The sequence below is a fragment of the Spirillospora sp. NPDC127506 genome (assembly GCF_040302145.1).
Taxonomy (GTDB): domain Bacteria; phylum Actinomycetota; class Actinomycetes; order Streptosporangiales; family Streptosporangiaceae; genus Spirillospora.
In genome coordinates this window covers 54,875-109,303 of record NZ_JBEORG010000015.1, presented here as the reverse complement: position 1 = coordinate 109,303, position 54,429 = coordinate 54,875, and the positions used below count along the sequence as shown (strand labels likewise).

The window sequence follows — 54,429 nt, the reverse complement described above, 5'->3', positions numbered from 1 at the left end:
CGCCGCCCGCCCGGTCGCGGCCATCGCGGCCCGCTGGGGGTTCTCCAGCGCGGCCGACTTCAGCCGCGCGTTCCGCGCCGAGCACGGGCTGCCGCCGTCGGAGTACCGCAGGTCCGCACGCAATGCAAAGGACCCCGCGCGGTAGGCCAACGACATCCGCGCCTCCCCCGGCCACGCTTGCCGTACAGCGAACACACGGGGAGGAACCATGACGAGTTATCCGTTCGCGGACCGAGCCGCCGAGGACGAGCGCCTCGTGGCCCAGGGCAGGCTCTTCGACCCGCTCACCCGGCGGCTGCTGCGCCGCGCGGGGATCGCGCCCGGCATGCGCGTGCTCGACCTCGGCAGCGGCGCCGGCAACGTGACCCGGCTCGCCGCCGAGCTGGTGGGACCGGACGGCGCCGTGGTGGGCGTCGAGCGCGACCCCGCGGCGGTCGAGCTCGCCCGGCGGCGCACGGACGCGCCCAACATCGAGTACCGGGTGGGCGACGTGCGGACCCTCGACACGATCGGCGGCGGCTTCGACGCCGTCGTGTGCAGGCTGCTCCTGATGTACCTGCCGGACCCGGCGGCGGCACTGCGCCGTGCCGCGTCGCAGGTCCGTCCGGGCGGCGTGGTCTGCGCGCACGAGGCCGACCTGGCCTACGCGCCCGCCGCCCCCGCGACGCCGCTGTGGGACCGCGCGCACGGGTGGTTCCTGGACGCGCTGGAGAAGGCCGGCTTCGAACGGCGCATGGGCCCGGCGCTGTTCCCGGCGTTCCGCGCCGCCGGGCTGCCCGGACCGCGGCTGCTGGTCGAGACGTTCGCCGGCGGCGGCCCGGACGCCCCCGCCTGGGGCTGGGCCAACGTGATCGGGGCGACGGCGCCGCTGATGGAGCGGACGGGCGTCGCCACCGCCGCCGAACTCGACCCGGCCACCCTCGCCGACCGCCTGCTGGCCGACGTCCTCGCCCATGACGGCTGCGTCTTCGGCCCGCCGATGACCGGGGCCTGGACCACCGTCCCGAGCCCATGACCTCCGGCGTGCTGGACGTGCGGGCCGTCCGCAGGCACTTCGCGTTCCCCGGGCGCGGCCGCATCGCGACGAACAACGCGGCGAGCACCCAGCCGCCGCGCGAGCTGGCGGACCTCTACCGGACGCTCGCGCCCGGCTACGAGAACGTCCACCGGGGCCAGTCCACCGCGTCGCGGGAGATGACCGCGCTGTTCGAGGACGCCTACGACACGATCGCGCGGTTCATCGGCGCGCCCGGCCGGGAGTGCGTCGCGCTGTTCCGCAACGCGACCGAGGCGATCAACGCGGTCATGTACTCGCTGCTCACCGAGTTCCGCGACGGCGACAACATGGTGACCACGCTGATGGAGCACAACTCGGACTACGTCCCGTGGCACGCGCTGTGCCGGGAGCTGCTGCCGCGGCTCGGCCGCCGGGTCGAGCTGCGCCTCGCGCGGTTCGACCCGCGCACGGGCGAGCTCGACCTGGAGCACCTGGCCTCGCTGATCGACGGGCGCACCAAGCTGGTCTGCTGCACCGGGGCGTCCAACTTCCTCGGCACGCGCGTGCCGCTGCCCGCCGTCCGCGCGCTGGCCGACGGCAGCGGCTACCCGCAGCCGACCGGCGAGCGGCGGTCCCTGCTGCTGGTCGACGCCGCCCAGCTGGTGCCGGGGGCCTTCGTGGACGTGCGCGCCCTCGACGCCGACTACCTGGCGTTCTCGTTCCACAAGCTGCTGGCGCCGTTCGGCGTGGGCGTGCTGTACGGCAGGGAGCACCTGCTGGCGGCCGCGCCGCCCTTCCTCTACGGCGGCGACATGATCGCCGAGGGGCGGGTGTTCCCGGACCGCGTCGAGTACAACGCGCTGCCCTGGAAGTACGCCGCCGGGACGCCGAACATCCTCGGCGCGATCGTGTCCGCGCAGGCGCTGCGCCTCCTGCTGGACCTGGCGCTGTCACCGGACCGGCCGGTGTACTTCGGGACGTCCCGCCCCTTCGGCCGGGACGCCGTCCGCGCCGCGATGGACCGGGTGTCGGCCTGGAACCGGCGGCTCACCGCCCACGCGCTCGACGCGCTCGCCGCCGTCGACGGGATCACGGTCTACGGGCCGGAGGACCCGTGCCGGCGCACGTCCCTGGTGTCCTTCAACCTCGCGGGCCGGGACCCGGTCCGGGTGGCGGAGGAGCTGAACGCGATGGGCGTGGAGTCGCGCGCCGGGTGCCACTGCGCCACCCTCGCGCACCACGCGCTCGGCCTGACGCCCCCGGCGAGCTGCCGCCTCAGCTTCTACCTCTACAACACCCATGAGGAAGTGGACGCGGCCGTACGGGCGGTCGCCAAGGCGTCACATGGTCTGTAGGGCGGCCATCATGAGCAGAACGGAGAACGAGCAGCCGGCGACGAGGACCAGGCCCGCGGCGGCGAGCGCCGTTCCCGCGGAGAACACGCGCCGCACGATGAGGTAGATGACCGCGGTGCCCAGCAGGGCGAGCACGGGGAGATAGGGGATGTACAGGGAGGCGGCGCCCACGAGGAGCGCGCAGGCCAGGGCGGCCGCCGCCCTGCCTCCCGCGTGGAAGTCGCGGTGCGTGACGCCATAGGCGACGGCCCCGGCGAGAAGGGCGCTTCCCGCGATCATCAGGACCACGTAATCCATGTACGACCTCCGGCTCGGCGGATGCCACGAGAATCCGTTTCAGCCCGTATGATCCGGGCCGGAGGCGAAAAGTTCGAATTTTGACGATCTCTCAGGTGAGCCGCGGGACTCCCGGGCCGGACGTCACATGGGCCGGTGCGCCAAGGCGCGCTCCAGCCGCTCCTGGGCGCGGGCGGCCTGCCGCGCGCGGTAGGCGATCGGCATGTACCGGAGGCGTTCGGGGAGCAGCGGCGTGCTCCGCCCGATGACCTGCGCGACCAGCCGCAGCCTGCGCTCGTCCGCCGCGGTCCACCGCAGCCCGAGCTTCTCCCGCGCCGCCTCCGGCAGGGTGCCGATGGTGATCAGCCGGCCGAGCCGGCCGCCGGCCTCGCTCAGCGGCGCGACCGCGGGGCGCAGCAGCTTCGGCACGTTGGGCGGGACCTGGCTCATCTGGGCGAGGACCTCGTAGGCCACCTTGTGCGGGACGAGCGTGTTGGCGACCATGTCGTCGAAGTACTCCCAGTACTCCGGGATGCTCCCCGGCAGCATCCGCTCGGGCACCCGCAGGATCCTGCCGAGCTGGAGGAACTCGTCGAAGATCTGCTGTTCCTCGTCCGTCGTCAGCGGCGCCGGCGCGAAGTACTCCGCCGCGGCGACGGCGGCGTAGAAGCCGGTCAGGTGCACCCACGCCCACGGTTCGGCCGACAGCGCGTGATGGCGCCGCCCCTCCTCGTCGACGGCGCTCAGCGACTTGTGCATCTCGCGCAGCCGCTTGCCCTCCTCGATGGCGGCCCGCCCGCCGTAGACCCACATCTGCACCGAGGCGAAGCTGCGCGCGGCGCGGCCGAGCGGGTCGGTGCGGAAGCTGGACCGCCGGTCGACCACGGTGCCGATCGCCGGATGCATCACCTGCAGGATGAACACGCTGTTGCCCGCGATCGCCGACGTGTAGAGGCCGATCTGCTCCCACAGCAGCGACCCGGGTCCGAACGGGACGGGCTCGCCGCGCTCCGGCTCGGCCGGCCGGGCCGCGGACGCCCCCTCGGTCACCGTCATGCGGCATACCTCCTGAAAGAGCTCCTCCGGTAAGTTGAACGCGAATAAGGAGTCGCTTACAAGTCGCGTTTGCGAGGGAACCGCCGATGGCCTCCTCACCTGGGCTTTCGCCCCGCCGAATCCCCACCCAGGACCGTTCGCGCCGGATGGTGGAACGCATCCTGGAGGCCGCCACTCGCGTTCTGTCGGAACGCGGCTACGACGGCGCGTCCACCAACCGCATCGCCAAGACCGCGGGCATCAGCAACGGGTCGCTCTACCAGTACTTCCCCAACAAGGACGCGATCGTCATCGCCGTCCTGGACCGCTTCGCCGACCATCTCGCCGACCGGCTCGGCGCCGAGATCGAGGCCACCATGCGGCTGCCCTGGGAGGACGCCGGCCGCGCCCTGCTGGACGCGCAGATCCGCCTGTTCGAGGAGAACGCCGACCTGCTGCGGATCATCGTCGAGCAGGTGCCGCGGCTCGGCCCGTTCGACAAGCTCGCCGCGCTGCAGCGGCGGCTGACCGACCTGATCCGCGTCTACCTCCTGGTCAACCGCTCCGCGTTCCGCGACGACCTCGACATCGACGCGACACTCTGGATCATCACCGAGACCGTCGGCCTGCTCTCCATCAAGTACGTCCTGGACCGCCCGCCCATCCCGCACGACCGCATGGTGGACGAGCTGGCCGAACTGGTCATCGGCTACATCCGCAAGCCCGCATGAGGCCCGCCGCCGCCCCGGACGGTCCGCGTCCGGGGCGGCGGGCTCGGGCCGTCCGGGCTCGGGCCGTCCGGGCTCGGGCCGTCCGGGCTCGGGGTGGCGAGCGCGGGCCGTCAGCAGGTCAGGGTGCCGCCGGCCGGGACGCCGAGGATCTGCGTGAACCGCTGGTAGGCGTTCACGCGGCTCTGGACCTGGGCCGGGTTCCGGCCGTCGCACTCCAGAGAGCCGTTGATGCTGCGGATCGTCTCACCGAAGCCGCGTCCGTTGACCATGGCGCTGTGCCCGGTCATGGTGCCGGGACCGCTCTGGGTCATCCAGTACCAGAGCCCGGTCTTCCAGGCCACGGCCGCGTCCTGCTCGACGAGCCACGGGTTGCGCAGCAGGTCGATGCCGAGGGAGTCGCCCGCCGCCTTGTAGTTGAAGTTCCAGCTCAGCTGGATCGGGCCGCGGCCGTAGTAGGCCGCCGTGCCGGCGGGGCAGCCGTAGGGCCGGCCCGCGTCGCAGTAGTGCGGGTAGTTGCTCGTGTTCTGCTCGACGATGTAGACCAGACCGCCGGTCTCGTGGCTGACGTTGGCGAGGAAGGCCGCGGCCTCCTGCTTCTTCACCGTGTCGCTGCCGGTCTTGGCGAACGCCGGGAACGACGCCATCGCCGCGGTCAGCCCGGCGTAGGTGTAGAAGGAGTTGCGGCCCGGGAACATCTGGTTGAACTGCGCCTCGCTCACCACGAAGCCGCCGGGGGCGGGCGGGTCGGAGGGCCCAGGGTCGGTCGGGCCGTCGCAGGCGTACGGGTCCCAGAACCAGTTGCTGATCACGGGGTCGTAGCCCGGGTTCTCATGGACGGCGATGTAGTACTTGCCGTCGGTGTACCTGACGACGCTGCCCACCGGGTACCACTGCCCGGCCGTCCAGTCGGGGGCGGAGCAGCCGGGACCGGACGTCCCGCCGCCGCAGGCGCCCTGATCGGTCCAGACCTCCGCGGTGCCGGGGGTCTCGTTCTGCGTCCACCATCGCGCGGACCAGTTGTGCCCGTTGTAGGACACGGACGCGCCGCCGGTGTAGACGGCGGACGCGTTCCACGCCGCCGCGCACGCGGCGGCGGTGGCCGACGCCATGGGCAGGACGGCCGACAGGCATCCTGCCGCGAGCAGCGCGGCGCTCAGCATCGTCAGGAGACGTCGCACCTGATCACTTCCTTCGGGACTCGACTCTTTCGCGGGGTGATCGCACGCGCGGCCGCCCGGTGCGGGCGGGCGCGCGTGCGGAGGGGCTCGCGTGCGGGGTGTGCACGCGGCAGGGCGCGTCAGCGCACCTGGAGGTCGATGCAGGCGTAGAAGGCGTTGGCGGTGTCGGCGATGTTCCAGACGGCGAGCACCTTCTGCCGTCCCGTCACGCCGCCGAGGTTCACGGTGTGGGAGACGGAGGACGGCGGCTGCTGGTCGTGGCCGTCGACGAAGGCGATGCGCCTGCCGCCGAGGTAGTACTCGTAGTCGCGGGTCCGGTGCCGGGCGGTGAACGTCCAGGTGAAGGTCACCGTGTTGCCGACGGACGCGGCCTGCCACGGCAGGCCGTCGTCGTCGAGCTCGCGGAAGCGGGCGTTGCCGCCGCTGCAGCTCCGCAGGCCCTTCGGGCCCTCGACGCTCTGCGGCTCCCACTGGATGGATCCGCACTGGACGATGCGCGCCGCGCACTGCGCCTGGCGGCTCATGGGCGCCGAGACGTAGCCGTGGGCGTAGGCGGCGGTCGCCGGGAGGACGACCGCGATCAGGGGGGCGGCGCCGAGGCCGGCCGCGATCGCGGCGGTCCTGCGTCGGGCTTTCTTCATGGCGGGGGGTCCTTGCTGAGCGGGGTGGTCATGGGGGTGCGTCGATGCCACCCGGCGATGGAGGGGCGCGGGGCATGGGGAGCCTCCATCAGATAGGAAACTTTCCTATCTGTACGTGGCACGGTAGCCCCGCGTTCGGCGCCGTTCAAGGTTCCGGCCGGACCGCCGGCCCCGTCCCGGCATGACCAGTCCAGGCAGGGCACTGAACCAGCTCCCGGCGCCCCGAAGTTCGGCATGATCTGCCGACGGACGGGCCGTTCACCGGCACAATCCGCTTAAGCGCGCCGAGCATGGGCGAGCCGGGAGAGCGGGGTGGGCTCTCCCGGCTCGCTCGGCGGGGTTCAGGTGCGGGGGCCGGGCCGCGTCACCGCACGTAGATCTGCGGCCGGGGCTGGGCCGGCATGCGGTCGCCCAGGAAGAAGCTCGGGTGCGGCGGCTGGTTGTAGGCGGTGTTCTGCCAGGCCAGTGCCGTCCGGTACTGGGTGTCGTGCAGGAGCGTGTAGAGCTTGGTGCCGGTGACGTCCCGGGTCGTGTAGATGCGCAGCCGGGTGTCGTCGGCGGTCGGCCAGATGACCTCCTCGCGCCAGTCGCCGAACAGGTCGCCGCTCAGCGACGGGACGGCCTTGGTGCCGTTGTTCGAGTGCACGCCCGACGCGGTCAGCAGCCGGGTGTCGCCGGACGGCCCGTACTTGTCGATGTGGGTGCCGTCCAGCAGCTCCCGCACCGGGTCGGCGTCCCACCAGACGAGGAAGTTCGCGGACGACGGCTTGCGGCCGGCGTTGTTGCCGGTGACGCTGCGCAGCTCGGGGACGCTCGACGACCAGAACTCGGCGGCGATCCGGCCCGTCCAGATGTCCCCGGCGACGCCGCGCCCGTTGTCGCAGCACGGGGAGGTCTGCCAGAGGATCTGCCCGTTGTGCGGGTCGATGTAGAGCGACGACGGCTGGCCGGACGACTCGCTCACCTTGAAGTACTCCAGCCCCGGGCGCGCCGGGTCGAAGTCGCCGAGGTGCTGCGCGTCGCCGTGGCCGGTGCGGGTCGTCCACATGCCGTAGCCGTTGTCGTCCACCGCCATCGCGCCGTAGACGATCTCGTCGCGGCCGTCCTGGTCGATGTCGCCGACGGACAGGCTGTGCGAACCCTGGCCGTCGAAGCCCCGCCCCTGGTTGGTGGAGCTGTTGGTGTCGAACGTCCAGCGGCGGGTGAAGTGCCCGTCCCGCCAGTCCCAGGCGGCGATCACCGTGCGGGTGTAGTAGCCGCGCGCCATGATCAGGCTGGGCCGGGAGCCGTCCAGGTAGGCGGTGCCGGCGAGGAAGCGGTCGACGCGGTTGCCGTACGAGTCGCCCCAGGACGAGACGTTCCCGCGCGGCGGCACGTAGTCGACGGTCTGCATCGCCGCGCCGGTCCGGCCGTCGAACATGGTGAGGTACTCGGGGCCGCTGAGGACGTACCCGCTGGAGTTGCGGTAGTCGGCGCCCGCGTTCCCGATGACCCGGCCGGTGCCGTCGACGGTGCCGTCCGCGGTCTTCATGGCGACCTCGGCGCGGCCGTCGCCGTCGTAGTCGTACACCTGGAACTGCGTGTAGTGCTGGCCGGCGCGGATGTTGCGGCCGAGGTCGATCCGCCACAGCCGCGCGCCGTCCAGCCGGTAGGCGTCGATGTAGACGTCGCTGGTGAAGCCGCTCTGCGAGTTGTCCTTGGAGTTGGACGGGTCCCACTTGAGGACGATCTCCAGCCGCCCGTCGCCGTCGAGGTCGCCGACGCTCGCGTCGTTGGCGCTGTACTCGGAGCCGGGCCGCTGGATCGGCACGTCCAGGTACCCGTCGCCGAAGCGCAGCGACGGCTCGGACGAGGCCCCTTCGCCGCCGTTCACGATCGGCCGGACGGTGTACGAGGCGTCCGCCGGCGCGCCCTGGTCCCAGTAGTTGGTCGAGTCCGTGACCGTGGCGATGCGGGACGACCCGCGGTAGAGGGCGAACGTCGTGCCGGCCGGGTCGGTGCCGAGCAGGCGCCAGCCGACGTAGTTGCCGTTGCCCGACCGGACGCTGATCAGCCCGCGGTCGAGGTCCTCCGCCTGGCGGGCGGCAGCCGCGGTCGCGGGGGCGGGCGCGGTGGCGGGCAGGGCCGCGGCGGCCGCCGCGGCGACGGCCAGCGGCAGCAGATGGCGGAGCAGGGGGACGCGTCTGGCTGCGGATCTCACGGGGACTCCCTCGGGAGTGGGCGGGGGACTTCTCCCGCTAGTCGCCCGGCGGGCCCCGGAAGGTTGCCGCTCGGCCGCGGCCGTCCGCGAGCAGCCGCGCCAGCTCGGCGACGCCCTTGGCGGTCTGGCTCTTCACCGTGCCGACCGCGACGCCGAGGAGCTGGGCCGTCTCCTTCTCCGACAGGTCGAAGCCCAGCCGCAGCACCACGCAGGCCCGCTTGCGCTGCGGCAGCCGCAGCAGCGCCGCGCGGACGTCCACGATCGCCGGGACGTCCGGCCCGTGCACGCGGTCGTCGAGCCCGGCGCCGAGCCGCTCGGCCCGGTCGCGCTCCCGGACGAGGACGCGGATCCGGCTCCGCGCCATGTTGACGACCATCCGCCGCACGTAGGCGAGCGGCTGGTCGGCGGCGCGCACCCGGTCCCAGCGCCGCCAGGCCGCCGCCATCGCGTCCGCCGCCACGTCGTCCGCGCCGTCCGGATCCCCCAGCAGCACGAAGGCCAGCCGGGCCAGCTCCCGGTGGTGCCGCCGGAAGAACCCCTGGAACTCGCTCGCATGGGAGCGCTCCCACACCCGGACCTCGTTCACTTGCGGCGTGTTGCCCTTATGAGCGCGCCGAAAGGGCGACACGCCGCAGGTGAACGCCCCCGGCACCCGCCCCGGCTTGATCCGTTCAACGCCGCTCCTCTCGGCTCGGCCGACCAGAAAGCGCTTTCCCCTGAACGTAGAGACGCGGCGGGACGACCGTCAACACCCCTTCCGCAACCATCACCCCGGACCCGCCGCACGCCGGCGGCGCCCAGGCCGGGGGCCGTGCCGTCAGTCCTGGACGCCGGCGGCGCCCAAATCCGGGGCGGCCGTGCCGTCAGTCTTGGACGCCGGCGGCGAGCATGGGGGTGAGCGTCAGGCCCGGGTGCTCGCGCTCGATGGCGCGCAGCCGCCACTTGTCGGTGAACACCGCGACCAGCGACCCGTCCAGCGGGCGGGCGAAGACCTCGGCGCCGCGCCGCCCGCCCAGCTCCTCGGCGGACTCCTTGTCGGTGATCCGGGCGATCGAGTAGTCGAGCCGGGTCAGCTCGATCGGCGCGCCGAACTCGTCGGCCATCCGCGCGGCGACCACCTCGAACTGCAGCGGCCCGACCGCCGCCAGCACCGGCGCCTGGTCGCCGCGCACGTCGCTGCGCAGCACCTGCACGACGCCCTCGCCGCCGAGCTGCTCGATGCCGCGCCGGAACTGCTTGGCGCGCCCGTTGTCCTTCGCGCGCGCCACCATGAAGTGCTCGGGCGCGAACGCGGGGATGGGCGGGAACCGGACCGGGGTCTTCGTGTAGAGGGTGTCGCCGACGGTCAGCCCGGACGTGTTGGGCAGCCCGATCACGTCGCCCGGGTAGGCGGCGTCCAGCGTCGAGCGGTCGCGGCCGAACATCGTCTGCGCGTACTTCGTCGCCAGTGGGCGCCCGGTCGACGCGTGCGTGAGGGTCATGCCGCGCTCGAAGCGGCCCGAGCACACCCGGATGAACGCCAGCCGGTCGCGGTGCGCCCGGTCCATGCCCGCCTGCACCTTGAACACCTGGCCGGAGAACGGCGCGTCCACCGGACGCTCGGTCCCGTCCGAGTCGGCGCGCGCGGACGGGGCGGGCGCCAGCCGCCGCACGGTCTCCAGCAGCGCCCCGACGCCGAAGTTGGGCAGCGCCGCCCCGAACAGCACGGGCGTGCACACCCCGGCGCGGAAGGCGTCCATGTCGAGGACGGCGCCGATCTCGTCGAGCAGCTCCAGCTCCTCCAGGGCGGTCCGCCAGGCGTCGCCCTCCTCGCGGGCCGCCCGCTCGGCGGGCACCCGCTCCTCGATCGCGCGGGTCGCGCCGCCGGGGGTGCGGCGGAACCGGGTGAACGCGCCGTCCGCCCGGCCGATGAGGCCGCGGAAGTCGCCCGCGGCGCCGACCGGCCAGGTCAGCGGGGCGGGGCGCAGCCCGATGCGCTGCTCGACCTCGTCCAGCAGTTCGAGCGGCTCGCGTCCGGGCCGGTCCCACTTGTTGACGAACGTGATCACCGGGATGCGGCGGTGCCGGCACACGTCGAACAGCTTGAGCGTCTGCGCCTCCAGGCCCTTCGCCGAGTCGAGCAGCATGACGGCGCCGTCCACGGCCGCGAGCACCCGGTAGGTGTCCTCGGAGAAGTCGGCGTGGCCGGGGGTGTCGAGCAGGTTCAGCAGCGCGCCGCCGAACTCGAAGCGCAGCACCGAGGAGGTGATCGAGATGCCGCGGGACCGCTCGATGTCCATCCAGTCGGACCGGACGCCGCCGCGCCCCGCCTTGCCGTGCACGGCGCCCGCCTGCTCGATGGCCGCCGCGTGCAGCGCGAGCGCCTCGGTCAGCGTCGACTTCCCCGCGTCCGGATGGCTGATCATCGCGAACGTCCGCCGGCGCGCCGCCTCGGCCGCGATGTCCCCCGGCGTCCCCGTACCGCCGCTCAACCGCGGCCCCCTCCCGTCTTCTCCCCGGCCGCTCCGCCGGCCCGCCGATGGCCGCCGCCGGCCGGTGTCCCCCCGCCGCGGCGCCGACCAAGTGTCGCACAGGGCGACGGCCGGACCTGCGCCCCGGACGGCGCGGACGGCCTCACCCGCTGCCCGCGGCACGAGTCCAGCGCGATCTTCGCCGTCCTCGGCGGCGCCGAACCGGGCGGCCATGCCGGGAAGTCCCCGCTGGAGGCTTGACCTTCGAGCCGGGTCGAAGGTTTAGCGTCGAAGCATGACGACGATGCGCATCTCGCAGCTCGCCGAGCGCAGCGGTGTGCCGGCGACGACGCTGCGGTACTACGAAAGCGCGGGCCTGCTGCCCGCGGACCGCACCCCGTCCGGCTACCGGGCGTACGGGGAGGACGCGGTCACGCGGCTCGCGTTCATCGGCTCGGCCAAGCACCTCGGCCTGCCGCTCGACGAGATCGGGGAACTGCTCGCGGTGTGGGAGACCGGGGCGTGCGCGGACGTGAAGGCGGACCTGCGCCCCCGCGTGGCCGGCCGGCTGGCCGAGGCGGAGCACCGCCTGGCCGACCTGAAGGCGTTCACCGCCTCGCTGCGGAGCGTCCTCGACCGCCTGGACGCGCTCCCCGACCGGGCGGAACCCTGCGACGCCGAATGCGGCTTCCCCTCCGACCTGCCCGCCCCCGCGGAGCCTGCCGCCGCCCCGTCCGGCGGTGAGACGGCCGAGCGGTGCGGTGATGAATGCGGATGCTCCGCGGTCCGTGGACCCGAGGTGGCGATCGTCTGCTCGCTCAGCGGGGAGGGCATGGCCGAGCGGGTCGCCGAGTGGCGGGCGGTCGTGGGCGGCGCGCGGCCGGTGGAGATCCCCGGCGGGGTGCGCGTTACGCTGCCCGTCGAGAAGGCCGGTGCCGTCGCGAAGCTGGCCGCGGCCGAGCAGCGGTGCTGCCCGTTCTTCGACTTCCGGCTCCATCTGGAGGGCGAGGCGGTCCATCTGGAGGTGCGCGCCCCGGCGGACGCCTCCGACCTGGTCAACGAGTTGTTCGCCCCCTGACCGGGGGGCGCAGGAGGACGTCCGTGCTCGTCGCCCGCTCCATCGCGCTGTTCGCCGTCGCCGCCGTCCTGGAGATCGGGGGCGCCTGGCTGGTCTGGCAGGGCCTGCGCGAGCAGCGCGGATGGCTCTGGGTCGGGGCCGGCGCCGGCGCGCTCGGCCTGTACGGCTTCGCGGCCACGTTCCAGCCGGACGCCCATTTCGGCCGGGTCCTCGCCGCCTACGGCGGGGTCTTCGTCGCCGGGTCGATCCTGTGGGGCGCGGTCGCCGACGGGTACCGCCCGGACCGCTTCGACATCGCCGGCGCCCTCGTCTGCCTCGCCGGCATGGCCGTGATCATGTACGCCCCGCGCGGCCACTGACCCGTCCCTTCACGTGAAAGGCACCCCATGGCATCGGCGAACGTCCTGGTCACCGGCGCCTCGTCCGGGATCGGGCGGGCGACGGCGCTGCTGTTCGCCGAGCGCGGCGCGCGGGTGTTCGGGACGTCCCGGCGGGAGCGCCCGGACGAGGGCGGCGTGCGGATGCTCCGGCTGGACGTCCGCTCCGACGAGTCGGTGCGCGAATGCGTCGATGAGGTTCTCGCCCAGGCGGACGGCATCGACATCCTGATCAACAACGCGGGCGTCATGCTTGAGGGCTTCGCCGAGGAGACCGCACCGGACGAGGCCCGCGCGGTGTTCGAGACCAACTTCTTCGGCGCCGTCCGCCTCGTCGACGCGGTCCTGCCCGGCATGCGCGAGCGCCGGCGGGGCCGCATCGTCAACGTCGGGTCGCTGGCGGCGTGGATCGGGGAGCCGGGCGAGGGCTTCTACGCCGCGTCCAAGGCCGCCCTCGCCCGCTGCACCGAGTCCCTGCGCCACGAGGTGTGGCATCTGGGGATCAAGGTGTGCCTGGTCGAGCCGGGAGTGTTCGCCACCGAGGTCCTGGACACCGCCACCGCCGCAGGGGCCGCCATCGCCGACTACGACGGGCCGCGGGAGAGCGCCCGCGCCACCTTGCACGGGGCCCTGCGCAGGGGCGAGGATCCGCGCAAGGCGGCCCAGGTCGTCTGGAAGGCCGCGACCGCCCGCGCGCCGCGCGGACGCTACGGCGCCGGCGGGCAGAGCTTCGTGGTGCCCCGGCTCAGGACGCTGGCGCCGCAGCGGCTCGTCGACATCGCGCTCCGCCGCGCCTACGGCCTGCCGCGGAGGTAGTCGTCCTTCAGCCTGGCTTTGTGGATCTTGCCCACGGGGGTCAGCGGGACCTCGGAGGTGACGACGAACTGCCGGGGCACCTTGTAGTCGGCCAGGCGCTCGCGGCAGTAGGCGGTCAGCTCCTCCTCGGTGGGCGGTTCGGCGCCGGGGTGCGGCACGACGTAGAAGCGGCCGATCTCGCCCAGCACCTCGTCGGGGACGCCGATCCCTGCGGCCATCGCGACGCCGGGGTGGGCGGTGAGCACGTTCTCGATCTCGACCGGGTACACGTTGAAGCCGCCCTGGATGTACATCTCCTTCTTGCGGCCGCGCAGGACGAGGTGGCCGTCCGGCTCCATCTCGACCATGTCGCCGGTGGCGAGCCAGCCGCCGGGCAGGAACACCTCGGCGGTCTCGCCGGGCATGTCCCAGTAGCCGGCGGCGACGCAGCCGCCGCGGATCTGCAGCTCGCCGGTCTCGCCCGGCGGCAGGACGGCGCCGTCCGGGCCGGTCACCCGGGCCTCGAAGTCGCCGATGACCGCGCCGAGGGTGCGCGCGACGGTCTCGGGGCCGTCGTCCAGCGGCGACAGCACGCACGCGCCCGACGACTCCGACAGGCCGTACAGCCCGTAGAGCGGGGCGCCGGGGAAGCCGCGCAGGATCGACTCGACCAGCGCCGGCTCCACGTTCGACCCGCCCGCCATGCACAGCCGCACGGACGAGACGTCGTAGTCGGCGAAGTCGTCCCGGCCGAGCATCAGCACGTACATCGTGGGGACGGCGCCGAGGAACGTCACCCGGTGCCGTTCGACGGCGCGCAGCGCGCCGTCCGGGGAGAACGCGGGCAGCAGCGCCACCGACCCGCCGCTGACCAGCGCGGCCATGATGGTGCAGGTGATGCCGCCGACGTGGTTGAAGGGCAGATGCCCGAGCAGCACGTCCTCGTCGGTCATCGCGAAGTGGCCGGCCTGGGCCCGCGCCGACGCGAGGATGCTCCCGTGCGTGATCACCGCGCCCTTGGGCCGCCCGGTCGTCCCCGACGTGTAGAGGATCATCAGCGGGTCGCCGGGGGCCACGGCGCCGCGCGCCGCCTCCAGCGCGGCCGGGTCGGCGGGCGTCGCGGCCAGTTCGTCGAAGTCCGCGCCGAAGAAGAGGTAGTCGGTGACGCCGGGCGCCTGCGGGCGGAACTTCTCGAAGAAGCCCGCGAAGTCGAAACCCGGGACGGCGGGGGCGCTGACGACCGTCCGCGCGCCGCTCTGCCCGAGCATGTACGACAGCTCCCGCTCCCGGTACCGGACGTTGAGCGGGACGATGACGGCGCCGATCCGCGCCGCGCCGAAGAAGACGGCGAGCCATTGCGGGGTGTTGAGGCCGAGCAGCCCGATCCGGTCGCCGCGCCTGATCCCGCGCGCGAGCAGCCCGCCCGCGACGCGGTCGGTGAGCCGGTCGAACTCGGCGAACGTGAAGGTGTCGTCACCGTCGTGGAGGAACGCCTTGTCCCGCGCCGCGGCGTCCTCCAGCGCCGCCCCGACCGTGTCCGCCCGCATGCCGCCTCCCCGTCGTGGCCCGTCCCGCCTTAACGATCACGCATCCGGGACGTTCTGCCAATACCTCAGGGCTTGCGGCCCACACCCGCGTAGAACCAGACCGGGAGCGCCTCCTCCAGCGTGATGGACCGTTCCGGCCGCCAGAGCGGCGCCCACACGAGGCCCGGGTCGAGGAGCTCGAAGTCGCCGAAGAGGGCCGTGACCTGCTCCCTGGTGCGCGGGGTGCCGGGCGCGTTCGTCCGCTTGTAGACCTCCACGACCTTGGCGACCACGTCGGGGACGCCGTCGGCGGAGGCGTGGGTCAGCACGAGGTGGCTGCCCGAGGGGAGCGCGTCGCGCAGCTCGGCCATGATGCCCTGCGGGTCGTCCTCGTCCGGGATGAAGTGCAGCGTCGCGACCAGCAGCAGCGCGATCGGCCTGCCGAAGTCGAGCAGCCGCCGCACCTCGGGGTCGTCGAGGATCGCGCGGGGCTCGCGGACGTCGCCCACGATCATCCGCGTGCCCTCGGCGGCGGCGAGCAGCGCGCGGCCGTGCGCCACCACCTGCCCGTCGTAGTCGACGTAGGCGACGCGGGCCTTGGGATTCACCGCCTGCGCGATCTGGTGGACGTTCTGCTGCGTGGGCAGCCCGGTGCCGATGTCGAGGAACTGGTCGATGCCCTGCTCGGCAAGGTACCGCACCGCGCGGCCGAGGAAGGCGCGGTTCTCCCTGATCAGCGTGACCAGCGTCGGATCGGCCGCGATCGCCTCCTCGGCGCGTGCCCGGTCGGCCGCATAGTGGTCCTTGCCGCCGAGGTAGTAGTCGTACATCCGGGCGATGTTCGGGATGTTCGGATCGAACCCGCTGGGCTGCGACCGCTCAGCTGCCACCTTTTCTCCTCACAGCCGCGAGCACCGGCCCCCGGCTGCACCAGCGTACGCGATCAAGACCGTTTCGCGTCCGGATCCGGCCACATTCGATCTTGCTTCCGGATGCGGCGCCCGCCCGCGGCGGACGGCCCGGTCACATGTCGGCGGGGGCCGCCGGGATCTCGTCGAAGATGAGCCAGGTGCGGGTGGCGCGGACGCCTTCCACCGCGTGGATGCGGGCCAGGACGACGTCGCGGAGCGAGGCGTTGTCGGGGGTGCGGACGAGCATGACCAGGTCGACGTCCCCGCCGACGAACGCCAGGTGCTCGATGTGGGCGACCTTGCGGAGTTCGGCCGACACCTTGCGCCAGGAGTTCTGCTCGATGTTGACCAGGACGTAGGCCGCGGTGCCCAGCCCGGCGCGGACGGGGTCGACCTGCGCGGTGAACCCGGTGACGACGCCGTCGGCGATGAGCCGCTCCACCCGCGTGTAGGCGTTGGAGCGGGAGACGCTGACCTTCTCGGCGAGGGCGCGCATGGAGATGCGGCCGTCCGCGCGCAGCTCGCGGATGATCGCGTGGTCGAGGTCGTCGAGGGGCGCCGCCGAACGTCCGTCATGGCCCGCGAGTGGTGCGGGTTCTGGAGACAGATGGTCCATTGACGCTCCTCCGGTGAGCCGAATGTCCTGCGTTTTGGCCGTCTATTGAGACCTATGGCCGATCTGGTTCATATTCCTAGCACCGATCGAGTGCGGAGGTGGAGGCGTATGACGACGGGTCGGGTTGAGACGCTGCTCCCCTCGGCGGAGCCCGTGCGGTTCCTGACCGACGGCGGCGCGGCGGTACGCGGGAAGCAGCGCTACGCCGTGCCGGATCCGGAGCTGCTGCGGCGGGCGCACCGGGCGATGGTCGTCGGGCGGCGGTTCGACGCGCAGGCGACCGCGCTGACCAAGCAGGGCCGGCTGGCCGTGTACCCGTCCAGCCACGGGCAGGAGGCGTGCCAGATCGGCTCCGTGCTCGCGCTGGAGGACGGGGACTGGTTCTTCCCCACCTACCGGGAGTCGATGGCGCTGGTGGCGCGCGGCATCGACCCGGTCGAGGTGCTGTCGCTGCTCCGCGGCGACGCGCACTGCGGGTACGACCCGAACCTCCACCGCACGGCGCCGCAGTGCACGCCGCTCGGGACGCAGACCGTCCACGCGGCGGGCCTCGCGTACGCGGAGCGGCGCAAGGGGACGGGACGGGTCGCGCTGGTCTGCGTGGGCGACGGCGCCACCAGCGAGGGCGACTTCCACGAGGCGCTCAACTTCGCCGCCGTCTTCAAGGCGCCGGTGGTGTTCTTCATCCAGAACAACCAGTACGCCATCTCGGTGCCGCTGGAGCGGCAGACCGCCGCGCCGTCGCTGGCGCACAAGGGCATCGGATACGGGGTGCCCGCCGAGCGGGTGGACGGCAACGACCCGGTCGCCGTGCTGGCCGTGCTGCGGGCGGCCGTCGAGCACTCTCGGTCGGGGAATGGACCGTTCCTGGTCGAGGCGCACACGTACCGGCTGGAGTCGCACACGAACGCCGACGACGCGTCCCGCTACCGGACGGACGCGGAGGCCGACGAATGGCGCGGGCGCGACCCGATCGCGCGGCTGGAGTCCTACCTGCGGCGGCGCGGGCACCTCACGGACGAGGACGTCGCGGCGGCCGCCGCCGAGGCCGAGGAGTTCGCGGGACGGCTCCGGGACCGGATGAACGCCGACCCCGACCTCGCCCCGCTGGCGCTGTTCGACCACGTCTACGGCACCCCGGACCCGCAGCTCGACGAGCAGCGGGCGCAGCTGCGGACCGAGATCGAGGCCGAGGAGGCGCTGTCATGACGACGATGGCCCAGGCGCTGAACACGGCGCTCCGCGAAGCGATGGACGAGGACGAGCGGGTCCTCGTGTTCGGCGAGGACGTCGGCACGCTCGGCGGCGTCTTCCGCATCACCGACGGGCTGACCGCGAAGTTCGGCGACGACCGCTGCTTCGACACGCCGCTCGCCGAGGCCGGCATCGTCGGCTTCGCCGTCGGCATGGCGATGGGCGGGTTCCGGCCCGTCGTGGAGATGCAGTTCGACGCGTTCGCCTACCCGGCGTTCGAGCAGATCGCCTCGCACGTGGCGAAGATGCGGAACCGGACGGGCGGGCGGGTGAACCTCCCGATCGTCATCCGCATCCCCTACGCGGGCGGCATCGGCGGCGTCGAGCACCACTGCGACTCCAGCGAGGCGTACTACGCGCACACGCCCGGCCTGAAGGTCGTCACGCCGGCCACGGTCGAGGACGCGTACTCCCTGCTGCGGGAGGCGATCGACGACCCGGACCCGGTCGTGTTCATGGAGCCGAAGAAGCTGTATTGGTCGAAGTCGGACGTGGAGCACCTGGAGCGGACGGAGCCGTTCGGCCGCGCCGCCGTGCGCCGCCCCGGCCGCGACGCGACGGTCGTCGCCTACGGGCCGAGCGTCCCGGTCGCGCTGGAGGCCGCGGACGCCGCCGCCGCCGAGGGCTGGGACCTGGAGGTCGTCGACCTGCGGACGATCGTCCCGTTCGACGACCTGACGGTGGCGTCGTCGGTGCGCAGGACGGGCCGCTGCGTGGTCGTCAGCGAGGCCGCCGGGTTCGCGGGCGTCGGCGCGGAGATCGCCGCCCGCGTCCAGGAGCGCTGCTTCCACAGCCTGGAGGCGCCGGTGCTGCGCGTGTCGGGGTTCGACATCCCGTACCCGCCGCCGATGCTGGAGCACCACCACCTGCCGAGCGTCGACCGCGTCCTCGACGCCCTCGACCGCCTGCAGCGCGACGACCAGCCGGACACCAGGTACCTGGGCGGTGCGGCATGAGCGAAGCGAACCGGGGGGTGCGGGGGGTCGTCCCCCCGCAAGAGACACGCATGAAGGTGGCGCAGCAGTCGGGCGCGACGGTCTTCAAGCTGCCCGACCTGGGCGAGGGCCTCACCGAGGCGGAGGTCCTGGAGTGGAAGGTCTCGGTCGGCGACACCGTCGCGGTCGACCAGATCATCGTCGAGGTGGAGACCGCGAAGGCCGCCGTGGACGTCCCGATCCCGGTCGCCGGCACGGTCACCGAGCTGTACGCCGAGCCCGGCGCCGTCGTGGACGTGGGCTCCCCCTTGATCGCGGTGACCGCCGTGGAGTCGGCGCCCGCCGAGAGCCCGGCGGCGGAGCGGTACCGGGAGGAGGAGCGCGCCGGTTCCGGGAACGTGCTCGTCGGCTACGGGACGTCCGGGAGCCGCCGGTCGCGGCGCCGCGCCGCCAAGCGGCCTCCGGCGCAGGCGGGGCCCCCGTCCCGCGAGGAGGTGCCGCGGGTCATCTCGCCCGTGGTGCGGCGCCTGGCGAAGGACCACGGGATCGACGTCGCCGCGGTGGCACCGACCGGTCCCGGCGGCGTCATCCTGCGGCGGGACGTGGAGAAGGCGATCGCCGCCGCCGCGCCGTCCGCCGGCGCGCCCCGCGAGGAGATCCGCGAGGAGATCCGCGAGGAGGCGGGCGCCGTGCGGGTCCCGCTCAAGGGCGTGCGGCGGGCGACGGCGGAGAAGCTGTCCCGCAGCCGCCGCGAGATCCCGGACGCGACCACCTGGGTGGACGTGGACGCGACCCGGCTGGTCAAGCTCAAGAGGAAGATCCAGGAGGCCGACCCGGACGCGGGCGTCGGGATGCTGGCCCTGTTCGCCGCCGTCTGCCTGACCGGCCTGCGGCGCTTCCCCGAGCTGAACGCCTACGTGGACGCGGAGCGGCAGGAGATCGTCCGGTTGCCGCACGTGCATCTCGGGTTCGCCGCGCAGACCGACCGGGGCCTGGTGGTGCCGGTGGTCCGCGACGCGCACGAGATGACGCTGGCCGAGCTCGCGGCCGCGCTGCGGGAGCGCACCGAGCAGGCCCGCGAGGGGCGCCTCGCGCCGGGCGACCTCACCGGCGGCACGTTCACGCTGAACAACTACGGCGTGTTCGGCGTGGACGGCTCGACCCCGATCATCAACCATCCCGAGGCGGCCATGCTCGGCGTCGGGCGGATCGCCGACAAGCCGTGGGCGCACAAGGGGAAGGTGCGGCTGCGCAAGGTGACGCAGCTGTCGTTCACGTTCGACCACCGGGTCTGCGACGGCGGCGTCGCCGGCGGTTTCCTCCGCTTCGTCGCCGACTGCGTGGAGCGTCCGGAAGTGCTGGTCACCCACCGCTAGCCGCCGCGCGGCGGCGCAGGCCGCGGGCCGCTCCGCAGGCCGTCGAACGCGACCTTGCAGAGCGCGTCGGCGATCTCTTCCCCGCTCGCGCCGCCGCGCGGCCTGTACCACTCGATCAGCGAGTTGACCAGGCCGAACAGCAGCCGGGCCGCGATCGCCGGGTCGATGTCGGGGCGGATGTCGCCGTCCGCCTCGGCCTCGGCGACCAGCCCGGACACCAGGTGGTCGAACTCGCGGCGGCGGGCCAGCGCCCGCTTCTCGACGGCGGTGTTGCCGCGCACCCGCAGCAGCAGGGTGACGAACGGCTGCTGCGCGACGAGGACGGCGACGCTGGCCCGGACGAGGTGCTCCAGCCGGTCGATGGCGCGCCCCTCGACGGCCGCGGTCTCCTCGGCGGCGGCGAACAGCCCGTCGAGCGCCCGGTCGACGGCGAGCTGGAGCAGCTCGTCCTTCCCGGCGACGTGGTGGTAGATCGCGGACTTGCTGATGCCGAGGCGCTTCGCCAGGTCGTCCATGCTGGTGCCGTCGTAGCCGCGCTCGTTGAACACCCGCACGGCGACGCGCAGCAGCGACTCCTTGTCGTAGCCGGGCCGTCCCCGCCGGTTCGCCCGCCCGCCGCCCGCATTGTTCACGGGGCTCATTATCGCAGCGCCGAAGCCGTCCCGGCTCTTCTCCCGGGCCCCGCCGGCGGGTTAATATCTGACTGAACGGACGGTCAGTAATTCGAGGAGGTCGGATGGCTCCGCTGCCCAGCTACGTGTCCGGTGCCTGGCATGTCCCACCGGACGAGGGCGCGCCGCTCACCGACGCCGTGACCGGCGAGGAGGTCGCGCGGATCTCCTCCGCCGGCATCGACATGGCCGCGGCGCTGGAGCACGGCCGCCGCACCGGCGGGCCGGCGCTGCGCGAGCTGACCTTCCACCAGCGCGCCGCGCTGCTCAAGGAGCTCGGGCTCCACCTGCGCGAGCACCGCGACGAGCTGTACGCGCTGTCGGCGCGCACCGGCGCGACCCTCGCCGACTCGAAGATCGACGTGGACGGCGGCATCGGCGTCCTGCTCGCCTACGCGAGCAAGGGCAAGCGCGAGCTGCCGAACGACACCGTGCTCGTCGACGGCGACGTGGAGCCGCTGAGCAAGGGCGGCACGTTCGCCGGACGGCACGTCTGCACGCCGCTGCAGGGCGTCGCCGTGCAGATCAACGCGTTCAACTTCCCCGTGTGGGGGCCGCTGGAGAAGCTCGCGCCCGCGTTCCTCGCCGGGATGCCGAGCCTGATCAAGCCCGCGCCGCAGACGGCGTACCTGTCCGCGCGGCTGGCCGAGCTGATCGTCGAGTCGGGCATCCTGCCGGAGGGGACGCTCCAGCTCGTCTGCGGCGACCCGCGCGACCTGCTGGACCACCTGACCGAGCAGGACGTCCTGGCGTTCACCGGGTCCGCCGCCACCGGGCGGCTGCTGCGCGGCCACCCCGTGGTGACCGGGCGGTCGGTGCGGTTCAACGCGGAGGCCGACTCGCTGAACTGCTCGATCCTCGGCCCCGACGCCCGTCCCGGAACGGCCGAGTTCGACCTGTTCGTGAAGCAGCTCGTCACCGAGATGACGGTGAAGGCCGGCCAGAAGTGCACGGCCATCCGGCGCGCCCTGGTGCCGTCCGAGCTGATGGACGACGTGGCCGAGGCGGCGGGCGAGCGGCTCGCGCGGGTGAAGATCGGCAACCCGTCCGACCCGGAGGTCCGGATGGGCGCGCTCGCCACCCTCGACCAGCGCGACGAGGTCCGCCGGCAGCTGAAGAAGCTTCTGGACGCGGGGCGCATCGTGTTCGGCGACCCCGAGAAGGTCGACGTCATCGGCGCCGACGCCGAGCGCGGCGCGTTCATGTCGCCGGTCCTGCTCCGCGTGGACGACGCCGAGCGCCCCGAACCCCACGAGGTGGAGGCGTTCGGCCCGGTCAGCACGCTGCTCCCGTACGACGGCGGCGCCGCGCACGCGGTCGCGCTCGCGGCCCGCGGGCTGGGCAGCCTGGTCGGCTCGGTCGTCACCGCCGACCCCGAGTTCGCGCGCCGCGTCGTGCTGGGCGCCGCGCCGTGGCACGGTCGGCTGCTCGTCCTGAACGAGGAGGACGCGAAGGAGTCCACCGGGCACGGCTCCCCCATGCCGGGCCTGGTGCACGGCGGCCCGGGGCGCGCGGGCGGCGGCGAGGAGATGGGCGGCATGCGCGGCGTCATGCACCACATGCAGCGCACCGCCGTCCAGGCCGGGCCGTCGATGCTGTCCGCGATCACCGGGCGCTGGACGCGGGGCGCCGCCCGCACCGAGAGCGGCGTCCACCCGTTCCGCAAGCACCTCGAAGAGCTGCGGATCGGCGACACGGTCGTCGCCGGCCCCCGCACCGTCACCCTCGACGACATCGAGCACTTCGCCGAGTTCACCGGCGACACCTTCTACGCCCACATGGACGAGGAGGCCGCCAAGGCGAACCCGTTCTTCGGCGGCCGCGTCGCGCACGGCTACCTGGTGGTCTCGTTCGCGGCGGGCCTGTTCGTGTCGCCCGAGCCCGGCCCCGTCCTCGCGAACTACGGGCTGGAGAACCTGCGGTTCCTCACCCCCGTCAAGCCGGGCGACGAGCTGACGGTGAAGCTCACCGCCAAGCAGATCACCCCGCGGGAGAACGCCGCCTACGGCGAGGTCCGCTGGGACACCGAGGTCACCAACCAGGAGGGCGCCGCGGTCGCGACGTACGACGTCCTGACCCTGGTGGCCAAGCGGGAGGCATCATGACGCAGGACACCGCGGAGACGCTGGAGCACTTCGAGCGGACGATCGAGCGCGACCAGCGGATCGAGCCGCGCGACTGGATGCCGGAGAAGTACCGGGCGACGCTGATCCGGCAGATCGCGCAGCACGCGCACTCCGAGATCATCGGGATGCAGCCGGAGGGCGCCTGGATCACCCGCGCGCCGTCGCTGCGCCGCAAGGCGATCCTGCTCGCCAAGGTGCAGGACGAGGCCGGCCACGGCCTGTACCTGTACTCGGCGGCGGAGACGCTCGGCGCCGACCGGTCCGACCTGACCGGCAAGCTGATCTCCGGGAAGCAGAAGTACTCGTCGATCTTCAACTACCCGACGCTGACGTTCGCGGACGTCGGCGTGATCGGCTGGCTGGTGGACGGCGCCGCGATCTGCAACCAGGTGCCGCTGTGCCGCAGCTCCTACGGCCCGTACGCGCGGGCGATGATCCGCATCTGCAAGGAGGAGTCGTTCCACCAGCGGCAGGGCTACGAGCTGCTCATGACCCTCATGCGCGGCACGGACGCGCAGCGGGAGATGGTGCGGGACGCCGTGAACCGCTGGTGGTGGCCGTCGCTGATGATGTTCGGCCCGCCGGACGCCGACTCCACGCACACCGCGCAGTCCATGGCCTGGAAGATCAAGCGGCACACCAACGACGAGCTGCGGCAGCGGTTCGTGGACATGACCGTCCCGCAGGCGGAGGCGCTCGGCGTCGCGCTCCCCGACCCGGACCTGCGCTGGAACGAGGAGCGCGGCCACTACGACTTCGGCGAGATCGACTGGTCGGAGCTGAAGCGCGTGATCAGCGGCGACGGCCCCTGCAACGCCGAGCGGATCGAGCGGCGCCGCAAGGCCCACGAGGACGGCGCCTGGGTGCGCGAGGCCGCCGCCGCGCACGCCGCGAAGCACGCCCGGAAGGAGGTCGCGTGATGGAGGGGAACTGGCCGCTCTACGAGGTGTTCGTCCGCGGCAAGCGCGGCCTGAACCACGTGCACGTCGGCTCGCTGCGCGCCCCCGACGCCGAGATGGCGCTGCGCAACGCCCGCGACCTGTACACGCGGCGGAACGAGGGCGTCAGCATCTGGGTGGTGAAGTCGGAGGACATCACCGCGTCCAGCCCGGACGAGAAGGACCCCTTCTTCGCGCCCAGCGGCGACAAGGTCTACCGGCACCCGACGTTCTACGAGATCCCCGAGAACGTCCCCCACATGTGAGGCTTCCGATGTCGTCCGACAACCCGTTCGAGGCCCTCTCCGAGCAGAGCGACGACACCCGCTGGGCGTTCGGCACCGGGTTCGAGGATCCGCTCGCCGGGATCGACCCGTCCGTCCCGGACGGCGTCGACCGCGCCGCGCTGGCCGCGTACTGCCTGATGCTCGGCGACGACGCCCTCGTCATGTCGCACCGCCTCCAGGAATGGTGCACGCACGCACCCGAGCTGGAGGAGGAGGTCGCGCTCGCCAACATCGCGCTCGACCTGCTGGGCCAGGCCCGGCTGCTGCTGGCGCGCGCCGGCGTCGCCGAGGACAAGGGCCGCGGCGAGGACGACCTCGCCTACTTCCGGGACGCGCCCGACTTCCGCAACGTCGGCCTGGCCGAGGTCGAGAACGGGGACTTCGCGTACTCGACCGTCCGGCTCCTCATGTTCGCGACGTGGCGCCTGGCGATCCTCGACCGCCTGACCTCCTCCCGCGACCCGGTCCTCGCCGCGATCGCCGCCAAGGGCGTCAAGGAGGTCGCCTACCACCGCGACCACGCCGCGCTCTGGACGATCAGGCTCGGCGACGGCACCGACGTGTCCCACGAGCGCGCCCAGCGGGCCCTGGACGACCTCTGGCCGCTGACCGGCGAGCTCTTCGCGACGCACGAGGTCGAGCGCCACCTGGCCGACGCCGGCGTCGGCGTCGACCCGTCCGACGTGCGCGCGGAGTTCGACGCCGTCCTCGACGAGGTCCTGTCCCGCGCCACGCTCGACCGGCCCGAGCCCGCCCCGTCCCACCTGGCCGGGCGGGACGGCGCGCACTCGCCCGCGCTCACCGGCCTGCTGGCGGAGATGCAGAGCCTGGCCCGCGCCCATCCGGGGGCGACATGGTGAGCGCCCGAGCCGTCGCCGAGGCGGTCACCGACCCCGAGCTGCCGATGCTCACGCTGGCCGAGCTGGGGGTCCTGCGCGACGTCACGGAGGAGTCCGGCCGCGTCGAGGTGACGATCACCCCGACCTACACCGGCTGCCCGGCCCTGGACACGATGCGCGCCGACCTCCGCAAGAGCCTCGCCGACGCCGGATACGGCGACGTGGAGATCCGCACGGTCCTCGATCCGCCCTGGACGAGCGACTGGATCAGCGACTCGGGGCGCCGCAAGCTCCGGGAGGCCGGGATAGCGCCGCCCGGTCCCGCGCCCCGCCGCGCCTCCGGCCCGATCCCCCTCGCGCTGGGCCCGACCCGGCGCGTCCGGTGCCCGCACTGCGGCTCCGCCGACACGGCCGAGGTGTCCCGGTTCGGCGCGACCGCCTGCAAGTCGCTGCGCCGCTGCGAGTCCTGCCGGGAACCGTTCGAGCACTTCAAGGAGATCTGAGTGACGCTCACCGAGGTCGCGCCGCGCCGCGCCGGGTTCCACGCGCTCCGCGTCGCGGGCGTCGAGCGCCTGTGCGACGACGCGGTCGCGGTCACCTTCGACGTGCCGCCGGACCTGGCGGACGCCTACCGCTTCCGCCCCGGCCAGTTCCTCACGCTGCGCCGCACGATCGGCGGCCGCGAGGAGCGCCGCTCCTACTCGATCTGCGCGCCGGCCGGGGCCGCGCCGCGCATCGGCGTCCGCGAGATCCCGGACGGCCTGTTCTCGTCCTGGCTGGTCCACGACGTGCGGCCGGGCGATGCCGTCGAGGTGCTGCCGCCGTCGGGCACGTTCACCCTCGGCGCCACCGCCGCCCACCACGTGCTGATCGCCGCGGGCTCGGGCATCACGCCCGTCCTGTCGATCGCCGCGTCCGCCCTCGCCGACCCCGCCGCCCGCGTCACCGTCCTCTACGGCAACCGGCGCAGCGGCACGGTGATGTTCGCCGACGAGCTCGCCGACCTGAAGGACGCCCACCCCGACCGGTTCGAACTCGTCCACGTCCTCTCCCGGGAGCCGCGCGAGGCGGAGCTGTTCACCGGACGCCTGGACGCCGCCAAGCTCCGCACGCTCCTCCCCCTGATCGTCCCGGTCGCCGACGTCGGCCATTGGTGGCTGTGCGGCCCGCTCGGCATGGTCACCGACGCCCGCGACGTCCTGCGGGGCTTCGGCGTGCCCCGCGACCGCGTCCACCAGGAGCTGTTCTACGTGGACGAGCCGCCCCCCGAGCCGAACCGGAAGGAGTCCGCCCCCACCGGCCCGGCCTGCGAGGTCACCGTCATCCTGGACGGCCGCTCCACGACCCTCACCCAGCCCCAGGACGCGCGGATCCTGGACTCCGCTCAGCGCGTCCGCCCGGACCTGCCGTTCGCCTGCAAGGGCGGCGTCTGCGGCACCTGCCGCGCCCGGGTCGTCGAAGGCGAAGCCGACATGCGCCGCAACTTCGCCCTGGAACCGTCCGAGGTGGACGCCGGCTACATCCTGACCTGCCAGTCGACCCCGTCCACCCCCCGCCTGACCGTCGACTACGACACCTGAGAGCCGGCCCGGCCGGTCATTCCGGGGCGCAGACGAGGTCGCGGGCGGGCGGGCGCCCGGTCGCGAGGTAGTCGTTCACCCGGTCCCGGACGCACAGGTTCGGGTACCCGCGCTGGTAGGGCGCGTGGACGTTCGCCCGCAGCGTGATCATGCGGGTGCCGGGCAGCATCCGGTGGGCGGTCAGGTTGCTCGCGTAGGTGGTGCGGGTGTCACCGGTCGCCGCCACCATCAGCGCGCGCAGGGGGCCGACGCCCCGGACCGGCGGCTCGGCGGGGCGCACCGGCCAGAACGCACACGGGCCGATGCCGCGGCCCACCGGCGCGAACAGGGGGCTTGCGGCGCGGTGCCGCCGCACGTCCCGCCAGTAGACCTCCGGGTCGCGCGGTGCCGCGGCGTCACCGCAGATGATGGCGCTCTGCCCGCTGCCGTACCGCGACTCCGCCCCGGTCAGCAGGAAGGCGAGTTCCTCGTCCAGGTCGGGGGTGGGCTGCGCGGGGCGCCCGGCCGCGGCGTCCGCCAGCACCCGCACCGACGCGGCGAGGCTCGCCCGCGCCGCGTCCTCGTCGGTGCCGAGGTTGTCGAACAGCACCACCGGCAGCATCGTGTCGTCCAGGCGGTACCTGCCGACGGCGAGCGGCGCGCGGGCGGACGCCGCGTAGATCCGCTCGACGGTGGCCAGGACCTCGCCGCGCGTCTCCCCGAGCCCGTACGTGGCGTGGCGCTCCGCCGCCCACGCCGCCCAGTCGCCGAGCGCCCGGTCGTTCGCCCGCGTCATGGTGGCGATGACGCGCGGCCCCCAGGACAGCGTGTCCTGCGAACTGTCGAGGACGACCCGGTCGAGGCGGCCCGGGAACATCGCCGCGTAGACCTGGCCGAGGTAGGTGCCGTAGGAGGCGCCGTTGTAGGACACCTTCCGCTCGCCGAGCGCGCCGCGGACGACGTCCATGTCGCGGGCGATGTTGCGGGTGCTGATGTACGGGAGGACATCGCCGTTCGTCCGCGCGCATCGCCGTGCCAGGTCCTCGGCGAACGCGACCGACCGGTCGAACGAGCGGCGGGTCGCGCCCGCGCCCTTGATCCATGTGGCGGCCGGCCAGCCGCAGTCGATTCCGCCGCTGCGGCCCAGGGAGCGCGGATCCATGCCGACGAGGTCGTAGCGCGGCCCCGCCGCGCCCATGAGGTCGCGCATGTAGGGCGGCATGTCGATCGACGGCCCCGGCCCGCCCCCGTTGAGGATCATCGTCCCGATGCGGTGCCCGGTGTCGGAGGCCTTGAGCCGGGAGATCGCGACGGTCATCGTCCGGCCGCCCGGCCGGGCGTAGTCGAGCGGGACGGTCACGTCGGCGCACCGCGCGCCGGCCCTGTCGAGTTCCGCGCCGACCTCGTCGTCCGGGCCGAGCGCGCACGCCTTCCAGGTGAGCCGCTGGTGGTAGAACCGGCCGAGGCCGCCTCCCGTTTCACCGGCGGCGCCGCGCTCCCCGGCCGGGGCCGCCCAAGCGGCGGGGGCGAGCAGTGCCAGCGCGGCGGCCGCTCCGGTCAGCGCCGCCGCCCGTCGGATCGTCTTCATGCGGTCTCCTCGCACAGGGCGGTCTGGACGAGGTCCAGTTCGCCGGTGAACGCTTCAAAGGTGGACGGGTTCTCGTTGAAGGCGACCGCGACGCGGCGCCCGGACGGCGCCGTGCCGGAGATCGCCGTGAAGCCGTCGATGTCGCCGGCGTGGCCCCACCAGGTGCCGCCGCAGCGCAGCGGCGTGCCGATAAGCCCGAGGCCGTACCGCGCGCCCTCCCACACGCGGTCGGGGTCGGCGGGGACGGTCCGCTTCATCTCCGCGAGCATCGCCGGAGGCAGCAGCCGCCCGCCCGTCAGCGCCCCGAAGAACGCGCTGACGTCGCGCGGGGTGGAGATGAGCGCGCCACCGGCCCCGCCCGCCGAGATGTTCATCTCGGTGTAGTCGGTGTACGAGCCGTCCTCCTCGCGGACGTAGCCGCGCGCATGCGGGCCGCGGATCCACGTCTCGTCACCGGGCCAGTAGGTGTCGTGGAGCCGCAGCGGCGTGATGATCCGGCGCGACACCTCGTCCTCCACCGCGTGCCCGGTGGCCTTCTCCACGATGAGCCCGGCGATCACATAGTTGGTGGTGGAGTAGTGCCATCCGGGCGCGGGACGGGGCAGGGTCAGCGCCCGCGCCACCAGCTCCTCCGGCTCGAAGTGCCGGAAGCGGAAGTCCTCGGTGCTCTCGAACGTGTCCATGTGGTCGGGCAGGCCGCTGGTGTGCCGCAGCAGGCTCCGGATGGTGATCTTCCGGCCGTCGTAGCCGTTCCGGTCGATCAGGCCGGGCAGGTAGCGCGCCACGGGCGCGTCCAGGCGGACGCGGCCCTCCGCCGCCAGCGCGAGAACCGTGGCGGCCGTGAACGTCTTTGTGATGCTGCCGATCCGCCCCCGCAGGCCAGAGGTCATCGGACGGCCCGTCCGCCGGTCGGCGACGCCGCTCGCGTGCGTCCACGTCCCGCAGCGCGGGTCGTCGACCCGCACCGCCGCACCCGTCAGGCCGTGGACGCGCGTCATGCGCTCCAGGGCCGCCCGCAGGGCGTGATGGTCGGCGCAGCGGGCCTGTCCGGCCCGCGCCGGCTCCGGCGCCGCCGCGGTGGCGGCGACCGCCGCGGCTCCCAGCAGCAACGCGATGATCCGCTGAATCTTGGTCATGTCACCTGGACGCTAGGCGGGCGCGCTCCCCCGGACACTGGTGTGCTCTCCCTGAACGGGGGTGGGGCCAGCCCCATCCCGCCCTCGGGGGGTTCCGGTGACCGGGACAGGGGTTGGACGGGGGTTCCGGCGCTCTTACGATCGGCGCACCCATGAGCCGCCTGCCGGCGGTGACGATCGGGCCGGGCGCGGGCCCTCGACTGGGGTCGTCCGCGCGTGCGCGGGCACCGGCGGAGAGGAAGACATGGACCAGACCGCTGACTACGTGGTGGTGGGGGCCGGGAGCGCGGGGTGCGTGCTGGCGCGGCGGCTCGCCGATTCGGGGGCGAGCGTCGTCCTGGTGGAGGCGGGCGGGCCGGACCGGACGCCGCTGGTCCGCAAGCCCGGCCTGATCGCCGTCTTCCACAACGTCCCGCAGCTGAAGAAGAAGCTGGACTGGGGGTTCTACAGCGCCCCGCAGGAGCACGCGCTGAACCGGAAGATCCCGCAGACGCGGGGGAAGGTGCTCGGCGGGTCCGGGTCGATCAACGGGATGCTGTTCGTGCGGGGGCACCGCAGGAACTACGACGACTGGGCCGCGGACGGCTGCGCCGGCTGGGGCTTCGACGACGTCCTCCCCAGCTACAAGCGCATGGAGAACTGGGAGGACGGCGCCGGCGAGCTGCGCGGCGCCGGCGGGCCGATCCAGGTGACCCGGCAGCGCGACCTCACGCCCGCGTCGGAGGCGTTCATCGAGGCGCTGATCGAGACGGCCGGGGTGAAGCGGAACGACGACTACAACGGCGAGGAGCAGGAGGGCGCGGGCGTCTTCCAGCAGAGCGTCGACAAGGGGCTGCGCTACAGCTCGTCCGTCGGCTACCTCGACGACCACGGGCTCGCGAACCTGACGGTGCTGACCGGTGCGCTGGTGGGGCGCGTGGTGATCGACAAGGGCCGGGCCACGGGCGTCGAGGTCGTCACGAAGAAGGGGACGTCGACGATCCGGGCGTCCAAGGAGGTCGTGCTGGCGGCCGGCGCGTTCGGGTCCCCGCAGCTGCTGATGCTGTCCGGGGTCGGCCCCGCCGCGCACCTGCGGGAGCACGGCATCGAGGTGCACGCCGACCTGCCCGTCGGCGACAACCTGCACGACCACATGTTCGTGCCGATGACGTTCGTCATGGACACGGCCCGGCACCGGGGCACCGCGCCGTACTTCGCGCGGGGCGTCGCCAAGGAGTGGACGAAGGGCGGGACGTGGGTGGCCCGCAGCGTGTTCGAGGCGGTCGGGTTCGTCCGCACCGGGCACGCCGGCGACATCCCCGACCTGCAGATCCACGCGCTGCCGTGGTCGTACCCGTTCCCGAACCAGGACGCCCCGGTGCGCCACAAGGTGGACAAGCGGCCCGCGCTGACGATCATGCCGACGCTGATCTACCCGAAGAGCCGCGGCACGGTCCGGCTCGGGTCGGCGGACCCGTCCGCCCCGCCGGTGATCGACCCCGGCTACCTGAGCGAGCCCGACGACGCCCGGCTGCTGCTGGACGGCATCGAGCTCGTCCGGGAGGTGATGGCGAACAAGGCGATCGCCGGGGACGTCAAGCTGGAGCTGTCCCCCGGCCCGTCCTTCCCGGACCGGGCCGCGCTGGCGAAGGAGCTGCCGAACCGCGCGACGACCGTCTACCACCCGGTGGGCAGCTGCCGCATGGGGTCGGACGAGCGGGCCGTCGTCGACCCCGCGCTGCGGGTGCGGGGCATCGAGGGCCTGCGGGTCGCGGACGCGTCGATCATGCCGAGCATCACCGGCGGCAACACCAACGCCCCCAGCATGATGATCGGCGAGCACGCCGCAACCCTGATCCTGGGCGCCTAGCCGCCTCGCCGGGGTCGTGGGTCCGTCGGGAAGCGCAGGACCCAGCGGCGCTGCCACGGGGTCTCCACGGCGCGCCGGTGGTAGTGCTCGCGCGCCCAGACGACCGCCTCGGACGGGTCCACCCCGGACAGGACGGCCAGGCACGCGATGACGGTGCCCGTGCGCCCGACGCCGCCGCCGCAGGCGACCTCCACCGCCTCACCGGCCACGGCCCGCTCGTGCAGGGCGCGGATCTGCCGGACGGCCTCGTCCCGGTCGCGGGGCAGCCGGAAGTCGGGCCAGTCGAGCCACGCCGACTCCCAGCGCAGCGCCGGCCCGTGGCGGCGGCGGAGCTTCGCCGAGCCCAGGTAGAGGCCGAAGTCCGGTTCGGGGCCGTCCGGCAGCGGGTCGCGCAGGCCGCGGCCCCTGATCCACGCGCCGTCCGGGAGCCGGATCGCGCCGGTGAGGGTCATCGGGCCGCCTCCCGCCTGCGGGCGCGGTGGTTGGCGACGTTCAGCCGGTTCCCGCACCGCTCCGGCATGCAGTAGCGGCGGCGCCCGGCGCGGCTGGCGTCGGCGAAGACGCCGCGGCAGCCGGGCGCGGCGCACGCGCGGAACCGGTCGTGGCCGAGCGCCCGGACGAGCCCGAGCAGCGCGACGCCGAGCACGGCGGCCAGTTCGCCCGCGAGGGACGCGTCCCGGGCGGTCGGGACGTACCACTGCCACCGGCCGGACGGGTCGCGGCGCAGCACGGGCGCCAGCCCGGCGTGCCCGGCGAGCAGCGACGCGCCCTCCACCGCCCGCTCGGCGGTCCCGGCCTCCATGACGGCGCGCACCTCGCGGCGGAGCAGGCGCACCTGCTCGACGTCCGCGGCGGTGGGCGTCCGGACGTCGTACGCCGCGAGGAGGGCGGCCAGCTCGGCGGGGCCGGTGAGCGCCTCGGCGCCCCGCACGTCCGGCGACGTGGCGACCAGGTCGTTCGCGACCTCGACACCCGCCGCGTAGTCGGCGAGGGGAATGAGCACACGTCCTCCTGTAAGGGTTGCAGGAGGACTGTAGCCCTTACCCGGTGCTGACGTCGAACTGCAGGCCGCCGTTCGCGGCGGAGACCTCCACGTGCCGGCCGTGCTCCAGGTCGCCGGACAGCAGCAGGTCGGCGAGCTGGTCGTCCACCTCCCGCTGGATCGTGCGGCGCAGCGGCCGGGCGCCGAACTCCGGCTGGTAGCCGCGCTCGGCGAGCCAGTCGACGGCCTCGGGGGTGAAGTCGACGTCGACGTCCTGGGCGCGGAGGCGGCGGCGCGTCTCGTCCAGCAGCAGGTCGGTGATCTGCCGCAGCTGGCCCGCCTCCAGCCGCCGGAACACGATGATCTCGTCGATCCGGTTGAGGAACTCGGGCCGGAACGACTCGCGCAGCCGCCGCATGATCCGGTCGCTGAGCGCGCCCCCCTCGCCGTCGCGCCCGCCGAAGCCGATCTCGTTGGTGCCGCTGATCAGCTCGGAGCCCAGGTTGGACGTCATGATCACGACGGTGTTGCGGAAGTCGACGGTGCGGCCCTGCGCGTCGGTCAGCCGGCCGTCGTCGAGGAGCTGGAGCAGGACGTTGAACACGTCCTGGTGCGCCTTCTCGATCTCGTCCAGCAGGATCACCGAGTACGGCTGCCGCCGCACGGCGTCGGTCAGCTGCCCGGCCTCCTCGTATCCGACGTAGCCGGGCGGGGCGCCCATCAGCCGGCTGACGGTGTGCCGCTCCTGGAACTCGCTCATGTCGAACCGGATCATCCGGTCCTGGCTGCCGAACAGGGCCTCCGCCAGGGCCTTCGCCAGCTCGGTCTTGCCGACGCCGGTCGGGCCGAGGAAGAGGAACCCGCCGATCGGGCGGTCCGGGTCGCCCATGCCGGCGCGGGACCGCCGGACGGCCCGCGCCACCGCCTCCACCGCGTCCTCCTGCCCGATGACGCGCTGGTGCAGGTGCTCCTCCAGCCGGGTGAGCCGCTCCTTCTCGGCCTGCGTGAGCTGCGTGACCGGCACCCCGGAGATCCGGGAGACGACCTCGGCGACGTCCTCGACGGCCACCTCGGGGACGGTCGCGGGCGCGTCATCGTCGCGGGCGGTCTCCAGGTCCTTCTCCAGCCGGGCGATCTCGTCGCGCAGCTCGGACGCCTTCTCGTAGTCCTCGTCCGCGACGGCCTGGTCCTTCTCCCGGCGCCGCCGGTCGAGCCGCTGCTCCAGCTCGCGCCTGCCGCCGTCCCGCGTGCCCGCGCGCAGCCGGACGCGGGCGCCCGCCTGGTCGATCAGGTCGATCGCCTTGTCCGGCAGGAACCGGTCGGTCAGGTACCGGCTGGACAGGTCCACGGCCGCGACCAGCGCCTCGTCGTTGTACCGCACCGAATGGTGCGCCTCGTAGCGGTCGCGGAGGCCGCGCAGGATCTCGATGCTGTCGTCGGGGCTCGGCTCCGACACCAGGATCGGCTGGAACCGGCGCTCCAGCGCCGCGTCCTTCTCGATGTTGCGGCGGTACTCGTCGATGGTGGTCGCGCCGACGACGTTCAGCTCGCCCCGCGACAGCGGGGGCTTCAGCATGTTCCCCGCGGACATCGCGCCCTCGGCGCTGCCCGCGCCCACGATCGTGTGGATCTCGTCGATGAACACGACCAGCTCGTCGGCGTGCTCGCGGATCTCGTCCACGACCTTCTTCAGCCGCTCCTCGAAGTCGCCCCGGTACCGGGTGCCGGCGACGACCCCGCCGAGGTCGAGCTGGACGAGCCGCTTCCCGCGCAGCGTCTCCGGCACCTCGTCGTCGACGATCCGCTGCGCGAGGCCCTCGGCGATCGCGGTCTTCCCGACCCCCGGGTCGCCGATCAGCACCGGGTTGTTCTTGGTGCGCCGCGACAGCACCTCGACGGTCTCCTCGATCTCCCGCTCCCGCCCGATCACCGGGTCGATCCGGCCCTCCCGCGCCAGCGCGGTCAGGTCGCGGCCGAACTCGTCCAGCGTCGGCGTCTCGGACGGCTGCCCGCCGCCCCCGCCGCCCGGCGGCTGCCCCGGCCCGCCGCCCGTCGCCGCCTGCTGGAGCGTGTCGGGCGTCACGTGCTCGTGGTCGAGGATGCGCCCCGCGCTGGACCCCCGGTCGAGCGCCAGCGCGAACAGCAGATGCTCGGGCCCGATGTAGGACGACCCGAGCGCCCGCGAGACCTGGTGCGAATCCAGCAGCGCCCGCTTGGCGGACGGCGTCAGCTCCGGCGGCACGTCCCGCGGCTCGCCCCGCCGGGCATGGCTCTCGATCTCGTCCTTGATCTTGTCGGGGTCGGCACCGGCCCGCACGATCCACTGCCGGGTGCCCTGCTGCCGGGTCGCCGCCCACAGCAGGTGGTCGGTGTCCAGATCGACGCTGCCCCACCGGGCCGCCTGGGCCGCCGCGTCCCGCACCAGTTCGCGCGCGGGCTCGCTCATCAGCCGGGCGATGCTGATCCGCTCCTGCGGGCGCCGGTGCGCCCGCGAGCCGAAGAAGCGGGCGAGCATCTCCTCGAACGGGTCCATCCCCCCGGCCCCGTACCACCCCGCGGTCATCTTCGAAACCCCCCGGTCGAAGGACACGTCTTAGCAATGGTGACTCACGTGCCCGTGCCTTGGCCCGGGAAACCCGCGTCCCGCGGCCGTGCCGCCGGTGAAGACGATCTTGTCCGCCGCCTCGGCGAGCACGCTCGCGGTCGGCGGCGCGTGCGCCGTCCAGGAGCCCATGCCGCCGCCGATGTGACCACGCCGACATTTGAACGCGTTCAAAACTCCGCTAGGCTCGCCCCGAGGAAAGGGTGACGCCATGAAGGTTGTGATCCCCGGGGGAACCGGACAGGTGGGCACGATCCTGGACCGCGCCCTGACGGCGGCAGGACACGAGGTCGTCGTCCTGACCAGGAGGCCCGCGCACGAACGCCAGGTCCATTGGGACGGGCGGACGCTCGGACCGTGGGCCGACGTGATCGACGGCGGCGACGTCGTGATCAACCTGGCAGGCCGCAGCGTCAGCTGCCGGTACACGCCGGCGAACCTGCAGGAGATGATGGATTCGCGCGTGCTGTCCGCACGCGCCGTCGGCCAGGCGATCGCGGCCGCCGCGAAGCCCCCGCGGGTGTGGCTGCAGATGAGCACCGCCACGATCTACGCGCACCGGTTCGACGCGCCCAACGACGAGGCGACCGGCGTGATCGGCGGCCGCGAGCCCGGCGTGCCGGGCTACTGGGAGTACAGCGTCCGGATCGCCCGGAACTGGGAACGGGAGCAGGACCGTGCCGCGACCCCGCACACCCGCAAGGTCGCCCTGCGCGCGGCCATGGTGATGAGCCCGGACCGCGGCGGGGTGTTCGACGTCCTGTCATGGCTGGCGCGCCTCGGCCTGGGCGGCCCGGTCGCGGGCGGCGCGCAGTACGTGTCCTGGATCCACGATGAGGACTTCGTCCGAGCGGTCGAGTTCCTGATCGACCGGGACGACTTCACCGGCCCGGTGAACCTGGCCGCCCCGGAGCCCCTGCCGCACCGATCGTTCATGCGCGCCCTGCGAACCGCCTGGCGCATGCCGGTGGGCCTCCCCGCGACCGCATGGATGGCGGAGCTCGGAGCACTGGCAATCCGCTCAGACACCGAACTGCTCCTGAAAAGCCGCCGCGTAATCCCCGGCCGCCTCACAGAAGCCGGCTTCACCTTCGACCACCCGCGATGGCCGGAGGCAGCCGCCGACCTGGCGCACCGCCGCCGCGCGACCAACCCGCAGCGGTCACACGAAACCTCGCCCACCTGAGGGCCTTGACTTTGGAGGGGCGGCACCGTACGCAGCGCCACCCCCACCACCAATTCGTCGAACAACCAATACGGTTCGATACCTCTGACCGCGTGGGGGGAGGCGGCTAAAGGTCGAGGTCACCGGCCTTGATCCGGTTGACCAGAGCCGCTAGTTCGCCAGGCTCCAGGGCCAGCCGCGGCCCCTCCGGATCCTTGGAGTCCCGAATCAGACGGATCGAGGTGTCGGTCGAGACCTCGACGCACTCGCCCTGGCCGCCGCCCTGGCTGTGGCTGCTCTTACGCCAGCGGATCATCTTGCATCGTCTCCATCGTCTTCCGAATCAGGTCCCGCGTGCCCTCCTCGGACAGCGCATGGCACCTGATCTCGTCGAACCGAATGCCCAGCCGGGTGACCTCGGCCGGATCTTCGATCAGTCTCCCACCGAATTGGGCTTCTACATACCCGATGCGGCACCTATCCGCCTTGGTGAGCATGACCACCGGTCCGTCCAGCCCAGGGTGCCATCCTGCACACATCTTCACTGCCTGGATGTGTATATGCGGCAACTCTCCGACATCGAGCAGATGCTGAAGTTGCTCGCGCATGACACTTCCATCCGGCCAGTTGCGGAGGACCACCGCTTGGTCGAGGACGACGAAGAGGTGGGGACGGTTCTCGACCCGGGTTATGATGTCCCGGCGCGCAAGTCGCTGCGCGATGAGTTCCTCATTTACCTGGCCCTTGTACGCGGTAGCGCGCATGTAACCCTCGGTCTGCAGTAGACCGGGGATGTAGAGCGGCTGGAAGGTGCGAATCTCGGTCGCCTCGTTCTCGTGAGCGATATACGCCTCGAACCACTCATTGAGGTGCTCGCGCTTGGCGTGATGCCAGAGGCCCTGAAACATCTCACCGGTTCCGAAGAACTCGTCCAGCTTCTTGCAGAAGTCCTCGTCAGGGCGGTTCCGGCGGCTCTCGTAGGCGGCGATGGTCTCGCGGGTCGCGTACATCTCCTTCGCCAGGTCGTTCTGGCTCATGCTTCTCGCCTCGCGCATCAGCCGCAGTGTGTAGGCCAACTGGGCTCTCATGCTGTGGCGGGGATCTATGGGGACAGATGGGGGCATGTCTGACCCTCCACGGTTGGTATAACTCGAAGTACCAAGCATTCATATAGTCACCTCCCATCGGAGGCGTCAATCTGTGGGTCGGAATTCACAGGCGCAGCGAAAGCGAACCGATGAGTACGACCCCCGAAGAAACCAAGATCACCTCACTCGCGTCGGCACTGCGGACGGAGCGGGACCGGAGGTTCACCTTCACCTGCCTCGCGACGCCGGCGAGTGTAGGAATTGCCCGAAAAGCCGCTAAGCAGGCCGCGCTCGCGCTGGGTTGCACGGAAGAAATAGCCGAAAATGTCTGCCTTGTCGTGTCCGAACTGGTCACCAACTCGGTTCGTGCGGCCGCGCACACCGGAATCCGGGTGACGGTCGCCGAGGACGTCCCCGGCCACATCACGGTCGAAGTGTGGGACCAGTCTCCCGGCCTGCCGCAGAGAAGACCGGCCGGCCCCCTGGACCTCAACGGACGAGGGCTCGGGATCGTCGCGGCGCTGGCCGTCCACTGCGGGGTGCGGCAGGAAAACGGCGGAAAGGCCGTCTACGCCGTCCTATGAACCATGGCCTGAAACCCACAGGCCCCGACGGACGACGGCGGCGGTCCGTAGCGGCTATGGGCTGTCGCCGTGGCCGTGGCGTTCGACGCCTCTGCGCATCGCGTCGATCAGGACCTTCACGACCAACCCGAGGAAGACCAGGTCACCGATCATCTGGACCATGGTGAGCACCCGCGCCCCCTGCGACCGCGGCGCGATATCTCCGAACCCGACCGATGAGAAGACGGTCATGGTGAAGTACAGCGCGTCGACATGCGTCAGCGGCTCGGAGAAGGCGTCCGGCGCACTGTTCTCCATCAGGCAGTAGCCCGCGGCGAACACGATGAGGAACACGGGGAGGGACGTCGCGATGGCCTCGACGGTGCGCAGCCGGGGCATGGACGAGCGCGCGATCGCCCGTGCCTGCCAGCTGACCAGACCGCCCAGCGCGGCGAGCGCACAGATCAGCACCACCCCGGTCATCGTCGTGAACGGCCTGGTCAACGGCGCGGCGAAGTAGGCGATCAGCAGGCACAGCGTGATCGAAGACGTGCGCAGGACCATCCGGAGCACAAGCCTGCGACGGTCTCTCCCTGCCTGGATCTCCACTCCACGTCCATGCCCCGCGCGACGGGAAAATCGCCGAGGCGAGGCAAGGCGTCAGCGGGGGTGAGGGGCGATCCGGACGTGGCGGGATCACGGGCGCAAAAGAGAAGAGTGTGCGCGAAGTCGGGGTTCGGGGAACTGGGAGGTCGGGGAGGCGGCCGAGTGGGTGGGCCTTCGTCGTTGAAAGCACCGGCGGCCGGAGCGGGCGGGGCCCTCGCCGTTGAAGGCGCCCGTCCCGGGAAGGGGCAGGTGAAGCAGAGCTTCGGTTCGGGTCAGATGAGGCCCTGGGCGAGCATGGCGTCGGCGACGCGCTCGAAGCCCGCGATGTTGGCGCCGACGACGTAGTCGCCGGGGGCGCCGTAGCGTTCGGCGGTCTCGTAGCAGGTCTCGTGGATGTTCGTCATGATCGTCGACAGTTCCTCCTCCACGCGGGAGAAGGACCAGGAGGCGCGGCTCGCGTTCTGCCGCATCTCCAGCGCGCTGACCGCGACACCGCCGGCGTTGGCGGCCTTGCCGGGGCCGAACGCGACGCCCGCGTCCTGGAAGATGTGCACCGCCTCCGGCGTGGTCGGCATGTTGGCGCCCTCGGACACCGCCTTCACGCCGTTGCGGACGAGGATCCGCGCGGCCTCCGCGTCCAGCTCGTTCTGCGTGGCGGACGGCAGCGCGATGTCGGCCGGGACGTCCCATACTCGCCCGCCGGGGATGTACCGGGCGGACCCGCCGCGCTTCTCGGCGTAGTCGGACACGCGGCCCCGCTCGACCTCCTTCACCTGCTTGAGCAGGTCGAGGTCGATGCCCTTCTCGTCCACCACGTAGCCGCCGGAGTCGGACACGGTGATCACGTTGGCGCCGAGCTGCTGCGCCTTCTCGATCGTGTAGATCGCGACGTTCCCGGAGCCGGACACGACGATCTGCTGGCCGTCGAGGTCCTCGTTGCGGCGGCGGAGCATCTCGGCGGTGAACATGACGTTGCCGTAGCCGGTCGCCTCCGTCCGGCAGGCGGAGCCGCCCCACAGGGCGCCCTTGCCGGTCAGCATGCCCGCCTCCCAGCGGTTCGTGACGCGGCGGTACTGCCCGAACAGGTAGCCGACCTCGCGGGCGCCGACGCCGATGTCCCCGGCCGGGACGTCGGTGTGCTCGCCGACGTGGCGGTACAGCTCGGTCATGAACGACTGGCAGAACCGCATGACCTCCTCGTCGGAGCGGCCGTGCGGGTCGAAGTCGCTGCCGCCCTTGCCGCCGCCGATGCCGAGCCCGGTCAGCGCGTTCTTGAAGATCTGCTCGAAGCCGAGGAACTTGACGATGCCGAGGTTGACGGTCGGGTGGAAGCGGAGCCCGCCCTTGTACGGGCCCAGCGCGCCGTTGAACTCGACACGGAAGCCGCGGTTGACGTGGATCTCGCCGTTGTCGTCCTGCCAGGGCACCCGGAACATGATCTGCCGCTCCGGCTCGATCAGCCGCTCGACCATCTTGGCGGCGGCCAGCCCGGGCCGGGCCGCCAGCACCGGGCCGAGCGATTCGAGAACCTCGTGGACGGCCTGGTGGAATTCCGGTTCGCCGGGGTCCCGCCGGAGGACCCTGTCGTAGGACTCTTCCAGGAGGGCCAGGGTCTCGGGCGGCGCCGGCAGACGGGGGGCCAGTGGCATGGTCGGGTTCCTTCCTTCAGACCCCTCCACTGTAAAACCTGCGTTTCACCGCCTGAGACAGGGTGACCGCAGGTCGGAACCCGTCTATGACTGACAACAGACCTTTCACCGACCCGCTCACAACACTGCCCCGGACGAACAATGGACTGAGTCGGCGTCCGTCCTAGCGCGGCGCCGGCCCCCAGAGGCGGCACGGTCCCGGACACGATGCCGGGCCGCGTCCTTCCCTGGGCGGGGACGCGGCCCGGCTGGAGCGGGGGCGTGTCGTCAGCCCGGGCACTTCTTCCACGCGAAGTGGTAGGTGGTCTTGACGCCGCCGTCGGCCGAGTCGAAGGCCATGAAGCTGGTCTCCGACGCGTCCGAGCTGCCCTGGTACACGCGCAGCTCGGTGTTGATGTTGAAGTTGCGGTCCTCGCCGCACGGCTTGAACACCAGCTCGGTGACGGGCGTCCGGTCGGAGAACTGCCAGTTGTCCGAGTACGCGCCCTTGATCGTGTGGCTGACCGGCGTGGTCTGCGCCATGCCCTGGTGGTAGTAGTTCGCCTTCTCCATGCCGGTCGCGCCGGCGGCGAGATAGGCGAAGCCGCGGTAGTCGGCGCCGGCGATCGCATAGGTGAACCCTTGCGGGACGTGCACCCGCAGGTTGATCTGGCAGTTCTTGCGGAAGTCCGTCGGGTTGGAGTTCCCGCCGGCCTGCGCCAGGTAGTCGCTGTAGGTGACGGTGAACGCGGTGTTGTCGCTCGCCGTCGCCACCGCGGCGGTGCCGGGCGAGCAGCCGGACCCGTTCACCGTGAGGACGTCGATGACGATCCGGTCGGGGGGCGGCGGGTCGGCGGGGGCGGCGGACGCGGCGGGGGCCGCGGACAGCGGCAGCGCCAGGGCGGCCGCGCAGGCCGCCGGAACGGTCAGTCCTTTGCGCATCGGTCGTTACTCCTTTACTCGGGGCGGCTCAACGGGGGGCTCCAGGCGTCACCGGGGTGCTCGCCACCACGGCGGGCACTGCTTCCAGGCGAAGTGATAGGTGGTCTTGATCGTGCCGTCGGTCGAGTCCATGGAGATGAAGCTCGTCTTGGCCGGATCGGAGGTGCCCCTGAGCACCCGCAGCTCCGTGTTGATGTTGAAATTGCGCTCCTCGCCGCACGGCTTGTAGACGAGCTGCGCGACGTCATTGGTGTCGGTGAACTGCCAGTTGTCGGCGTACTCGCCCTTGATGTTGTGCGAGATGGCGGAGGTCTGCGGCATGCCCTGGAAGTAGTAGCTGGCCTTCTCGATGGCGCTGGCGCCGGGCTCCAGCCAGGCAAACCCGCGGTAGTCGGCCGACGCGATGGCGTAGGTGAACCCCTGCGGGACGTGCACCTTCATGTTGATCTGGCAGTTCTTCCGGAAGTCGGTCGGCGCCGAGGAGCCGCCCGTCTGCGCCATGTAGTCGCTGTAGGTGACGGTGAACGCCTCCTTGTCGTCCGAGACGGCGACGGCGGCGGTCCCGGCCGGGCACCCGGACCCGTTGACGGTCGCGATCTCGATCGTCACCCCGTCCGGGCCGCGGCGGAGCGGGGCGGCGGAGGCCGGCGCGGCGAGCCCGGCCGCGACGGCGATCCCGGAAATTGCGGCGGCAGCGGAAACGGCAATCCCTTTACGCATGCGATTCCTCCTCGCTGGAGCCTGCGCAAAGGGAGCGTAAACTTCCCAGTTCAGAGGGGTCAATCAGCGGTTTTCAACAGCCCATCGGCATAATGGAGCGAGCCAATCGAAAGCAGGCCGGCACCCGAGCAGCGACATTGGACCGTCCATGAAACTCGCCCGTTAAAAGGGATCGTTCCATTAAGACCGCAAGTGAATTCAACCACCCGTCAAGAAGCCCTCGAAGGCGGGTCGCCGGGGCGCACGTCCCGGGCGGCCGCTTCGCCCGGCCTCGGAGGCGCCCGGCGGGCCGCGGCAATCCGCGCCGCGGTCGGCCGGAGTCGCGGTCGGCCGGAGTCGCGGTCAGCCGGAGTCGCGGTCAGCCGGAGTCGCGGAGGCGGGCGGCGAGGACGGCGGCCTGGCTGTGGTCGATGTCCTTGGTGGCGGTGAGCAGGGTGATCGTGCCGTCGCCGGCGAGTTCGCGGAGCCGGTCGAAGGCGGCGGCGCGTTCGGGGTCGCGCAGCTCCGCGTCGTAGCGGTCGGTGAACTCGTCGAACTTGTCCACGTCGTGGCCGTACCACTTGCGCAGCTCGGTCGAGGGGGCGACGTCCTTCTCCCACGCGTCCAGCCGGGCCTTGTCCTTGGACAGCCCGCGCGGCCACACGCGATCGACCAGCACCCGCTTGCCGTCCTCGGACGAGGCGGGCTCGTACACCCTGCGCAGCTTGACCTCCATGCTTCCTCAATACCCGGCTCGGCGGCGCCATGCGCGGGTTTTGTCGGTGCCGGGACGTACGCTCGCCTCGTCCGACCGACGGGGAGGTCGCATGACGGAGCCACGACCGCCGTTATGGCGGCTCAGTCCGGCCCAGCGGCTGCTCGAAGGCGGCGCGCTGCTGAACTCTCTCGCGTTCTTCGCGGCGATGCCGTTCGCGCCGCTGTACCTGAGCGAGCACACGAGCCTGGGCAAGCCCTCGGTGGGCGCCGTCGTCGGGGCGGTGGCGCTCATCGCCGCGTTCGGCGGGCTGCTCGGCGGGATGATCGTCGACCGGCTCGGCGCGGTACCGCTGATGCGGGCCGGGCTGGTCTGCCACGTCGCCGTGTACGTGCTGCTGGCCGCGGTCCGCGGGCCGGCGGCCATCGTGGTGCTGTTCCTGCTGCTGGGCGGGGCGCGCCTGATGGTGGAGCCGGGCGCGAAGAAGCTGCTGTCCCATGCGGCGGACGAGTCTCCCGGGCACGCGGAGGGCCGCATGTTCCGCGTCCGGTACATGACGCTGTGCGCGGGCGCCATCGGCGGCCCGGCGATCGGCGGCGCGCTCTACCACGCCGGCCCGGTGGCGTTCTTCGCGGTCCCCGCGTTCTTCTACGCGGCGTACCTGCTCCTGGTACTGGTGCGGAACCGGGACCTGGTGGCGCTTCAGCCGCCGCGCGCCAAGGAGGCCGGGGCGTCCCCGCGCGAGTCGATCAGGGCCACGCTCCGCGACCGGCGGCTGCTCGCGGTCGTCACCGGCGGCATCGTGGTCTTCTTCGTCTTCTCCCAGCTGGAGTCGATGATCCCGCTCTACATGAAGGGCCAGTACGGCGACAGCACCGAGGCTTACTTCGCCGTCCTCTTCATCACCAACGCCGTCCTCGCCCTGGCCCTGCAACTGCCGATCGACCGCGTGTCGGGCCGGCTCGGCCGCACCACCATGATCGTGCTGGGCGCCGCGAACTTCACGATCGCGTTCGCGTGCTTCTGGGCGAGCCCGTCCGGCCTGGCCTGGCTCTACGCGGGCATCGTGTTCTGGACGATCGGTGAGGGCATCCTGCTGCCGATGCCGGACATGGCCGTCCACGAGATGGCGTCCGGCGAGCACAAGGGCGCCTACTTCGGCCTGTCGGAGGTCCGGCAGCTCGGCTTCTTCCTGGGCCCCTTCGCCGGGGGCTTCCTCCTGGACGCGGGCAACGCGCCGTACTTCATCGTCATGGGCACGTTCATCTTCCTCTGCGTCCCCCTCCTGATGCGCCGCACGACCCTCGCGCCGGTCGCCACCGCCCGAGAGCCCGCCGAACCGGCACCCGCCATCTGACCCCCGAACAGGTCATGGAGGACCGCGCGGCGGGTCATACCGGGCCGGGAGGACCGGGCCGACCGTCGCGCCAGGCTCCAGAGTCGGGCGGATGGTCGCTGCGCGGCGGAAGGGCGGTCGCGGTCCGGTCGGCGAACTCGGTGGCGGCGGTGCGCCGGGCGAACTCGGCGGCGACGGCGCGGCCGAGGACCTCGTCGTCGGGCCGGTGCCGCTCCAAGTATCCGAGAGCGTCGACGAGTTCGGCGGCGGTCAGCCAGCACACCGGTTTACCGGCCCAACGCGGAACCCACCGGCCACCGGCCCCCGCACCAGGTCCCACGGCGGACCACGCGGCATGCCCACCGCCAGACCCGGCAGCCGACCCGCCAGCAGACCCCGCACCAGGGGCGACGCCGGACCGCGCGGCATGCCCGCCGGCAGATCCAGCCGCCGGCCCACCGGCAGACCCCGCACCAGATCCCACGGCAGACCACGCGGCACGCCCGCCGCCAGATCCAGCCGCCGGCCCACCGGCGGACCACGCACCAGGGGCGACGCCGGGTCCGGCTGCGGGCCGGGCGGATTCGGCGGCGGGTTCGGCGGCGGGTTCGGCCGCGGGTTTCGTGACGGGGTCGGCCGCGGGTCTCGTGACGGGGTCGGCCGCGGGTTCTGCGGCGGGGTCGGGAGTGGATGCGGTGTGGGGACGGCCTCGGTTCACGGGTCTGGCCCTTTCCATTCCGGTGTCGGTAATGCGGCGGCGCGGCGGCGGTGGCCGCATTCGCCGCTCGAATAGGATCGCCGCGTGCATTGGTGGAGCCAGCAGGCGTGCGACGCGGCCGCGGAGGCGCAGGCCGCCGATCCGTCGCCGGGGAATCTCATGGCGGCCGCCCAGGTGCAGGCGCTCGTGTCGCTGGCGGAGGCACTGCACCGTATCGCGGCGACCCTGGAAGAGCGGGACGAAAGCGATATCGTCCGGCCGAAATAGTGCCCCTTCCGCGAAAATACCGGTGCGCCCGGAAATGGGACGCACCGGTATTTCTCCGGGTGTCAGACGTCGCTGAACGACTTGCGCTCCGTGCGGGCGGAGGTGCTCGCGGCGAGGCGGGAGGTCTTGGCGACGGGCGGGCGGGGCGGCGGCACGGTGTCCACGAGGTGGTCGGTGTCCGGCGCCGGGGCGCGCTCCTCGGACACGGCGGGCCGGGGTTCGTCCCGGGGGCGGTCCCGCAGCCGCCGCGCCGCCTGCCGCAGGGCGCGCTCGCCGACGAGGCGGGTCAGCTCCAGGCCCCAGCAGTCCAGCTTGTCGGCGTCGGTGAGGTCGTCGCGGTGGCTGAGCTCGGCGGCGAGCCCGCCGAGCCGCTGCGCCTCGGACAGGTCGAACTCGCGCATGAGGTGGCAGCACAGTTCGGCGAGGGCGGCGTGGTCGCGTTCGAACGACAGCCCCGACAGGTCGTTGTGCGACAGCCTGCTCAGCGCGCGCTTGCGCTCCAGTTCGCCGTCCGCGAGCCGGAGGATGCCGTTGAGGAGGGTGATGGGGCCGGTCCCGGCGGCCTTGCTGTGCGCGGGGGCGAACGACATCCGCAGGATGGCCGCGGACCCGATGCCGGCGGCGATCACCCGGACGACCATGAGGCTCGCCGGGGGCGTGGCGGGGGGCAGCCCGAACGTCCAGCCGGCGGCGGTCACCGCGATCAGCGCGACGATGGACGCGCTGGCGTTGACGAAGATGAACAGCAGGCCGCCCGGAGACAGCAGGGCGCCGACGGGCTTGTCGCGGTAGCGCGCGACGAGCTCGGCGAGGCCGATCGCGCCGCCGATCACGGCGGCGAGAAGCATCTCGATGGTCATGACTTCCTTTACGCGCTGCGGGCGGTCAGCCGGCCGAACGGGGACTCCTCGCGCCGGTCGCGCCGGGTGAGCAGGGTGGCGGGACGCTGCCGGGCGGCGAGCTCGGTGCGCTCGACCTCCAGGAAGACCAGCAGCCATTCCGCGGGGCCCGCGGCGAGACCGGTGTGGGTGCGCAGCGCCTGCTCGCGGGCGCCGAGAAAGGCCAGCAGCCAGCCGGTGGGCCCGGCCGACCCGGCGGCTCGAATTCGTGAATACATGGGGACGACCTTTGCGCAGGCGGCATCGGAAGTCGACTTCCGCCGGGTCAAGTTTTCGCGCCGGACGACGGTTGACGTGCCATTACCGTTTCGCCGGTAACGTCCGATCGATCCTGCCGATCTCCGCCTTATTGAAAGGCAAACCTTGCTCGTTTGGGCGGGCCGGGAGATTCTTTTGCAAAGAATTCCGGTTCGGGGCGGGGACGTCCGCCGCGGGGAGATCTATTTTCGCCGCCGGGCCTCCGGGCGGCGGGCTCCGCCGGGGCGTACCGCGGCCCGGTGCAGGCCCGCCGCGACACGCCGTGCGGCCGGCCGGCGGCTGTCAGCGGGGTGACAATCACGGGCCGTCGAAACTTTCCGTGGCCGTCTATCGAAGAGGCGTCCCCCAACCGGAGGCTGAGAGGAGTCGTCGGCCCTAGGGCCGTCGCCGGGGTCGGCACGGCTGTGCCTGGGAGCGAGTCACTCGTGTCCGGGACGGACACGGTCGTGCCCGGGGACGACGCGCGGCCGTTCGCGGGTCCGGGGGAGCCGTGCCCCGGGGGCGGACCGGCCGGGGGCGACGCGCGGCCGTGGCCGGAGTGGGACGCACGTGCTCGGCGACGGGGCCGGGTGCGGGGGACCGTGCGACGCGTCGGCAGCGGCGTGCTCGGAAGCGACGCGGCGTGGTCGTGCCCGGGAGTGACACGCGTACCCCGGGAGTGAGGGGGTCGCGTCCGGGGCGGGGCGCTCGTGCTCGGCGGTGCGGCCGGGCCTGGGGGCCGTGCCGGGAGCGGCGCGGTCCGGGAACTGGGCGCTCCCGGCCGGAGCACCACGTCCGTACGAGGTCGGTGTGGAGGAGCAGGAGGGTGCATGAGCCGGAACAGGTCGTCCGCTGCCGCGGACTTTCCGCTTTCCGAGGTCCCGGCGGAGTTCGCCGAGCCGATGCTTCCGTACCTGGAGGCCGCGGCCGTCGAGATGGTCCAGGAGATCCAGGCGCTCGTCCCGGAGTACGCGCGGCCGCCGGAGAGCCGGTACGGCCGGCGGATGCGGTGGGCCGTCGAGGAGTCCGTCCGGCAGTTCGTGGACGCGATCGGCCGCCCTGACATGGACTGGGAGAAGGTCACCGGGATCTTCGAGGGCATCGGCGCGTACGAGGCGCGGCAGGGGCGGAGCCTGGACGGGCTGCAGACGGCGATCCGGGTGAGCGGGCAGGTCGCGTGCCGCCGGTTCATCAAGGACGCGCGCCGGCTCGGCTGGTCGCTGGACACCCTCGGGCAGATCACCGAGTCGCTGTTCGTGTTCCTGGAGCGCATCGCGGGCGCGGCGGGGCAGGGCTACGCGCGGGCGCAGGGCGAGATCGCGGGCGAGCGGGAGCGGTTCCGGCGGCGGCTCCGCGACCTGCTGGTGGTGGAGCCGCCGGCCAGCGCGGAGGCGATCGGGGAGGTGGCGCGGTCGGCGGGCTGGCCGGTGCCGCGGACGCTCGCCGCCGTCGCGGTCCGGCCGGGTCCGGGCCAGGCGGCCCCGGTGCTGCCGCCGATCTTCCTCGCCGACTGGGACGCCGCCGAGCCGTACGTGATCTGCCCGGACCCGGACGGCCCGGGCCGCGACCGGATGCTCGCCGCGCTCAAGGGCACGCGGTCGGCGGCGATCGGCCCGGCGGTCCCGCCGTCCCGCGCGGCGCTGTCGCTGCGCTGGGCGCGGCGGGGCCTCGCGCTGGTCGAGCGGGGCGTCCTGCCGGGCAAGGAGCCGCTGCGCTGCCTCGACCACCTGCCCAGCCTGGTGGCGGCGCAGAGCGAGGAGCTGCTCGACGTGGCGCTCGGCGACCGGCTCGCACCGCTGATGAAGCTGCCGCCGCACCGGCGGGACGCGCTGTCGCGGACGCTGCTCACCTACATGGAGTGCCGCGACAACGCGGTGGCGGCGTCGGAGCGGCTGCTGGTGCACGAGCAGACCGTCCGGTACCGGATCCGGCGGCTGGAGGAGACGCTCGGCGGTGTCCTGCTCGACCCGGACCGGCGCATCGAGCTGCTGCTCCTGCTGCACCATCTGGTCCGCCTGGACCCGGGCGACCGGCGGCTGTCCCCGGCGGAGGACGGGTGAGGACGGTGGCGGCGGCCGGGGCGCCGGCCGCCGCCACCGTCCGGACCGGAGTCAGCCGGTGGGGCAGGTGCCCTCGTAGGCGGCGACGGCGTTGTCCGGCCGAGGCTCCGGGCAGAGGAACTGTTCATACCGGACGTCGTCGTCGACGAACCGCTTCATCCACGCGATGGCGTATTTGGCGATGGTCGTGTTGGGGGAATTGAAGGTCATGTGCCCGGCGTTCCGCAGTTCCAAGTACGCCTTTTCGGGCGCACCGGTGAGGCCCGTGTAATAGGAGTGCGCCATGGAGTCCGCGGGAGCGATGAGGTCGTTGTCCGCGCCCATGATCATGGTCGGGGTCCGGACGCTCTTCCAGTCGTAGTTCAGGTCCCACGGCGCGAGCGGCACGGCGGCCCGCAGCGAGGTCCGCTTCTTCTCCGCCTCCAGCGTCCCGCCGCCGCCCATGGAGTGGCCCATGACGGCGAGGCGGGACGCGTCGATGCGGTCCCTGACCCTGCTCTTGCCGGTCAGGTAGTCGAGGGCGGCGAGGAGCTGGTCGCCGCGGGCGGCGGGCTGGTCGAACAGGCTGTTGGTCTCCAGCGTCATCACGACGAAGCCCTGGGAGGCGAGGCGCGGCCCGTACCAGTCGATCAGGGCCTGCGGGGAGACGAAGCCGGGCGAGACGGCGATGGCGCCGAAGGTGCCCTGGCTGAGGTCGGTCGGCGCGTAGACGGTGCCCTTGTTGAAGCCGGCGCCGCTGCCGGCCGGGACGTCGATCTTCTCGATGGCGAACGGGCCCCGCTCCGCGGTGATGCTCGCCTCGGTCGGCGCGGGCCCGCGCTCGTAGGGGCCGGCGGCGAACTGGACGGCGGGGACGGCGGCGGGGACGGCGGGGACGGCGGCGTGCGCGGCGGGCGCCAGCGCGGCGCCCGCGGCCAGCACGGCGGCCGCGGGGAGCATTCTGAACGCATTCGTCAGATGCCTGTTCATCGGGCGCACCCTTCACTAGGCGGACCGCGAAAGGGAGCAATTCGCGGTTGCCTGAATTGTGAGACGCCCCGGAGCCATTTGCTTCTCAGCCGGCTCCACGTTCTCGCCGTAAGTCTTATAGTCAACTTATAAATGCGTGAACCCGTGGAAACGGGCGGAGGGGCCACTCCCCCCCGAAGTGACCCCTCTCTCCCCGTTCCGCCGCGCCGGCCCCCGGGTGCGCTCACAGGACCGGCCGCTCCCCCCGGAGCGGCTCGCACCGGCCGTCCGGCGGACGTGGAGAAGGTAGCGGGGCGGCCGCGGCCGGATCGAGGGCTCGGCCCCGTCCCGTCGACGAGCGGGCGGCCGTGTGCGACGAGCGGGGCACGCTCCGCGGCCGGGGACGCGTGGTGTAATCAGCGTGGGAGGGAGTGGTGATGGTGGGACGCGTGCGGCCGATCACGCTGGTGGGGACGCCCGTCCTGCACCGGCCGTGCCGGCCCGTCGACGACTTCGGCCCGGCGCTGCGGGAGCTGGCCGACGACATGTTCGCCAGCATGTACGAGGCGCAGGGCGTCGGCCTGGCCGCGAACCAGATCGGCGTCGACCTGTGCGTCTTCGTCTACGACTGCCCGGACGCGGACGGCGAGCGGCGCAAGGGCGCCGTCGTCAACCCCGTCCTGGAGCTGCCGGCGCTGGAGGACCGGCGGCTGGACGACGACGAGGAAGGCTGCCTTTCCGTGCCGGGGCCGCACGCGCGGCTGGCGCGTCCTGACCGTGCGACCGTGCGCGGCTTCGACGTCGACGGAAACGAGGTCACGGTGGAGGGGACGGGGCTGCTCGCCCGCTGCCTCCAGCACGAGACCGACCACCTTGAGGGCAGGCTCTACATCGACCGCCTCTCGGCCAGGGCGCGCAAGAGGGTGCTCAAGGAGTACGAGGCCCTGCGCGCGGAGAGCGAAGCGAGCTAGCCGTCCCAGACCGGGAGGTGGACGGCGGACGGGTGGTCCTCGTCGCGGAGGATCTCGAAGCGGGTGCGGCGGGACGCGACGGCCCGCCCGGCGGGTTCCCCGGTGCCGTGGTTGCGGGCGAATCTCGGGAACGCGCCGCCCGCCAGCATGACGCGCACCCGGTGGCCGCGCAGGAAGCGGTACGCGGTCGGGTGCATCTCGATCTCGGCCCGCACCACCCCTTCGGACCTGATGCGCAGGACGCCGTCGGTGACGTTGCGGGAGACCCCGTCGCGGTCGACGTCGCAGAGGCGGATGAACAGGTCGCCCTGCCCGGTGCTCGTCCGCGCGTGGACGGTCGCCGATACCGGCCCGATGAGGTCGAGGTCGCCGTCCAGCGGGGCGCCCGTCAGGACGACCACGTCGCCGCGGCGTTCGATCGGTGTGTTGTCCCGCTGCCCGCCCTTGCCGGGTGAGAGGAGCGGCCCGCCCACGGACGGGGTGGGGTCGAGAGGCTCGTAGGTGAACGTGGCCGGTTCCGCGTCCGGCGGCCCGTCCCAGAGAAGGCTCCGGCCCAGGTAGAGCGGCGTGGGCTTGGTCTCGGGCGGGGGCCATTGGTCGAAGTCCAGCCAGCGGCCGGCCTTCTGCAGGTGGAGCCTCACCGGGGCCTGGCGGAGCTGGGCCTTGTCGCCGTTCAGATGGGCGTTCAGCCAGGACACCTGGTCGGAGACCATCGCGCGGAGCGCTTTCGTGTCGTGCCCCCATGGGCCGATGGTGATGCGCACCTGGCGTCCGGCCTCGTGCAGGGCGGTGAAGTCGCGCAACTGGCCGCGCAGGAAGAGGTCCCACCAGCCCGTCACCATCGTGGTCGGCGTGGCCGTGTCCGGGACGGCGGCGCTGTGGTCGGTCGCCTGCCAGAAGTCGTCGCCGGGTTCGGCGTGGGCAGTGACGTCGCGGAGGAACGATTCGGGGCGTCCGATGGCCGCGATGTCCGCTTCCCCTACCGGGAGGTGGCGCATCGCCTGCCGGACACGTCTGTTGTGGAGCGGCCGCCTCTTCTCGCCCTGCGTGCCCATCAACGACGACCACACGAGCGTGTTGTGGAGGGCGAGCGCACCACCCGGATAGAAGGAACTCACGAACTCGGACGCCGTGATGCCGAGCCCCATCGCTTCCAGAGAAGGGTCTGCGTAGGGCGCGAGGGCCCATTCGGTGTATCCGAGGTAGCTCGCACCCACCATGGCGACCCTGCCGTCACACCACGGCCGGCCGCGAACCCACGCGAGCGTCGCGAGCCCGTCGTCCTTCTCGTTGTGGAAGGCGTGGAACTCGCCGCCCGAGCCGAGGACGCCCCGCACATTCTGCACGACGACCTGGAACCCGCGCCTCGCCAGAACCCCCGCGTACAGCCGCATCACGGGTTGCCGCTTGCCGTACGGGGTGCGAATCAGCACGGCGGGCATCGGCCCGGCCCCGCGCGGGCGGTACAGGTCGGCAATGAGCACGACTCCGTCCGGCATGGGCACGCGCAAGTCGCGCCTTATCTGGACGTCCGGTGCGGGCGCCTCGGGTAGGCCGAAGAGGCGGTCCACCGCTCGCCCGAGGGTCCGTCCCAGCACCGCCATGCACGCCCCCTTCGACTGGCTACGAGGTTACGAGACGCCCGTGCTGATAAGGCGCTCGTACTCGTAGAGGACACCGGCGAACTCGCCCGTCGGCATCTCGCAGTTGTGGCCGGGCAGCCACAGGTGCTCCAGCCGGACGGTCTGCACGTCGACCCGCAGATGGCAGGCGTTCCCCGTGTGCTCCCAGCCGGGACGCGCCGCACGCACGACCTCCAGGTGGTGGCGATGGCTCTGCACGTCATGGAGCAGGAACGCCATCAGGACGTGGCGCGGCCCGTTCACGGCATTGGCGATCGCCACCGCGGAGGACGCTGCCGCCTCCAGATCGACCCCGGAGTCGGCCAGCTCCGGGAAGAACACCCGCACGTGCCGGACGACGCCCTCGATCTCGATGGGCATGCAGGGCAGCCGCAGCACGGCGTCCGGGTCGACGTAGCCGTGCACCGGGACACCGGCGACGACCCCGGACCACGCCCCCGGGATGCCGCCGAGGAAACGGGCCGACGTGAGGGTGTTCCCAAGCTCCGCCATAAGGCGTTCTGGGTCGATGCCACGCGGCATGAACGTCTTCGTGCCGCCGCGTAGGCGCGTACCGCTCTCGTCCAGGACGGCGAGGTCGGCCCAGCAGGCGCCCGAGCCGGTCTCCAGCACGCCGTGCGGGAGGCAGCCGTCCGGGTGCGGGGTCAGCCCGGCGATGTCCTCCAGCATGGCGCGCGGCGCCTGGATGAGCCCCCAGCCCTGCGTCCGGTGGGACACGGACCCGAGCGCCAGGGAACTCGCCACCGGCTCGCCGTTGCGCGGCTTGCCCAGCACCCGTTCGAGGCTACGGCGGCTCCGCAGCGCGCCGATCTCGTTGAGGTACTCGTCCAGGCATTGGCGCAGGACGGCCGGGTCGAGGTCGCAGGACGCCCACCCGCCGACGTCCCGCACGCGGACGGTGGTGCCGTCGAATTCGAGGCGGTGGTAGCGGTAGTCCTCCCGCCAGGGGCCGGACGAGCCGCCGCCCAGCCGCCCCTGGGCGCGCGCGATCGCGGAGACGTCCTCGCCCAGGTCGTTGATGAGAAAGTCGCGCAGCGGGGCGTGCAGGGGGTCGGTCTCCACCGCCACCCGCCCGCCATCGCTGCGGAACCGCACCGGAAGCGACACTGCCATTCGCGTGATTATGCCGATAAGCGAAGATCATCACTGGAATGGCGGAATGTTCGTTCCGACGGGCGTCCCGATCAGGCGGTCCCCCCGGCCGTCTACGCGGGCTCGTCGGCCAGGTACGGGGGCGCGGGCTCGTACTGGATGTAGCGGCGGACCGCCCGCGCGTGGTCGCGGCCGTGGATGCGCCCGATCAGCCAGAGGGCCATGTCGATGCCCGCGGACACGCCCTGGCTGGTGACGAGGTTGCCGTCCACGACGTAGCGCGCGTCGCGTACGACGGTCACGTCGCCGCGAGCCTCCAGGGCGTCCTCCGACGCCCAGTGGGTCGCGACCCTGTGCCCCCTGGCGGGGCCTGCGGCGTGCAGCAGGATCGAGCCGGTGCACACGCTCGTCACCCAGTCGGCCTGTTCGGCGGTCTTCGCTATCCAGCCCGTGACGGACGGGTTGTGCGGCTGGGTCTCCCTTGCGCCGCGTCCACCGGGCACTAGGAGCACGTCCAGCTTCGGGTGGTCTTCCAGGGTGTGGTCTGGGACGACCCGGAGCCCTTTGGCGCAGCGCACCGGCTCCAACTGCTCGGCGACCAGCACCGCCTTGTCCGGTTCCGCCCCACCCTTCTGCTCGCGCATCATCGCCGACGCCGTGAACACCTCCCAGGGGCCCACGAAGTCCAGTTCCTCCGCGTCCTCGAACACCAGCAGCCCGTACGTGGTCATGCGTACTCCCTCGTCTCTCTGGGGCGGCACGCCGTCGAAGATCAGGAACGCGACGCGCATGCCTCCAGGCTGGGCCCGCCCCGCTCATGGCGTCAACGACGGGCGCCCCACGGATTGCGCCATCCGCACACCCCGCCGCGCCGCCCCGCCGACGACCGGGAAATTAATGGGTTGACACCGGCCGGAACCTATGGCTAACTCTTGGACATGATCCTTTGATCCTCTTCCGGTTGAGCCGCTCCCGGCATCGCCGCGAGCCCGCTCCCGTTCTCTTCCCAAGCGCACTTCCTCTCGCCGACAAGTCCTGTGACCTGCTGCGCGAGCCGTGCGCACAGCTTTCCATTTCGTCGGCCCCATTGCGGCCGAATTCACGCCTGCCCGGAGGTGACGCCTTTATGCGCGCCATTGACAGCCTCGGATCCGCGCCCTTCGCCAACGCCAAGAAGAAGGGCGCCCGAAAGAAGTCCGAATTCCGCTCCGCCAATCTCGTGAACCAGCGCCGCAACGCCCGGCGGATGCCGGCCCGGCAGCTCCAGCGCGGCCGGTGACCGGCCGTTCCCGGCCCCGGCCCGCTACTCGGCGGCCGGGGCCGGGAACTCCGCCCACACCACCGTGCGCGCCCCTTCCGCCCGGAACCCCCACCGCGCCGAGAGCGCTTCCACGATCCGCATCCCGCGGCCGGTCTCCGCCTCGGCCTCGGCCTTCACGTGCGGCCGCCCGCCCGCCGCCCCGTCGTCGGAGACCTCCAGCCGGTACACCCCGTCCCCCGCCGTGAGGACGACCGTCACCCGCCCGCCCGCCAGCCCCGACGCCGTGTGCGTGACCGCGTTCGCGACCGTCTCGCTCACCACCACGACCAAGTCGTCCACCGCGGGCGCGCCGGCCGCCAGTTCCCGAACGAAGCCCCGGGCGACCCCGACGGACCGCCGCACCCCCGGCAGCGTGATCTCGCCGAGCACCACGCGGCCCCGCGCTTCGCCCACAGCACCGCCTCCCCCGAGCCGGGCGGACCCGGCCACGGCAGTTCGCACCGCGTCCTCGACACCCACGCGACGGCTCCCTTCACGTCCGGAAAGTCGCCCGTCACCCCCGCTGTACGGTTCGGCCCCCGCCACCCGTTCACGCCCGCGGCCGCCCGCAACCCGTTGACTACTCTGAGCAGTGGGAAGTGACCAGGAGTAGCGCACGGGGGGTGAGCTGTGACGACGGAGCGACGGGACCGCGCCCGCCGGTGGCGGGAACGGATGCTGTTCTCCGTCCGCGGCCGCGCCACGGTCCTCAGCGCCGGGGTGTCCGCGCTGATCCTGACCCTGGTGTTCGTCCTGATGCTGCTCCTCGCGCGGGACTGGGCGGCGAACAGGGTCGCCCGGGAGGCCCAGCTGACGGTCGAGCGCATCGCGTTCAGCCTCGCCACCGGCGAGAACCGGGGCGAGCTCGCCCCGAGATCGCGCGAGGCGCCCCTGGTGCAGGTCGTGAACCAAGATGGGCAGGTCCTGGCGGCCAGCAAGGACGCCGTGGGGCTCCCGCCTCTCGTGCAGGAGGAACTCCAGCAGCGCCTGGTGCTCATCGACGAGCAGAAATGCCCGGACTTCCTGGACGAGTGCGTGTGGGTGTTCGGCCTGCGCGTGCGGGAGTCGCCGTGGGGGGCGGGCGTGGTGATCGTCGCGGCCGCCCCGCTGCCGACCCTGCTGAGCGCGTGGCTGCTGCCGCTGACCATCGCCGCCGTCCTGAGCGCGCTCCTCGCCCTGATCACCTGGTGGACGTGGCGCACGGTCGGGCGGACGCTCGACCCGGTCGTCCGCCTCCGCAGAGA

The 54,429-nt window shown here is 72.5% G+C and carries 56 protein-coding genes (2 of these 56 only partly in view); 25 read left to right on the top strand and 31 right to left on the bottom strand.

What is annotated here, in order from left to right; all coding sequences use genetic code 11:
- From ABTW95_RS16925 to ABTW95_RS16915, 3 genes are all read left to right on the top strand, one after another.
- Positions 1–145, top strand: the final stretch of a protein-coding gene (locus ABTW95_RS16925; protein WP_500226719.1) for a helix-turn-helix domain-containing protein. 845 nt of this gene lie to the left of the window's left edge; only the last 145 of its 990 coding nucleotides appear in the window; the start codon falls outside the window, past its left edge; its stop codon occupies positions 143–145.
- 63 nt (positions 146–208) lie between these two features.
- Entirely contained in the window at positions 209–1,015 is an 807-nt protein-coding gene (locus tag ABTW95_RS16920) for a class I SAM-dependent methyltransferase (RefSeq protein WP_500226718.1), read from the top strand.
- Positions 1,012–2,352 (top strand): aminotransferase class V-fold PLP-dependent enzyme, encoded by a 1,341-nt coding sequence (locus ABTW95_RS16915; protein WP_500226717.1) that lies wholly within the window; start codon positions 1,012–1,014, stop codon positions 2,350–2,352. Before ABTW95_RS16920 ends, ABTW95_RS16915 begins: the two co-directional genes overlap by 4 nt.
- Here the strand turns inward: ABTW95_RS16915 and ABTW95_RS16910 are convergent.
- Together ABTW95_RS16910 and ABTW95_RS16905 are read right to left on the bottom strand one after the other, a co-directional pair.
- Positions 2,338–2,649 carry a hypothetical protein gene (locus ABTW95_RS16910; protein WP_396448183.1) on the bottom strand — a complete coding sequence of 104 codons (312 nt, stop codon included), beginning with the start codon at positions 2,647–2,649 and terminating at the stop codon, positions 2,338–2,340. The two genes, ABTW95_RS16915 and ABTW95_RS16910, sit on opposite strands and share 15 nt — an antisense overlap.
- A 123-nt stretch (positions 2,650–2,772) precedes the next feature.
- Positions 2,773–3,684: an oxygenase MpaB family protein gene (locus ABTW95_RS16905; RefSeq protein WP_500226716.1), complete on the bottom strand. Its 912-nt coding sequence runs from the start codon at positions 3,682–3,684 to the stop codon at positions 2,773–2,775.
- Between the two features lie 146 nt (positions 3,685–3,830).
- Here ABTW95_RS16905 and ABTW95_RS16900 point away from each other — a divergent pair, with 146 nt between their 5' ends.
- Positions 3,831–4,394 carry a TetR/AcrR family transcriptional regulator gene (locus ABTW95_RS16900; protein WP_396448181.1) on the top strand — a complete coding sequence of 188 codons (564 nt, stop codon included), beginning with the start codon at positions 3,831–3,833 and terminating at the stop codon, positions 4,392–4,394.
- Positions 4,395–4,504: 110 nt separating this feature from the next.
- On the opposite strand, the gene ABTW95_RS16895 is transcribed toward ABTW95_RS16900, so the two are convergent.
- The 5 genes from ABTW95_RS16895 to ABTW95_RS16875 form a co-directional block, all read right to left on the bottom strand.
- Entirely contained in the window at positions 4,505–5,554 is a 1,050-nt protein-coding gene (locus ABTW95_RS16895) for a glycoside hydrolase family 19 protein (RefSeq protein WP_500226732.1), read from the bottom strand.
- 137 nt (positions 5,555–5,691) lie between these two features.
- Entirely contained in the window at positions 5,692–6,213 is a 522-nt protein-coding gene (locus ABTW95_RS16890; protein ID WP_396448180.1) for a lytic polysaccharide monooxygenase auxiliary activity family 9 protein, read from the bottom strand.
- A 364-nt stretch (positions 6,214–6,577) separates the two neighbouring features.
- Complete coding sequence (locus ABTW95_RS16885) at positions 6,578–8,413, bottom strand: rhamnogalacturonan lyase (RefSeq protein WP_500226715.1); 1,836 nt, start codon at positions 8,411–8,413, stop codon at positions 6,578–6,580.
- Between the two features lie 37 nt (positions 8,414–8,450).
- A complete protein-coding gene (locus ABTW95_RS16880) occupies positions 8,451–8,999 on the bottom strand; it encodes a SigE family RNA polymerase sigma factor (protein WP_396448178.1) in 549 nt (182 codons plus the stop codon).
- Between the two features lie 277 nt (positions 9,000–9,276).
- On the bottom strand, positions 9,277–10,884 hold the full coding sequence (locus ABTW95_RS16875; RefSeq protein ID WP_500226714.1) for a peptide chain release factor 3: 1,608 nt from the start codon (positions 10,882–10,884) through the stop codon (positions 9,277–9,279).
- Between the two features lie 274 nt (positions 10,885–11,158).
- Here ABTW95_RS16875 and ABTW95_RS16870 point away from each other — a divergent pair, with 274 nt between their 5' ends.
- The 3 genes from ABTW95_RS16870 to ABTW95_RS16860 are packed head-to-tail and all read left to right on the top strand — an operon-like array spanning position 11,159 to position 13,134.
- Positions 11,159–11,941, top strand: a complete 783-nt coding sequence (locus ABTW95_RS16870) for a MerR family transcriptional regulator (RefSeq protein WP_500226713.1) — start codon at positions 11,159–11,161, stop codon at positions 11,939–11,941.
- A gap of 23 nt (positions 11,942–11,964) precedes the next feature.
- Positions 11,965–12,300 (top strand): YnfA family protein, encoded by a 336-nt coding sequence (locus tag ABTW95_RS16865; RefSeq protein ID WP_396449515.1) that lies wholly within the window; start codon positions 11,965–11,967, stop codon positions 12,298–12,300.
- Between the two features lie 27 nt (positions 12,301–12,327).
- Positions 12,328–13,134, top strand: a complete 807-nt coding sequence (locus tag ABTW95_RS16860; RefSeq protein ID WP_500226712.1) for an SDR family NAD(P)-dependent oxidoreductase — start codon at positions 12,328–12,330, stop codon at positions 13,132–13,134.
- On the opposite strand, the gene ABTW95_RS16855 is transcribed toward ABTW95_RS16860, so the two are convergent.
- The 3 genes from ABTW95_RS16855 to ABTW95_RS16845 all read right to left on the bottom strand — a co-directional run bounded on the left by ABTW95_RS16855 (position 13,113) and on the right by ABTW95_RS16845 (position 16,166).
- On the bottom strand, positions 13,113–14,660 hold the full coding sequence (locus ABTW95_RS16855) for a class I adenylate-forming enzyme family protein (RefSeq protein WP_396449514.1): 1,548 nt from the start codon (positions 14,658–14,660) through the stop codon (positions 13,113–13,115). The two genes, ABTW95_RS16860 and ABTW95_RS16855, sit on opposite strands and share 22 nt — an antisense overlap.
- 65 nt (positions 14,661–14,725) lie before the next feature.
- Positions 14,726–15,529: an SAM-dependent methyltransferase gene (locus ABTW95_RS16850; RefSeq protein ID WP_396449513.1), complete on the bottom strand. Its 804-nt coding sequence runs from the start codon at positions 15,527–15,529 to the stop codon at positions 14,726–14,728.
- 133 nt (positions 15,530–15,662) lie between these two features.
- Positions 15,663–16,166, bottom strand: a complete 504-nt coding sequence (locus ABTW95_RS16845; protein WP_396449512.1) for an Lrp/AsnC family transcriptional regulator — start codon at positions 16,164–16,166, stop codon at positions 15,663–15,665.
- A 108-nt stretch (positions 16,167–16,274) separates the two neighbouring features.
- Between ABTW95_RS16845 and pdhA the strand changes: the two genes are divergently transcribed.
- From pdhA to ABTW95_RS16830, 3 genes are read left to right on the top strand one after another with little or no spacing between them, the layout of a single operon-like run.
- Complete coding sequence (gene pdhA / locus ABTW95_RS16840; RefSeq protein WP_396449511.1) at positions 16,275–17,375, top strand: pyruvate dehydrogenase (acetyl-transferring) E1 component subunit alpha; 1,101 nt, start codon at positions 16,275–16,277, stop codon at positions 17,373–17,375.
- Positions 17,372–18,376 carry an alpha-ketoacid dehydrogenase subunit beta gene (locus ABTW95_RS16835; protein WP_500226711.1) on the top strand — a complete coding sequence of 335 codons (1,005 nt, stop codon included), beginning with the start codon at positions 17,372–17,374 and terminating at the stop codon, positions 18,374–18,376. Before pdhA ends, ABTW95_RS16835 begins: the two co-directional genes overlap by 4 nt.
- A gap of 50 nt (positions 18,377–18,426) precedes the next feature.
- Positions 18,427–19,731, top strand: a complete 1,305-nt coding sequence (locus tag ABTW95_RS16830) for a dihydrolipoamide acetyltransferase family protein (RefSeq protein ID WP_500226710.1) — start codon at positions 18,427–18,429, stop codon at positions 19,729–19,731.
- Here the strand turns inward: ABTW95_RS16830 and ABTW95_RS16825 are convergent.
- Entirely contained in the window at positions 19,728–20,372 is a 645-nt protein-coding gene (locus ABTW95_RS16825; protein WP_396449508.1) for a TetR/AcrR family transcriptional regulator, read from the bottom strand. The two genes, ABTW95_RS16830 and ABTW95_RS16825, sit on opposite strands and share 4 nt — an antisense overlap.
- 95 nt (positions 20,373–20,467) lie before the next feature.
- Between ABTW95_RS16825 and paaZ the strand changes: the two genes are divergently transcribed.
- Genes paaZ through paaE form a run of 6 tightly spaced genes read left to right on the top strand, consistent with a single transcriptional unit; the run spans position 20,468 to position 26,172 of the window.
- Positions 20,468–22,507: a phenylacetic acid degradation bifunctional protein PaaZ gene (gene paaZ / locus ABTW95_RS16820; RefSeq protein WP_500226709.1), complete on the top strand. Its 2,040-nt coding sequence runs from the start codon at positions 20,468–20,470 to the stop codon at positions 22,505–22,507.
- Entirely contained in the window at positions 22,504–23,448 is a 945-nt protein-coding gene (gene paaA / locus ABTW95_RS16815; RefSeq protein ID WP_500226708.1) for a 1,2-phenylacetyl-CoA epoxidase subunit PaaA, read from the top strand. The genes paaZ and paaA overlap by 4 nt, the downstream gene beginning before the upstream one ends.
- Positions 23,448–23,732: a 1,2-phenylacetyl-CoA epoxidase subunit PaaB gene (paaB, locus tag ABTW95_RS16810; protein WP_396449518.1), complete on the top strand. Its 285-nt coding sequence runs from the start codon at positions 23,448–23,450 to the stop codon at positions 23,730–23,732. The genes paaA and paaB overlap by 1 nt, the downstream gene beginning before the upstream one ends.
- Positions 23,733–23,740: 8 nt before the next feature.
- Complete coding sequence (gene paaC / locus ABTW95_RS16805; RefSeq protein ID WP_396449517.1) at positions 23,741–24,613, top strand: 1,2-phenylacetyl-CoA epoxidase subunit PaaC; 873 nt, start codon at positions 23,741–23,743, stop codon at positions 24,611–24,613.
- Positions 24,607–25,095, top strand: coding sequence for a 1,2-phenylacetyl-CoA epoxidase subunit PaaD (gene paaD, locus ABTW95_RS16800; protein ID WP_396449505.1), 489 nt, complete (start codon positions 24,607–24,609; stop codon positions 25,093–25,095). Before paaC ends, paaD begins: the two co-directional genes overlap by 7 nt.
- Positions 25,096–26,172, top strand: a complete 1,077-nt coding sequence (gene paaE, locus ABTW95_RS16795; RefSeq protein WP_396449504.1) for a 1,2-phenylacetyl-CoA epoxidase subunit PaaE — start codon at positions 25,096–25,098, stop codon at positions 26,170–26,172.
- A gap of 16 nt (positions 26,173–26,188) precedes the next feature.
- Here the strand turns inward: paaE and ABTW95_RS16790 are convergent, their stop codons facing one another.
- Together ABTW95_RS16790 and ABTW95_RS16785 are read right to left on the bottom strand one after the other, a co-directional pair.
- On the bottom strand, positions 26,189–27,739 hold the full coding sequence (locus tag ABTW95_RS16790) for an alpha/beta fold hydrolase (RefSeq protein ID WP_500226707.1): 1,551 nt from the start codon (positions 27,737–27,739) through the stop codon (positions 26,189–26,191).
- On the bottom strand, positions 27,736–28,875 hold the full coding sequence (locus ABTW95_RS16785; protein WP_500226706.1) for a serine hydrolase domain-containing protein: 1,140 nt from the start codon (positions 28,873–28,875) through the stop codon (positions 27,736–27,738). Before ABTW95_RS16785 ends, ABTW95_RS16790 begins: the two co-directional genes overlap by 4 nt.
- Before the next feature lie 244 nt (positions 28,876–29,119).
- Here ABTW95_RS16785 and ABTW95_RS16780 point away from each other — a divergent pair, with 244 nt between their 5' ends.
- A complete protein-coding gene (locus ABTW95_RS16780) occupies positions 29,120–30,724 on the top strand; it encodes a GMC family oxidoreductase (RefSeq protein WP_396453996.1) in 1,605 nt (534 codons plus the stop codon).
- Here ABTW95_RS16780 and ABTW95_RS16775 read toward each other — a convergent pair.
- Genes ABTW95_RS16775 through ABTW95_RS16765 form a run of 3 tightly spaced genes read right to left on the bottom strand, consistent with a single transcriptional unit; the run spans position 30,721 to position 34,269 of the window.
- Entirely contained in the window at positions 30,721–31,176 is a 456-nt protein-coding gene (locus ABTW95_RS16775) for a protein-tyrosine phosphatase family protein (RefSeq protein WP_396449500.1), read from the bottom strand. The genes ABTW95_RS16780 and ABTW95_RS16775 overlap by 4 nt on opposite strands.
- A complete protein-coding gene (locus ABTW95_RS16770) occupies positions 31,173–31,727 on the bottom strand; it encodes a CGNR zinc finger domain-containing protein (protein ID WP_500226705.1) in 555 nt (184 codons plus the stop codon). The genes ABTW95_RS16775 and ABTW95_RS16770 overlap by 4 nt, the downstream gene beginning before the upstream one ends.
- Positions 31,728–31,764: 37 nt before the next feature.
- Positions 31,765–34,269 carry an ATP-dependent Clp protease ATP-binding subunit gene (locus ABTW95_RS16765; RefSeq protein WP_500226704.1) on the bottom strand — a complete coding sequence of 835 codons (2,505 nt, stop codon included), beginning with the start codon at positions 34,267–34,269 and terminating at the stop codon, positions 31,765–31,767.
- 250 nt (positions 34,270–34,519) lie between these two features.
- Here ABTW95_RS16765 and ABTW95_RS16760 point away from each other — a divergent pair, with 250 nt between their 5' ends.
- A complete protein-coding gene (locus ABTW95_RS16760) occupies positions 34,520–35,494 on the top strand; it encodes a TIGR01777 family oxidoreductase (RefSeq protein WP_396453999.1) in 975 nt (324 codons plus the stop codon).
- Positions 35,495–35,600: 106 nt separating this feature from the next.
- Here ABTW95_RS16760 and ABTW95_RS16755 read toward each other — a convergent pair whose 3' ends face one another.
- A complete protein-coding gene (locus ABTW95_RS16755) occupies positions 35,601–35,789 on the bottom strand; it encodes a DUF397 domain-containing protein (RefSeq protein WP_396449496.1) in 189 nt (62 codons plus the stop codon).
- Positions 35,773–36,561, bottom strand: coding sequence for a helix-turn-helix domain-containing protein (locus ABTW95_RS16750; RefSeq protein ID WP_500226703.1), 789 nt, complete (start codon positions 36,559–36,561; stop codon positions 35,773–35,775). The genes ABTW95_RS16755 and ABTW95_RS16750 overlap by 17 nt, the downstream gene beginning before the upstream one ends.
- 149 nt (positions 36,562–36,710) lie before the next feature.
- Between ABTW95_RS16750 and ABTW95_RS16745 the strand changes: the two genes are divergently transcribed.
- Positions 36,711–37,145: an ATP-binding protein gene (locus tag ABTW95_RS16745; protein WP_500226702.1), complete on the top strand. Its 435-nt coding sequence runs from the start codon at positions 36,711–36,713 to the stop codon at positions 37,143–37,145.
- A gap of 54 nt (positions 37,146–37,199) precedes the next feature.
- Here the strand turns inward: ABTW95_RS16745 and ABTW95_RS16740 are convergent, their stop codons facing one another.
- The 5 genes from ABTW95_RS16740 to ABTW95_RS16720 form a co-directional block, all read right to left on the bottom strand.
- A complete protein-coding gene (locus ABTW95_RS16740; RefSeq protein ID WP_500226701.1) occupies positions 37,200–37,733 on the bottom strand; it encodes a potassium channel family protein in 534 nt (177 codons plus the stop codon).
- Between the two features lie 269 nt (positions 37,734–38,002).
- The gene (gdhA, locus tag ABTW95_RS16735) at positions 38,003–39,379 is read right to left on the bottom strand and encodes an NADP-specific glutamate dehydrogenase (protein ID WP_396449492.1); all 1,377 of its coding nucleotides are present in this window, start codon (positions 39,377–39,379) and stop codon (positions 38,003–38,005) included.
- A gap of 267 nt (positions 39,380–39,646) precedes the next feature.
- The gene (locus tag ABTW95_RS16730) at positions 39,647–40,300 is read right to left on the bottom strand and encodes a DUF4360 domain-containing protein (RefSeq protein ID WP_396449491.1); all 654 of its coding nucleotides are present in this window, start codon (positions 40,298–40,300) and stop codon (positions 39,647–39,649) included.
- Between the two features lie 48 nt (positions 40,301–40,348).
- On the bottom strand, positions 40,349–41,020 hold the full coding sequence (locus ABTW95_RS16725; protein WP_500226700.1) for a DUF4360 domain-containing protein: 672 nt from the start codon (positions 41,018–41,020) through the stop codon (positions 40,349–40,351).
- A 358-nt stretch (positions 41,021–41,378) separates the two neighbouring features.
- A complete protein-coding gene (locus ABTW95_RS16720; RefSeq protein ID WP_396449489.1) occupies positions 41,379–41,735 on the bottom strand; it encodes a DUF488 domain-containing protein in 357 nt (118 codons plus the stop codon).
- Between the two features lie 91 nt (positions 41,736–41,826).
- Here ABTW95_RS16720 and ABTW95_RS16715 point away from each other — a divergent pair, with 91 nt between their 5' ends.
- Positions 41,827–43,071 carry an MFS transporter gene (locus ABTW95_RS16715; RefSeq protein ID WP_500226699.1) on the top strand — a complete coding sequence of 415 codons (1,245 nt, stop codon included), beginning with the start codon at positions 41,827–41,829 and terminating at the stop codon, positions 43,069–43,071.
- Positions 43,072–43,105: 34 nt separating this feature from the next.
- On the opposite strand, the gene ABTW95_RS16710 is transcribed toward ABTW95_RS16715, so the two are convergent.
- Positions 43,106–43,333 carry a hypothetical protein gene (locus tag ABTW95_RS16710; protein WP_396454001.1) on the bottom strand — a complete coding sequence of 76 codons (228 nt, stop codon included), beginning with the start codon at positions 43,331–43,333 and terminating at the stop codon, positions 43,106–43,108.
- A 519-nt stretch (positions 43,334–43,852) separates the two neighbouring features.
- On the opposite strand from ABTW95_RS16710, the gene ABTW95_RS16705 reads away from it, so the two are divergent.
- Positions 43,853–44,035, top strand: coding sequence for a hypothetical protein (locus tag ABTW95_RS16705; protein ID WP_500226698.1), 183 nt, complete (start codon positions 43,853–43,855; stop codon positions 44,033–44,035).
- Between the two features lie 62 nt (positions 44,036–44,097).
- On the opposite strand, the gene ABTW95_RS16700 is transcribed toward ABTW95_RS16705, so the two are convergent.
- Together ABTW95_RS16700 and ABTW95_RS16695 are read right to left on the bottom strand one after the other, a co-directional pair.
- Positions 44,098–44,895, bottom strand: coding sequence for a hypothetical protein (locus ABTW95_RS16700; protein ID WP_500226697.1), 798 nt, complete (start codon positions 44,893–44,895; stop codon positions 44,098–44,100).
- 8 nt (positions 44,896–44,903) lie between these two features.
- Complete coding sequence (locus ABTW95_RS16695; protein WP_396449485.1) at positions 44,904–45,152, bottom strand: hypothetical protein; 249 nt, start codon at positions 45,150–45,152, stop codon at positions 44,904–44,906.
- Positions 45,153–46,001: 849 nt separating this feature from the next.
- Between ABTW95_RS16695 and ABTW95_RS16690 the strand changes: the two genes are divergently transcribed.
- Entirely contained in the window at positions 46,002–47,231 is a 1,230-nt protein-coding gene (locus tag ABTW95_RS16690) for a PucR family transcriptional regulator (protein WP_396454005.1), read from the top strand.
- 51 nt (positions 47,232–47,282) lie between these two features.
- On the opposite strand, the gene ABTW95_RS16685 is transcribed toward ABTW95_RS16690, so the two are convergent.
- Complete coding sequence (locus ABTW95_RS16685) at positions 47,283–48,200, bottom strand: alpha/beta hydrolase family protein (protein WP_500226696.1); 918 nt, start codon at positions 48,198–48,200, stop codon at positions 47,283–47,285.
- A gap of 416 nt (positions 48,201–48,616) precedes the next feature.
- Here ABTW95_RS16685 and def point away from each other — a divergent pair, with 416 nt between their 5' ends.
- On the top strand, positions 48,617–49,150 hold the full coding sequence (gene def, locus ABTW95_RS16680) for a peptide deformylase (RefSeq protein ID WP_396453160.1): 534 nt from the start codon (positions 48,617–48,619) through the stop codon (positions 49,148–49,150).
- On the opposite strand, the gene ABTW95_RS16675 is transcribed toward def, so the two are convergent.
- The 3 genes from ABTW95_RS16675 to ABTW95_RS16665 all read right to left on the bottom strand — a co-directional run bounded on the left by ABTW95_RS16675 (position 49,147) and on the right by ABTW95_RS16665 (position 52,676).
- The gene (locus tag ABTW95_RS16675) at positions 49,147–50,649 is read right to left on the bottom strand and encodes a CocE/NonD family hydrolase (RefSeq protein ID WP_500226731.1); all 1,503 of its coding nucleotides are present in this window, start codon (positions 50,647–50,649) and stop codon (positions 49,147–49,149) included. The genes def and ABTW95_RS16675 overlap by 4 nt on opposite strands.
- 132 nt (positions 50,650–50,781) lie before the next feature.
- Positions 50,782–51,906, bottom strand: a complete 1,125-nt coding sequence (locus ABTW95_RS16670) for a hypothetical protein (RefSeq protein ID WP_500226695.1) — start codon at positions 51,904–51,906, stop codon at positions 50,782–50,784.
- A gap of 92 nt (positions 51,907–51,998) precedes the next feature.
- A complete protein-coding gene (locus ABTW95_RS16665) occupies positions 51,999–52,676 on the bottom strand; it encodes a DJ-1/PfpI family protein (RefSeq protein ID WP_500226694.1) in 678 nt (225 codons plus the stop codon).
- A 335-nt stretch (positions 52,677–53,011) separates the two neighbouring features.
- On the opposite strand from ABTW95_RS16665, the gene ABTW95_RS16660 reads away from it, so the two are divergent.
- Entirely contained in the window at positions 53,012–53,164 is a 153-nt protein-coding gene (locus tag ABTW95_RS16660) for a hypothetical protein (RefSeq protein WP_500226693.1), read from the top strand.
- A gap of 24 nt (positions 53,165–53,188) precedes the next feature.
- Here ABTW95_RS16660 and ABTW95_RS16655 read toward each other — a convergent pair whose 3' ends face one another.
- Positions 53,189–53,599 (bottom strand): ATP-binding protein, encoded by a 411-nt coding sequence (locus tag ABTW95_RS16655; protein WP_500226692.1) that lies wholly within the window; start codon positions 53,597–53,599, stop codon positions 53,189–53,191.
- 216 nt (positions 53,600–53,815) lie between these two features.
- Here ABTW95_RS16655 and ABTW95_RS16650 point away from each other — a divergent pair, with 216 nt between their 5' ends.
- On the top strand, positions 53,816–54,429 hold the 5' portion of the coding sequence (locus ABTW95_RS16650; protein WP_500226691.1) for a sensor histidine kinase. It continues 766 nt past the right edge of the window; only the first 614 of its 1,380 coding nucleotides appear in the window; its start codon is at positions 53,816–53,818; its stop codon lies off the right edge, out of view.

Bases quoted from the DNA above. Each gene is read 5' to 3' on its own strand.
- paaC (WP_396449517.1), top strand. From the start codon at position 23,741: ATGTCGTCCGACAACCCGTTCGAGGCCCTCTCCGAGCAGAGCGACGAC.
- ABTW95_RS16890 (WP_396448180.1), bottom strand. From the start codon at position 6,213: ATGAAGAAAGCCCGACGCAGGACCGCCGCGATCGCGGCCGGCCTCGGC.
- ABTW95_RS16765 (WP_500226704.1), bottom strand. From the start codon at position 34,269: ATGACCGCGGGGTGGTACGGGGCCGGGGGGATGGACCCGTTCGAGGAG.
- paaA (WP_500226708.1), top strand. From the start codon at position 22,504: ATGACGCAGGACACCGCGGAGACGCTGGAGCACTTCGAGCGGACGATC.
- ABTW95_RS16745 (WP_500226702.1), top strand. From the start codon at position 36,711: ATGAGTACGACCCCCGAAGAAACCAAGATCACCTCACTCGCGTCGGCA.
- ABTW95_RS16760 (WP_396453999.1), top strand. From the start codon at position 34,520: ATGAAGGTTGTGATCCCCGGGGGAACCGGACAGGTGGGCACGATCCTG.
- ABTW95_RS16790 (WP_500226707.1), bottom strand. From the start codon at position 27,739: ATGAAGACGATCCGACGGGCGGCGGCGCTGACCGGAGCGGCCGCCGCG.
- ABTW95_RS16775 (WP_396449500.1), bottom strand. From the start codon at position 31,176: ATGACCCTCACCGGCGCGATCCGGCTCCCGGACGGCGCGTGGATCAGG.
- ABTW95_RS16830 (WP_500226710.1), top strand. From the start codon at position 18,427: ATGAAGGTGGCGCAGCAGTCGGGCGCGACGGTCTTCAAGCTGCCCGAC.
- ABTW95_RS16910 (WP_396448183.1), bottom strand. From the start codon at position 2,649: ATGGATTACGTGGTCCTGATGATCGCGGGAAGCGCCCTTCTCGCCGGG.
- ABTW95_RS16895 (WP_500226732.1), bottom strand. From the start codon at position 5,554: ATGCTGAGCGCCGCGCTGCTCGCGGCAGGATGCCTGTCGGCCGTCCTG.
- ABTW95_RS16855 (WP_396449514.1), bottom strand. From the start codon at position 14,660: ATGCGGGCGGACACGGTCGGGGCGGCGCTGGAGGACGCCGCGGCGCGG.
- gdhA (WP_396449492.1), bottom strand. From the start codon at position 39,379: ATGCCACTGGCCCCCCGTCTGCCGGCGCCGCCCGAGACCCTGGCCCTC.
- ABTW95_RS16690 (WP_396454005.1), top strand. From the start codon at position 46,002: ATGAGCCGGAACAGGTCGTCCGCTGCCGCGGACTTTCCGCTTTCCGAG.
- ABTW95_RS16785 (WP_500226706.1), bottom strand. From the start codon at position 28,875: ATGACCAAGATTCAGCGGATCATCGCGTTGCTGCTGGGAGCCGCGGCG.
- ABTW95_RS16670 (WP_500226695.1), bottom strand. From the start codon at position 51,906: ATGGCAGTGTCGCTTCCGGTGCGGTTCCGCAGCGATGGCGGGCGGGTG.
- ABTW95_RS16900 (WP_396448181.1), top strand. From the start codon at position 3,831: ATGGTGGAACGCATCCTGGAGGCCGCCACTCGCGTTCTGTCGGAACGC.
- ABTW95_RS16695 (WP_396449485.1), bottom strand. From the start codon at position 45,152: ATGTATTCACGAATTCGAGCCGCCGGGTCGGCCGGGCCCACCGGCTGG.
- ABTW95_RS16870 (WP_500226713.1), top strand. From the start codon at position 11,159: ATGACGACGATGCGCATCTCGCAGCTCGCCGAGCGCAGCGGTGTGCCG.
- ABTW95_RS16835 (WP_500226711.1), top strand. From the start codon at position 17,372: ATGACGACGATGGCCCAGGCGCTGAACACGGCGCTCCGCGAAGCGATG.
- ABTW95_RS16715 (WP_500226699.1), top strand. From the start codon at position 41,827: ATGACGGAGCCACGACCGCCGTTATGGCGGCTCAGTCCGGCCCAGCGG.
- ABTW95_RS16860 (WP_500226712.1), top strand. From the start codon at position 12,328: ATGGCATCGGCGAACGTCCTGGTCACCGGCGCCTCGTCCGGGATCGGG.
- pdhA (WP_396449511.1), top strand. From the start codon at position 16,275: ATGACGACGGGTCGGGTTGAGACGCTGCTCCCCTCGGCGGAGCCCGTG.
- ABTW95_RS16845 (WP_396449512.1), bottom strand. From the start codon at position 16,166: ATGGACCATCTGTCTCCAGAACCCGCACCACTCGCGGGCCATGACGGA.
- paaZ (WP_500226709.1), top strand. From the start codon at position 20,468: ATGGCTCCGCTGCCCAGCTACGTGTCCGGTGCCTGGCATGTCCCACCG.
- ABTW95_RS16825 (WP_396449508.1), bottom strand. From the start codon at position 20,372: ATGAGCCCCGTGAACAATGCGGGCGGCGGGCGGGCGAACCGGCGGGGA.
- def (WP_396453160.1), top strand. From the start codon at position 48,617: ATGGTGGGACGCGTGCGGCCGATCACGCTGGTGGGGACGCCCGTCCTG.
- ABTW95_RS16750 (WP_500226703.1), bottom strand. From the start codon at position 36,561: ATGAGAGCCCAGTTGGCCTACACACTGCGGCTGATGCGCGAGGCGAGA.
- paaD (WP_396449505.1), top strand. From the start codon at position 24,607: ATGGTGAGCGCCCGAGCCGTCGCCGAGGCGGTCACCGACCCCGAGCTG.
- ABTW95_RS16665 (WP_500226694.1), bottom strand. From the start codon at position 52,676: ATGCGCGTCGCGTTCCTGATCTTCGACGGCGTGCCGCCCCAGAGAGAC.
- ABTW95_RS16920 (WP_500226718.1), top strand. From the start codon at position 209: ATGACGAGTTATCCGTTCGCGGACCGAGCCGCCGAGGACGAGCGCCTC.
- ABTW95_RS16780 (WP_396453996.1), top strand. From the start codon at position 29,120: ATGGACCAGACCGCTGACTACGTGGTGGTGGGGGCCGGGAGCGCGGGG.
- ABTW95_RS16725 (WP_500226700.1), bottom strand. From the start codon at position 41,020: ATGCGTAAAGGGATTGCCGTTTCCGCTGCCGCCGCAATTTCCGGGATC.
- ABTW95_RS16730 (WP_396449491.1), bottom strand. From the start codon at position 40,300: ATGCGCAAAGGACTGACCGTTCCGGCGGCCTGCGCGGCCGCCCTGGCG.
- ABTW95_RS16915 (WP_500226717.1), top strand. From the start codon at position 1,012: ATGACCTCCGGCGTGCTGGACGTGCGGGCCGTCCGCAGGCACTTCGCG.
- ABTW95_RS16720 (WP_396449489.1), bottom strand. From the start codon at position 41,735: ATGGAGGTCAAGCTGCGCAGGGTGTACGAGCCCGCCTCGTCCGAGGAC.
- ABTW95_RS16700 (WP_500226697.1), bottom strand. From the start codon at position 44,895: ATGACCATCGAGATGCTTCTCGCCGCCGTGATCGGCGGCGCGATCGGC.
- paaB (WP_396449518.1), top strand. From the start codon at position 23,448: ATGGAGGGGAACTGGCCGCTCTACGAGGTGTTCGTCCGCGGCAAGCGC.
- ABTW95_RS16685 (WP_500226696.1), bottom strand. From the start codon at position 48,200: ATGAACAGGCATCTGACGAATGCGTTCAGAATGCTCCCCGCGGCCGCC.
- ABTW95_RS16755 (WP_396449496.1), bottom strand. From the start codon at position 35,789: ATGATCCGCTGGCGTAAGAGCAGCCACAGCCAGGGCGGCGGCCAGGGC.
- ABTW95_RS16660 (WP_500226693.1), top strand. From the start codon at position 53,012: ATGCGCGCCATTGACAGCCTCGGATCCGCGCCCTTCGCCAACGCCAAG.
- ABTW95_RS16675 (WP_500226731.1), bottom strand. From the start codon at position 50,649: ATGCCGGACGGAGTCGTGCTCATTGCCGACCTGTACCGCCCGCGCGGG.
- ABTW95_RS16905 (WP_500226716.1), bottom strand. From the start codon at position 3,684: ATGACGGTGACCGAGGGGGCGTCCGCGGCCCGGCCGGCCGAGCCGGAG.